This is a genomic window from Enterococcus sp. AMC2644, from assembly GCF_058216475.1.
The window spans coordinates 2,951,714-3,009,384 of record NZ_CM177095.1; the positions used below are offsets into that span (position 1 = coordinate 2,951,714).

At 36.4% G+C, this 57,671-nt stretch carries 54 protein-coding genes (2 of these 54 running past the window's edge); 5 read left to right on the forward strand and 49 right to left on the reverse strand.

Translation table 11 applies throughout. From position 1 onward, the window contains the following. The 6 genes in view from menC to menB are tightly spaced (each overlapping or abutting the next) and all read right to left on the reverse strand, a layout consistent with a single transcriptional unit that may run on beyond the window. Positions 1–960 carry the 5' portion of an o-succinylbenzoate synthase gene (gene menC, locus AC4BC5_RS14320; RefSeq protein WP_490496033.1) on the reverse strand. The gene continues 150 nt to the left of window position 1, outside the view, so 960 of the gene's 1,110 nt are visible here — the first part of the coding sequence; it begins with the start codon at positions 958–960; its stop codon lies off the left edge, out of view. Then, positions 957–1,754, reverse strand: a complete 798-nt coding sequence (gene menH / locus AC4BC5_RS14325) for a 2-succinyl-6-hydroxy-2,4-cyclohexadiene-1-carboxylate synthase (RefSeq protein WP_490496034.1) — start codon at positions 1,752–1,754, stop codon at positions 957–959. The genes menC and menH overlap by 4 nt, the downstream gene beginning before the upstream one ends. Continuing rightward, positions 1,747–3,441, reverse strand: coding sequence for a 2-succinyl-5-enolpyruvyl-6-hydroxy-3-cyclohexene-1-carboxylic-acid synthase (gene menD, locus AC4BC5_RS14330; RefSeq protein WP_490496035.1), 1,695 nt, complete (start codon positions 3,439–3,441; stop codon positions 1,747–1,749). Before menD ends, menH begins: the two co-directional genes overlap by 8 nt. Further along, positions 3,416–4,768, reverse strand: coding sequence for an isochorismate synthase (locus tag AC4BC5_RS14335; RefSeq protein WP_490496036.1), 1,353 nt, complete (start codon positions 4,766–4,768; stop codon positions 3,416–3,418). The genes menD and AC4BC5_RS14335 overlap by 26 nt, the downstream gene beginning before the upstream one ends. After that, positions 4,749–6,158 (reverse strand): o-succinylbenzoate--CoA ligase, encoded by a 1,410-nt coding sequence (gene menE / locus AC4BC5_RS14340; RefSeq protein ID WP_490496037.1) that lies wholly within the window; start codon positions 6,156–6,158, stop codon positions 4,749–4,751. Before menE ends, AC4BC5_RS14335 begins: the two co-directional genes overlap by 20 nt. After that, positions 6,158–6,973: a 1,4-dihydroxy-2-naphthoyl-CoA synthase gene (menB, locus tag AC4BC5_RS14345; RefSeq protein WP_490496038.1), complete on the reverse strand. Its 816-nt coding sequence runs from the start codon at positions 6,971–6,973 to the stop codon at positions 6,158–6,160. Before menB ends, menE begins: the two co-directional genes overlap by 1 nt. Before the next feature lie 139 nt (positions 6,974–7,112). Here menB and AC4BC5_RS14350 point away from each other — a divergent pair, with 139 nt between their 5' ends. Then, entirely contained in the window at positions 7,113–7,487 is a 375-nt protein-coding gene (locus AC4BC5_RS14350) for a PaaI family thioesterase (protein ID WP_490496039.1), read from the forward strand. Here AC4BC5_RS14350 and AC4BC5_RS14355 read toward each other — a convergent pair. From AC4BC5_RS14355 to AC4BC5_RS14425, 15 genes are all read right to left on the reverse strand, one after another. Beyond that, the gene (locus AC4BC5_RS14355; RefSeq protein ID WP_490496040.1) at positions 7,484–8,074 is read right to left on the reverse strand and encodes a histidine phosphatase family protein; all 591 of its coding nucleotides are present in this window, start codon (positions 8,072–8,074) and stop codon (positions 7,484–7,486) included. The two genes, AC4BC5_RS14350 and AC4BC5_RS14355, sit on opposite strands and share 4 nt — an antisense overlap. Positions 8,075–8,346: 272 nt before the next feature. Then, a complete protein-coding gene (locus tag AC4BC5_RS14360; RefSeq protein WP_490496041.1) occupies positions 8,347–9,195 on the reverse strand; it encodes a DegV family protein in 849 nt (282 codons plus the stop codon). Positions 9,196–9,275: 80 nt separating this feature from the next. Beyond that, positions 9,276–10,334, reverse strand: a complete 1,059-nt coding sequence (locus AC4BC5_RS14365) for an LCP family protein (protein WP_490496042.1) — start codon at positions 10,332–10,334, stop codon at positions 9,276–9,278. Between the two features lie 196 nt (positions 10,335–10,530). After that, a complete protein-coding gene (pheA, locus tag AC4BC5_RS14370; protein WP_490496043.1) occupies positions 10,531–11,364 on the reverse strand; it encodes a prephenate dehydratase in 834 nt (277 codons plus the stop codon). Continuing rightward, complete coding sequence (locus AC4BC5_RS14375; RefSeq protein ID WP_490496044.1) at positions 11,365–11,871, reverse strand: shikimate kinase; 507 nt, start codon at positions 11,869–11,871, stop codon at positions 11,365–11,367. A gap of 1 nt (position 11,872) precedes the next feature. After that, a complete protein-coding gene (aroA, locus tag AC4BC5_RS14380; protein WP_490496045.1) occupies positions 11,873–13,159 on the reverse strand; it encodes a 3-phosphoshikimate 1-carboxyvinyltransferase in 1,287 nt (428 codons plus the stop codon). Positions 13,160–13,168: 9 nt separating this feature from the next. Beyond that, the gene (locus tag AC4BC5_RS14385; RefSeq protein WP_490496047.1) at positions 13,169–14,266 is read right to left on the reverse strand and encodes a prephenate dehydrogenase; all 1,098 of its coding nucleotides are present in this window, start codon (positions 14,264–14,266) and stop codon (positions 13,169–13,171) included. Positions 14,267–14,284: 18 nt separating this feature from the next. Continuing rightward, positions 14,285–15,451 (reverse strand): chorismate synthase, encoded by a 1,167-nt coding sequence (gene aroC / locus AC4BC5_RS14390; protein ID WP_490496048.1) that lies wholly within the window; start codon positions 15,449–15,451, stop codon positions 14,285–14,287. A gap of 11 nt (positions 15,452–15,462) precedes the next feature. Continuing rightward, positions 15,463–16,518 (reverse strand): 3-dehydroquinate synthase, encoded by a 1,056-nt coding sequence (aroB, locus tag AC4BC5_RS14395; protein ID WP_490496049.1) that lies wholly within the window; start codon positions 16,516–16,518, stop codon positions 15,463–15,465. Between the two features lie 32 nt (positions 16,519–16,550). Next, on the reverse strand, positions 16,551–17,570 hold the full coding sequence (gene aroF, locus AC4BC5_RS14400; protein WP_490496050.1) for a 3-deoxy-7-phosphoheptulonate synthase: 1,020 nt from the start codon (positions 17,568–17,570) through the stop codon (positions 16,551–16,553). Between the two features lie 29 nt (positions 17,571–17,599). Beyond that, on the reverse strand, positions 17,600–18,466 hold the full coding sequence (gene aroE / locus AC4BC5_RS14405; RefSeq protein WP_490496051.1) for a shikimate dehydrogenase: 867 nt from the start codon (positions 18,464–18,466) through the stop codon (positions 17,600–17,602). A gap of 361 nt (positions 18,467–18,827) precedes the next feature. Next, entirely contained in the window at positions 18,828–19,592 is a 765-nt protein-coding gene (locus AC4BC5_RS14410) for an ABC transporter ATP-binding protein (RefSeq protein ID WP_490496052.1), read from the reverse strand. After that, positions 19,592–20,476, reverse strand: coding sequence for an ABC transporter permease (locus AC4BC5_RS14415; RefSeq protein WP_490496053.1), 885 nt, complete (start codon positions 20,474–20,476; stop codon positions 19,592–19,594). The genes AC4BC5_RS14410 and AC4BC5_RS14415 overlap by 1 nt, the downstream gene beginning before the upstream one ends. Beyond that, a complete protein-coding gene (gene trpX / locus AC4BC5_RS14420) occupies positions 20,473–21,486 on the reverse strand; it encodes a tryptophan ABC transporter substrate-binding protein (protein ID WP_490496054.1) in 1,014 nt (337 codons plus the stop codon). The genes AC4BC5_RS14415 and trpX overlap by 4 nt, the downstream gene beginning before the upstream one ends. Before the next feature lie 340 nt (positions 21,487–21,826). Continuing rightward, positions 21,827–22,405 (reverse strand): hypothetical protein, encoded by a 579-nt coding sequence (locus AC4BC5_RS14425; protein ID WP_490496055.1) that lies wholly within the window; start codon positions 22,403–22,405, stop codon positions 21,827–21,829. 200 nt (positions 22,406–22,605) lie between these two features. On the opposite strand from AC4BC5_RS14425, the gene efbA reads away from it, so the two are divergent. Then, positions 22,606–24,300, forward strand: a complete 1,695-nt coding sequence (gene efbA / locus AC4BC5_RS14430) for a fibronectin-binding protein EfbA (RefSeq protein ID WP_490496056.1) — start codon at positions 22,606–22,608, stop codon at positions 24,298–24,300. 208 nt (positions 24,301–24,508) lie between these two features. Here efbA and AC4BC5_RS14435 read toward each other — a convergent pair whose 3' ends face one another. The 18 genes from AC4BC5_RS14435 to AC4BC5_RS14520 form a co-directional block, all read right to left on the reverse strand. Continuing rightward, positions 24,509–25,198 carry a carbonic anhydrase family protein gene (locus AC4BC5_RS14435; RefSeq protein WP_490497564.1) on the reverse strand — a complete coding sequence of 230 codons (690 nt, stop codon included), beginning with the start codon at positions 25,196–25,198 and terminating at the stop codon, positions 24,509–24,511. Positions 25,199–25,348: 150 nt separating this feature from the next. Next, the gene (locus tag AC4BC5_RS14440; RefSeq protein ID WP_490496057.1) at positions 25,349–25,477 is read right to left on the reverse strand and encodes a hypothetical protein; all 129 of its coding nucleotides are present in this window, start codon (positions 25,475–25,477) and stop codon (positions 25,349–25,351) included. 268 nt (positions 25,478–25,745) lie between these two features. Further along, entirely contained in the window at positions 25,746–26,378 is a 633-nt protein-coding gene (gene pyrE, locus AC4BC5_RS14445) for an orotate phosphoribosyltransferase (RefSeq protein WP_490496058.1), read from the reverse strand. Beyond that, positions 26,375–27,097 (reverse strand): orotidine-5'-phosphate decarboxylase, encoded by a 723-nt coding sequence (gene pyrF, locus AC4BC5_RS14450; protein ID WP_490496059.1) that lies wholly within the window; start codon positions 27,095–27,097, stop codon positions 26,375–26,377. The genes pyrE and pyrF overlap by 4 nt, the downstream gene beginning before the upstream one ends. Beyond that, a complete protein-coding gene (locus AC4BC5_RS14455) occupies positions 27,094–28,026 on the reverse strand; it encodes a dihydroorotate dehydrogenase (RefSeq protein ID WP_490496060.1) in 933 nt (310 codons plus the stop codon). Before AC4BC5_RS14455 ends, pyrF begins: the two co-directional genes overlap by 4 nt. Then, a complete protein-coding gene (locus AC4BC5_RS14460) occupies positions 28,026–28,805 on the reverse strand; it encodes a dihydroorotate dehydrogenase electron transfer subunit (RefSeq protein WP_490496061.1) in 780 nt (259 codons plus the stop codon). Before AC4BC5_RS14460 ends, AC4BC5_RS14455 begins: the two co-directional genes overlap by 1 nt. 20 nt (positions 28,806–28,825) lie before the next feature. Then, positions 28,826–32,008: a carbamoyl-phosphate synthase large subunit gene (gene carB, locus AC4BC5_RS14465; RefSeq protein ID WP_490496062.1), complete on the reverse strand. Its 3,183-nt coding sequence runs from the start codon at positions 32,006–32,008 to the stop codon at positions 28,826–28,828. Between the two features lies 1 nt (position 32,009). Beyond that, on the reverse strand, positions 32,010–33,089 hold the full coding sequence (locus AC4BC5_RS14470; protein ID WP_490496063.1) for a carbamoyl phosphate synthase small subunit: 1,080 nt from the start codon (positions 33,087–33,089) through the stop codon (positions 32,010–32,012). Between the two features lie 2 nt (positions 33,090–33,091). Then, positions 33,092–34,378: a dihydroorotase gene (gene pyrC, locus AC4BC5_RS14475; protein ID WP_490496064.1), complete on the reverse strand. Its 1,287-nt coding sequence runs from the start codon at positions 34,376–34,378 to the stop codon at positions 33,092–33,094. A 12-nt stretch (positions 34,379–34,390) separates the two neighbouring features. Then, complete coding sequence (locus AC4BC5_RS14480) at positions 34,391–35,317, reverse strand: aspartate carbamoyltransferase catalytic subunit (protein WP_490496065.1); 927 nt, start codon at positions 35,315–35,317, stop codon at positions 34,391–34,393. Between the two features lie 12 nt (positions 35,318–35,329). After that, a complete protein-coding gene (locus AC4BC5_RS14485; protein ID WP_490496066.1) occupies positions 35,330–36,613 on the reverse strand; it encodes a solute carrier family 23 protein in 1,284 nt (427 codons plus the stop codon). A gap of 1 nt (position 36,614) precedes the next feature. Continuing rightward, positions 36,615–37,151 carry a bifunctional pyr operon transcriptional regulator/uracil phosphoribosyltransferase PyrR gene (gene pyrR, locus AC4BC5_RS14490; RefSeq protein ID WP_490496067.1) on the reverse strand — a complete coding sequence of 179 codons (537 nt, stop codon included), beginning with the start codon at positions 37,149–37,151 and terminating at the stop codon, positions 36,615–36,617. Positions 37,152–37,401: 250 nt separating this feature from the next. Further along, entirely contained in the window at positions 37,402–38,307 is a 906-nt protein-coding gene (locus tag AC4BC5_RS14495; RefSeq protein ID WP_490496068.1) for an RluA family pseudouridine synthase, read from the reverse strand. A gap of 1 nt (position 38,308) precedes the next feature. Next, positions 38,309–38,788, reverse strand: a complete 480-nt coding sequence (lspA, locus tag AC4BC5_RS14500; protein WP_490497565.1) for a signal peptidase II — start codon at positions 38,786–38,788, stop codon at positions 38,309–38,311. After that, entirely contained in the window at positions 38,785–39,474 is a 690-nt protein-coding gene (locus AC4BC5_RS14505) for a CBS domain-containing protein (protein WP_490496069.1), read from the reverse strand. The genes lspA and AC4BC5_RS14505 overlap by 4 nt, the downstream gene beginning before the upstream one ends. 120 nt (positions 39,475–39,594) lie before the next feature. Continuing rightward, positions 39,595–40,254: an HI_0552 family protein gene (locus tag AC4BC5_RS14510; RefSeq protein WP_490496070.1), complete on the reverse strand. Its 660-nt coding sequence runs from the start codon at positions 40,252–40,254 to the stop codon at positions 39,595–39,597. A gap of 129 nt (positions 40,255–40,383) precedes the next feature. Beyond that, positions 40,384–42,048: a formate--tetrahydrofolate ligase gene (locus AC4BC5_RS14515; protein WP_490496071.1), complete on the reverse strand. Its 1,665-nt coding sequence runs from the start codon at positions 42,046–42,048 to the stop codon at positions 40,384–40,386. A 97-nt stretch (positions 42,049–42,145) separates the two neighbouring features. Then, positions 42,146–42,547, reverse strand: coding sequence for an EbsA family protein (locus tag AC4BC5_RS14520; RefSeq protein ID WP_490496072.1), 402 nt, complete (start codon positions 42,545–42,547; stop codon positions 42,146–42,148). Positions 42,548–42,621: 74 nt separating this feature from the next. On the opposite strand from AC4BC5_RS14520, the gene AC4BC5_RS14525 reads away from it, so the two are divergent. After that, on the forward strand, positions 42,622–43,023 hold the full coding sequence (locus AC4BC5_RS14525) for a ribonuclease HI family protein (protein WP_490496073.1): 402 nt from the start codon (positions 42,622–42,624) through the stop codon (positions 43,021–43,023). On the opposite strand, the gene cls is transcribed toward AC4BC5_RS14525, so the two are convergent. The 4 genes from cls to AC4BC5_RS14545 all read right to left on the reverse strand — a co-directional run bounded on the left by cls (position 43,018) and on the right by AC4BC5_RS14545 (position 49,788). After that, a complete protein-coding gene (gene cls, locus AC4BC5_RS14530) occupies positions 43,018–44,484 on the reverse strand; it encodes a cardiolipin synthase (protein ID WP_490496074.1) in 1,467 nt (488 codons plus the stop codon). The two genes, AC4BC5_RS14525 and cls, sit on opposite strands and share 6 nt — an antisense overlap. Positions 44,485–44,494: 10 nt before the next feature. Beyond that, positions 44,495–45,643, reverse strand: a complete 1,149-nt coding sequence (locus tag AC4BC5_RS14535; protein ID WP_490496075.1) for a cation diffusion facilitator family transporter — start codon at positions 45,641–45,643, stop codon at positions 44,495–44,497. A gap of 164 nt (positions 45,644–45,807) precedes the next feature. Beyond that, entirely contained in the window at positions 45,808–48,450 is a 2,643-nt protein-coding gene (gene alaS / locus AC4BC5_RS14540) for an alanine--tRNA ligase (protein ID WP_490496076.1), read from the reverse strand. Between the two features lie 285 nt (positions 48,451–48,735). Continuing rightward, positions 48,736–49,788: a DUF7278 family profilin-like fold-containing protein gene (locus tag AC4BC5_RS14545; protein ID WP_490496077.1), complete on the reverse strand. Its 1,053-nt coding sequence runs from the start codon at positions 49,786–49,788 to the stop codon at positions 48,736–48,738. A 70-nt stretch (positions 49,789–49,858) separates the two neighbouring features. On the opposite strand from AC4BC5_RS14545, the gene AC4BC5_RS14550 reads away from it, so the two are divergent. Next, the gene (locus AC4BC5_RS14550) at positions 49,859–50,761 is read left to right on the forward strand and encodes a DNA-deoxyinosine glycosylase (RefSeq protein ID WP_490496078.1); all 903 of its coding nucleotides are present in this window, start codon (positions 49,859–49,861) and stop codon (positions 50,759–50,761) included. A 116-nt stretch (positions 50,762–50,877) separates the two neighbouring features. Here the strand turns inward: AC4BC5_RS14550 and AC4BC5_RS14555 are convergent, their stop codons facing one another. Further along, positions 50,878–52,224, reverse strand: coding sequence for a DEAD/DEAH box helicase (locus AC4BC5_RS14555; protein ID WP_490496079.1), 1,347 nt, complete (start codon positions 52,222–52,224; stop codon positions 50,878–50,880). Positions 52,225–52,283: 59 nt separating this feature from the next. After that, positions 52,284–53,432 (reverse strand): VanZ family protein, encoded by a 1,149-nt coding sequence (locus tag AC4BC5_RS14560; protein ID WP_490496080.1) that lies wholly within the window; start codon positions 53,430–53,432, stop codon positions 52,284–52,286. Positions 53,433–53,521: 89 nt separating this feature from the next. Between AC4BC5_RS14560 and AC4BC5_RS14565 the strand changes: the two genes are divergently transcribed. After that, positions 53,522–53,848 (forward strand): hypothetical protein, encoded by a 327-nt coding sequence (locus AC4BC5_RS14565; protein ID WP_490496081.1) that lies wholly within the window; start codon positions 53,522–53,524, stop codon positions 53,846–53,848. Between the two features lie 61 nt (positions 53,849–53,909). On the opposite strand, the gene AC4BC5_RS14570 is transcribed toward AC4BC5_RS14565, so the two are convergent. The 4 genes from AC4BC5_RS14570 to AC4BC5_RS14585 all read right to left on the reverse strand — a co-directional run. After that, the gene (locus AC4BC5_RS14570; protein ID WP_490496082.1) at positions 53,910–54,269 is read right to left on the reverse strand and encodes a hypothetical protein; all 360 of its coding nucleotides are present in this window, start codon (positions 54,267–54,269) and stop codon (positions 53,910–53,912) included. An 81-nt stretch (positions 54,270–54,350) separates the two neighbouring features. Then, a complete protein-coding gene (locus tag AC4BC5_RS14575) occupies positions 54,351–54,992 on the reverse strand; it encodes an HD domain-containing protein (RefSeq protein ID WP_490496083.1) in 642 nt (213 codons plus the stop codon). A 52-nt stretch (positions 54,993–55,044) separates the two neighbouring features. Further along, a complete protein-coding gene (locus AC4BC5_RS14580) occupies positions 55,045–56,544 on the reverse strand; it encodes a carboxypeptidase M32 (protein ID WP_490496084.1) in 1,500 nt (499 codons plus the stop codon). 15 nt (positions 56,545–56,559) lie between these two features. After that, on the reverse strand, positions 56,560–57,671 hold the 3' portion of the coding sequence (locus AC4BC5_RS14585; protein ID WP_490496085.1) for a THUMP domain-containing class I SAM-dependent RNA methyltransferase. The gene runs 52 nt beyond the window's last position; 1,112 of the gene's 1,164 nt are visible here — the last part of the coding sequence; its start codon lies off the right edge, out of view; its stop codon occupies positions 56,560–56,562.

Here is a 57,671-nt window from a genome sequence, read left to right on the forward strand (position 1 = left end):
AGAACCCGAAATATCTCCTGGAAACTGTAGCGTTTGTTGACTGGCAAATTGCAGATTCAAAGCACGGCCAACACCAGATTCAAACATACCACCTAACCAAACCATGATGCCTTTTTCTTCACAATAATCAACGATACGCAATGCTTCTGTAATTCCACCTACACGAGGGATCTTCAAATTAATGCTTCGACAACTACCTAAAGCATAAGCAGTCTGAACATCTTCTAAACTTCGAATATTTTCATCTAAACAGATTGGGGTTTGTAACGTTTTTTGTAGCTGTTGATGCCTAACAAAATCTCGCTGATGAAAAGGTTGTTCAATCATCGCTAATTCTAAAGTATCTAATTTTTGAAGGAGCGGTAAATCTTCCCAAGAATAAGCAGAATTAGCATCCGCCATCAATAATAATTCAGGAAATTTTTGTCGAATAGCTGCTAGCGGTTCATAGTCATATTCCGGTGTAATTTTTATTTTAATTCTTTGGTAGCCCTGTGTTACATAATCCTGAACAGTTGCTATTAATTGAGAGATAGAGGGCTGAATTCCGATACTTACCCCTACTGGAATTTTTTTACGAGTTTCTCCAAAATAAGTGACTAGTGATTTTTTGTGATGTTTCGCATATAAATCCCATACAGCTGTTTCTAACGCTGATTTCGCCATGTAGTTCCCTTGAATTCCCTGGAATAGTTGCCAAACATCTTTAGGACGGTGAATTTCTGTATCACATAATAAAGGTAATAAAAATTCACGGATTACGTAGCGTGAATTTTCTATCGTTTCTTCTATATAATCAGGTACTTCAAAAGAAACTAGCTCACCAATCCCTTGGTTCCCCTCTTCATCATACAAAAGATATAAATCAAAAGCTTTTTCTGTTAATACTCCATAACTTGTTACAAATGGAGATTTCAATGGTAAGCGTACTTGTTCATATCTAACTTCAACAATTTTCATTTCGTACGCTCCTTTAACCAATTTTCAACGATTTGGCTAAAAAGGGTCGGTTGTTCAAGATGCACGCAATGCCCTGCACAAGAAACTTCGCGAATCTGGATACACGGATTTTTATTGTACATCTCGTAGGAAATTTGTTGGAACTTTTGATCCCATTCACCAGTAATTAGAAGAATCGGTACAGAAGTCGCTAAATGTTCCCAATAACTAAGTTGCTGCCCTGTTCCCATCATGTAGAGACTCATCGCCAAACCATACGCTTGCTGTCCCATTCGTTCATTACGAATATTCGTCTGTATAGACTGTGGTAATCGTTTTTGTGAAGCAAATAATGGTAAATCTTGCCAAAAATCAACAAAATCTATTAACGGTTCTGATAATAATCGTTGAGCAAGTTTATTATCATTTTCTATTCGCTTGCTTCTTTCTTGTTGACTAGCTAATCCTGGAGAAGCACTCTCTAAAATAATCCCTTGAACCTTTGTATCACTTAACCCCCAAGCTAGAGCTAATCGCCCTCCCATTGAGTAACCTAATAAATAATACGTTTGAATACCTAGTCGTTTCATTAATGATTGTAAATTGTCAATAACCTTATCCATTAGGTATTCATCAGGATGGACAAATACATCACTTTTTCCATGACCTATTAAATCAATCCCTAGATAGTTATATTCTACTGATAATTTTAAGGATTGAAAAGTATTGGAAGTTCCAGTAAAACCGTGCAAGCAAACAATTGTTGGTCGTTGCTTTTGATACGGTGTAAGCCATTGATAAAAATAATTAGTCATATTGTTCACCTAAAGCACTTTGATATTCCTGACAAATGTTTTGCCATAAAGCCACAGGTTCCTTTTGTTTGCCACAAATTTCAATAATTTGAAAAATCGGTTGTTTTTGCGCCTTAATGATTAACTGCTCAAAAGCTGCTAAGGTTTTAGGCTGATGATAATCTGCTCCATACAATTTTGCCACATGCTGAAAGTTCATATTCAACGGTGTAGCAAATAATGGCTCAAAATCTTCTACTGATAATTGGTTTTGCGATAAGAATGAAAAAATTCCACCACCATTGTTATTTAGCAAAACAATGGTTACAGGTAATTGATATTGTTTAATCATCTGTAAGCCATTCATATCATGGAAAAAGGCTAAATCACCAATCAATAAAAATGTTGGTTGGTCTTGGTTTGCAGCAATACCTGCTGTGGTAGAAATTAATCCATCAATACCATTCACGCCACGATTACCATATATAGTGAGCGCTGCTGTATTCACAGCTGTTAATCGATCGACAAACCGAATTGCATTACTATTGGCTACAACTAATTGACTATTTTGCAAATTTTTAATTAAAGTAACAGTTGCGGCAGATTCATTTAACTCAGCTAAAACCGTTTGTTTCTCTAATATGTCAGTTGCAATAGCTTGTTGGGATTGCCATTTAGTTATCCATTGATTAGTTACCCATTCGAAATCAATATTTTTCATACTTGATAACAACTCTTCAATTGTTGCCTCAATAAAATAATCTGTATCCTGCAACTGATCTTGCCAAGACAATGCCTCTTCAACAAATATAGTAGGTGCAGTTATTTTTTTTAAATAGAGTAAAATATTTTTTGTTACTGGCAATCGTCCAAAACGTAGAACAATTTCTGGTTCTAACGCCGTTTGACCAAAAATTAAATCGGCTTGTTTTAAATAGTACGGTGATGGCTCGCAAGTTGCTAAGTTGGTTAACGGATCTCCGACAATTGGCCAATTCAGTAAAGCAGCTAGTTCTAGATATTTCTGTGCTTCTTGTATCGTTTGTTGTTCCCCGACAATAATCAAGCCTTTTTTATTAAAAAGCGGCGTCAACAGACTCAAATCGACTACATGTTGACTTGGAAGTATCGTTGCAGCTGGAAAATCTGGAGCATTTATCGTTAAGTCAGGTAATAAAGGTTCACGTAAAGGCAGATTTATATGAACAGGGCCTTTAGGAGCTTGTTGTGCATGTAAACTATTCGTTAACCCTTGCCAATGACTATATTTCAATAATTCATCGCTGTTTTCTGGCACTGTCATTTCTGTAAAACGTTTTACATGACTAGCATATAATTGTTGTTGATCCATCGCTTGTGGGGCACCTACGTTTCTCAACTCTGGTGGACGATCAGTTGTCAACACGACTAAAGGCAAATTCGTCGCTTCCGCTTCACAAATAGCTGGATAATAATTGGCTGCTGCTGTCCCAGAGGTGCAAACTAAAGCTACAGGCTCTTTAGTAGCTTTGGTTAAACCCAAAGCAAAGAAGCCCGCAGATCGTTCATCAACATCAATAAAACTAGTCAATTTTTTATCTCGATGTATTAATAATGCTAAAGGGGTTGAACGAGAACCGGGACTAATAACTACTTGTTTGATCCCTGCTGTTTTTAACCCTTCAATAAATGCTAATAAATACCTAGTCATCGTTTCTTGATGATTCAATGCCGCTCACTCCTCGTAACATCGGTTGAAATTTTATTCTTGTTTCCTTTTCTTCTTCTTCAGGAATCGACTCTCCTACAATCCCACAACCAGCATATAACAAGCCTTCATTTTTACTAAAAACACCTGAGCGAATCCCCACTGCAAATTCACCAATATCCTCTTTTAAACTTAACCAGCCAATCGGCGCCCCATATAACCCACGACCTGTTTCTTCATATTTTGCTAACCATTTCATCGCAGCTGTCCTAGGCTCACCACCTAAAGCAGGAGTTGGATGTAAAGCTTGCACGCATTGTAGTAAATAAACATCTTGTTTTCGTTTACCAAATAGTGGTAAATAGATATGCTGAATATCTCTATTTTTTAACAATTGACGTGGACCTAAAATTAGTCCATCAATAAAAGGTGCTAACTCTTGCTCAATTCGATTAACTACTAAGCCATGTTCATGGGAATTTTTCGGATCATTTAATAATGACTGGCCGAGTTGCGCATCTTCTGCTGCATTTTCTCCCCGTTTAATTGACCCTGCAACACTTGCTGTAGCAAAATAATTTGGAGTCCCTTCAATCAATCGCTCTGGCGTTGCACCTATAAAAGTTCTGGTTGCCCCCTCTAATAAAAAGACATAGGTATTTGGTTGTTGTAACAATAATTTTTTCAAAATAGCTGCTGAATGAAAAGCACCTTTTGTAGTAACCTTCATTTGACGAGACAAAACAACTTTTTTTAGTTTTCCAGAACGAATCGCCGCAACACTCTTATCAACTAGAGTCAACCATTGAGGAACGCTCAATTCATCCTCTTGAAGTTCAGCTAATTCTATTTCTGGAAGTGGTGCCAACAAAAGTTCTTTGACTTGTTTTTCTAATTTTTCAAAAACTTGCGCAACATCTTCTTGATTACGCACAGTTAGTGTTACGCAAAGCTGGTGTTCTTGCCAGCTAAATAAAATAGTTGGTACTTGAAAATAGCCTTGTTCTAACTCTTGCCAGAAAGGAGCTGCTTTTCCTTTTTGATCAAATGCAAAACTACCAAATAAAAGCGGTTCTTGATAGACTTCTGTTGGTAAAATTGTACAATTCGCAAAAAAATGGGTTTGAAAAGCACGAATTTCTTCAACGGTTTTACCATATAATAGTTCTAAATGACCTAAGCCTAGAAATATTCCTTTTTTATCCGCTGATTGCCAAAAGAAACGCGTTCCTTGATAAGATTCACTTTTGGCAAATAAATCCTCTAAAGCAACAGAGGCCATCGAATAAGAATAGCTAATATACTCAGTTTGGATGTTCCCCAGTTGCTCATGTAAGTTGGTACACAATATAGTTCACTCTTTCTTCTGTTAGAAATTTTCGTTTTAATGGTTTACCGCTAGCAGTTTTAGGAATGCTTGAAACGATAAAATAAGCTTTTGGTTGTTTATATTTCGCCAATTTCGTTAAATATGGTTCTAAAGTTGTCATTTGTAGGGTCTCTGTAATTACTAAATATGCGATTGGCACTTGTCCCCAAGTTGCATCTTCTGTTCCAACTACAATGACTTCCTCAATTTGCGGGTGTTGTATCAATGTTTGCTCAATCTCTGCTGGATAGATATTTTCACCACCCGAAATAATTAGCTCACTCATTCGACTAAGTATATATAAATAACCCTCATCATCTAGATAGCCTAAATCACCTGTATGAAACCAATTTTCACCATCTAAACGTATTTCTTGGTTCAAATAAGCTGTTACAATGCTAGGCCCTTTTAATAGAATTTCGCCATTTTCAATTTTCATTTTAACTTCTTTTAAAGGTAATCCGGCAGAACCAATTTTTTTACTGGCTTTTTCAGGTGGTAATGCAACCACTTGAGAACAAGTTTCCGTCATCCCAAAAGATTGAATCACCGAAAAATGTTTTGTTTCACATTCATATAGAACTTCTTTCGAAACCGGCCCACCACCTAATAGAAAGTAGCGAAAGGAAGCAGGACATTCGGGTAGTAGTGGTAACATATCCATCAACATTTTGCTTACAACAGATGCAATTGTCCCACGATTTCCACAAATATCACTAACTAATTCCTCTACCGCAAATTTTTTATACAACCGCACACTTATCCCTAATACTAAAGACCGTAATAAAATAGACAACCCGCTGATATGATATAAAGCAGTCGGACATAACCAACAATCATTTACCGTGATATGCATGTTTTCTTTTGTGGCTTGGGCACTTGCTTGATGATGCGCAAATGTTTGAGGAACGCCTTTAGGACTTCCTGTTGTTCCAGACGTATACATAATTGACGCAATAGCAGTCGATTGATAGCCATTATCAACAAATGCTTCCGATGAGACAAATGGAATTGTTTTAGGAAAAGACACTTGCATTGAAATAGTAACTGGCTTTCCAGCTATGACTACTCGAGTATCGGCATCTTGTAACTGAAATGCAATTTCCTCTTCAGTTAAACGCGTATTTATAAATTGGACTTCAATCCCTAATTCCCACAACGCTAAAATTGTTAAATACATTTCCTGTGAATTGTCACTAAAAATTGCGACGCGTGAGCAATTTTCAGGAAGATGATGTTGGAAATAATACGCATATCCTTGAACATCTTGATTTAATGCATGAAAAGACCAGCTTTTATCTTTCCAATAAAAAGCTGGTCTTTCTGGATAAAGTTGCGCTTGTCGCTGTAACCAACTATTTGGTCTCATTATGGGAATTTAGGGAACTGATCAAAATCAGGCTCACGTTTTTCTTTAAAGGCGTCGCGACCTTCTTTTGCTTCGTCCATTGTATAATACAATAACGTTGCATCCCCTGCCAATTGTTGAATACCTGCTAGTCCATCCGTATCAGCATTCATTGCTGCTTTAATCATACGTAAAGCTAGTGGACTCTTTTTCAACATTTCTCCTGCCCATTCCATTGTTACATCTTCTACTTCTGCTAAAGGAACAACAGTATTAATCCAGTTCATTGCTAAAGCTTCGTCTGCTGTATATTGTTTGGTCATAAACCAAACTTCTTTCGCTTTTTTATGTCCCACTACACGTGCAAGGTAACCCGAGCCATAGCCACCATCAAAACTACCAACGTTAGGGCCTGTTTGACCGAATTTAGCATTCTCTGCTGCAATAGTAATATCGCAAACTAATTGAAGGACATTTCCTCCACCAATTGACCAGCCTTTAACCATCGCAATGACTGGTTTAGGGATAACCCGAATCAATCGTTGCAAATCTAAAACGTTTAGACGAGGTACTTGGTCTTCACCAACATAGCCACCGTGTCCACGGACTTTTTGATCGCCACCAGAACAAAAAGCATAATCGCCAGCTCCAGTTAAGATAATTACACCAATATCTTGTCGATCACGACTAATATTAAAGGCTTCAATCATTTCCGCTACTGTTTTAGGTGTAAATGCATTATGTCTTTCCGGACGATTAATTGTTATTTTTGCTACTTTTTCGTATTGTTCAAAAAGAATTTCATCGTATTCTTTAATTGTTTGCCATTCTCTCATGGGGTTAATTCCTCCTTTATTGCATCACTCACTCATTATACAGTAAGATAACGAAAAAGAGAGAGTTTATGCTTAATGAAAAGTATCTAGCCATTTTTTTTACTCTAGGCTATACTAAACAAAACAAAGGAGTACGAGAATGAACCTATTAGAGCATTTAGAAATTCAAACAGAACAAGTGACAAAAGAAAAAGTTATTTTATCTTTAGAAATAACCGATATCCATAAACAACCATTCGGCTATCTGCACGGTGGTATCAGTGGGGTTTTAATCGAAACGGCTTGTAGTATCGGTGCAAACCAAAATCTTACAAATGGATTTGCAGTGGGTGTTGATTTACAAATCAGTCATCTTCATGCAGTCCAATCTGGCAAGCTATGCATTATGGCGACTCCTGAAAAGATTGGTAGACGCTTGCAATTTTGGCGCGCAGAAATTTTTTTAGCTGATACACTAGTAGCGACAGGTAAGTGTACGTTAATGGCCAATCAAAAAACGAGTAACTCACATTAAGGGTTACTCGTTTTTTGAATAAATTCACCTACTCGATTCCCCTCCAAGACAATTGGATGACAATTAGGTATTTGCAAACGCAATGTTTCATCTTCTGTTAAATCCATCAGATGCATCATTATTGTACGTATAGAGCCTTGATGCGAAAAAATTGCCATCTCCTCATGCCAACAATCGTTAAAGAAGGTCCGCATTCGTTGCAGAACATCCGTATAATTCTCGCCTCCAGGTACTTTCGCACGAAAACTATGAGTAAAATCTTGTGGCAAGGTCGCACAAAAGTCAGTTAGGTCAGCTAGTGATTTTCCTTCTAATTCGCCGAGTGATCGTTCTTTCAACCGCTCATCAAGTAGAATATCTTTTCTATCTGTTGCTAGTTGAGCAGTCTCAAAAGCACGCGATAAAGTCGATGCATAGACCGTTTCAATTTTTTTTAATGGATAAAATCGTTGCAATTGTAATGCCTGTTGTCGCCCAGTATCTGTTAAAGGAGTATCAAACTGTCCTGTAAAAACACGTTTTTGAGGATTTTCACGATTAAATTTATTATTGGCAGATTCACCATGCCGAATTAAAATCAGCTTCACATGTTATTCCTCCTTATACAACTAGTAGATTGTTTTATTATTCCAAGAAAAAGTCGATTCGTCTAGATTAAAGCTCATGAGGTTTACATAAATATATTATAGTATTCTAAAAAAGGTTTTTCCTATCTTTTAGCTTCTTCGTTTAAATTATCCATCATTTTTTTGTTTAGAAAGCACTGTTTTTGATTCAAAGTCTTGCTAAACGTCTATGCAATAGAAATGAAGCTAAAAAAAATACTAGAAGATTAAATTTTCTCTTCTAGTATTTTTTATTATTGGGCAGAAATCGCTAAGCCTATTGCCTTTTCTCCTAAATGTGTTCCAATCACTGGTCCAAAATAACCGATTTCCACTGTTACATCCGGATAGCGCTCTTGTAGTTTTTGTTGTTCTTCTAAGGCCATTTCCAGATTATTAGCATGAATAACATATAATTTCAAGGGACCCTTAATTTGTTCTTTATGTTGACCAATCACTTCTTCTGCACGATTAAAAGCCTTTTTACTTGAACGAATTTTTTCAAATAAAACAATTTTTCCATCCTCAAAAGTTAAGACAGGTTTGATTTTTAGAAGTCCTGCAACAACTGCTGCACCATTTGTTAAGCGTCCGCCACGTACGAGATTATTTAAATCATCTATGATTAAGTAAGCGTACGTATTGTCGCGAATAACATCTAAATGAGTTAAAATTTCTTCTAGACTTTTTCCTTGACTGGCTAGATCTAACGCTGCTTCCACCATATGTCCCATCGGCATACTAGTGATTAAGGAATCATACGGCACAATTTTTACACCATCAATAGCATCTTCAATTGTGTGTAGGTTATTAACAAACCCTGAAATCCCTGAAGATAAGTGGATACTAATAATTGTGTCATATCCCTTTGCAGCAATCGATTCATATAGTTCAAGTGCTTCGCCTAATGCAGGTTGTGAAGTTGTCGGAAACTCCTTGCTGTTTTTTAATAATCCATAATATTCATCTTCTTCAATATCGATTCCTTCATTATAAATTTTTCCATCTAAAATAACTGGAATCGGAATAACGAATAAATCAGAATGCTTTTGAATGCGCTCAGGTAAAAAGGCTGTGCTATCTGTAACAACTGCTAATTTCATTTTCTATCCTCGTTTCAAACAATTTTCAAACGTTAGTACTAATATAGCATAAATCTATCCGTTTTTAAAAGTCCTTCTAATTATTTTGACAGAAACTGTTGAATTGCTTGGCGATTCATTTCAGAATCGACGACTAACACACTACCTGCTTCGGCTGTTTCACCATAAGACCATGAACCTTCGACTGGCACACTCAAACGATCCACACCAACTGCACCTTTAGCAATAGAGAAGGTGTTTTTTAATAAAAAGCCCATCGATAAATCCGTTGAAGCATACCCCATTACTTTTCCAGCTGCGTAAGGTAATTTTAATAGAGACAGTGGGTTCTTCAGTTGGCTAAATACAGCGTTCATTACTTGTTGTTGTCGACGAACACGACCAAAATCTCCTTCTTCATCCATTCTAAAACGGGTATATTGTAAAAGTGTCAAGCCATCCATTTTTTGTGGGCCTTTTTTAATAGCTACTTCTAAATTTTTACTCATATCTTTTTCCGCATCAATTCGGACACCACCTGGAAAAAGCGTATCAATTACTTTTTCAAAGGTTTGAAAATCAAGCGTTGTATAATAGCTGGTTTCAATACCAAAATTTTGCGAGAGTGTTGTACGAACTAATTCAGCACCACCGTAAGCATAAGCTGCATTGATTTTGTTGTCACCTACCCCTGGAATTGTCACGAGTGTATCACGCATAAAAGAGATTAGTTTAGGTTTTTTAGCGGAGCCATCTAATTGCAATACCATAATCGTATCTGCCCGTGCAGTTTCACCTTCACGGCTATCATTCCCTATCAATAGGATATTGTGACTGCCGTCTGCTGATGTCATTCCATTAAATGTCTCTGGTTGAGCAGAAGCACTAGCATCACTTTTGGCAACCTGTTGGCCTATAAAAAATGAAACACCTGAATAGGCGAAACATACAATTAGAAAAGTCAGTAAACAACGGATGAAGCGATGTTTTTTTCGCTTTTTCGGTTTCTTTTTAAAGAAGCTTGATTTAGGTGGTATTGAACTTGGTGGTCTATTAGTATCACTAACAGTTTCTTCCCAATCCGTTTGCTTTTCAATCGTTTTACGAGCAAACATTTGCTCAGCTGATTTTTGTTTTTTATGACGGTCCATTCGACTCATTATTTGTTCCTCCAAAAATTTATTCTCTTATAGCATACATGACCCTTTTAATAAAGCAAATTAAAATAAGAAAACTTAAACTTTTTCTACAAAAAGAGACTGGATCAAAGACAAAAATCAAAGAAACGCATGAAAACAATGTTAAAAAACAATTTTCATGCATCTCTTTGATTTTATGAGACTTTTTGCCTAAGTTTTAGTGAATAATTTTTACAGGATAACTCCCAATATTTCTAGTGTGTCCTTTTAAAAGTTCAATCTCTTCAATAGCATTTTCAATCAAAGCCTGATTACCTTCCAAGGTTAAATCCACGATAAAGAAATATTCACCTAAACTAGTTTTTAATGGCCGTGACTCAATTTTGCTCAAATCAATATTACGCCAAGCAAAACAAGAAAGTACTTTGTGTAAAGCTCCCGGCAAATTATCAGGTAATGTTAGAAACAACGTGTTGCGAGCTGGTTGACCTAAAGAGTCTAGCGTCTCATCTTTAGTCGCAGTTAAAACCCAAAAACGCGTTTGATTCAAAGCGTTATCTTGAATATTATGCGCTAGGATTGTTAAATCATATTCACTAGCTGCTTTGTCTGAAGCAATTGCTGCGCAATGTTCCTCTGGATGATTTGCAACATATTCTGCTGCAAATGTAGTTGATGCGACTGCTTCTAGAGGTATCAACGGATAAGTCGTTTCTAAAAAACGTTGCGACTGAGCGAGAGCTTGCGGATGGGAAAGAATTTTAGTAATCGGTTGTTCATTCGAATGTCCTAATAATTGTTGGCGAATCGGTAAGACAATTTCTCCGGCAACAAAAAGCTTCTCTTGATGGAAGATCCGGTCTATACTAGCATGAACCGAACCTTCCAAAGAATTTTCAATCGGAACTACCGCAAAACTAATTTTATTTTCTTCTAAAGCTTGAATACAAAAAGGAATGGAAGGATACGCAATTAGGTCTGTTTCATCTGTAATTGTATTTGCTGCTTGAAAGGTAAAGGAATTTTTAGGTCCTAAATAACCAACTTTCATTTATTCACCTACTTGTTTCAAAATTTCTGTGACGATTTCTTCAGGTGCTTTTCCTGTTGTTTCGACAATAATTTGTGCACTTTCTTCATATAAAGGAACACGTGGACGATAAATTGCTTCAATTTCTTCAGGTGTTTTTGAATCCGCTAGTGGACGAATATTGTCTTCGTCTTGTGTTACTCGTTGAATTAATTCAGCTAAATCAGTCTTTAAATACACGACAGAAGGCATTTTTTGGAGTAATTCTCGATTTTCTGGTTTTAAAACAATTCCTCCACCTGTTGAAAGAATTCCTTCCAATGTATCCACCTCGGCTAAAACGGTTGTTTCGATGTCACGAAAAGCCGCATCGCCATATTGTTCAAAATAGTCGGCAATACTCATACCGATTTTTTCCACGATTAATTGATCAAAGTCATATTGTTGATAATTTAGTTTTTCAGCCAACAAATTTCCAACAGTTGTTTTACCAGCACCCATAAAACCAATCAAAACAATTTGATTCATTTTATTTTGCGCCTCCTTGAATTAAAGAATGAATATCCTCGAAAAAGGCTGGATAAGAAATTGCAACAGCTTCTGGACGCTCTAATTCAACATCCCCTTCACTGATTAATGCGGCAATTTGTAACATCATACCAATGCGATGATCTCCTAAACTGGAAACAGTCGCCCCGTGCAGCGGTGTTGGCCCCTTAACGATTAAACCATCTTCTGTCGCAGTAATATCAGCTCCCATTTTGCGTAATTGATCAGCTGTTGCATCAATTCGATTGGTTTCTTTAACTTTCAATTCCTCAGCATCTTTAATAATAGTTGTCCCTTGTGCTTGAGTTGCTAACAAAGCAATTACCGGAAGCTCATCAATCAAACGCGGAATCAGATCCCCCTCAATAGTTGTAGCTTTTAAACTAGAAGTACGAATCACCATGTCTGCAGACTGATTTTGGGTATCTTCATTTAAGATTTCTAAGTCAGCTCCCATCTTCGTTAGCACATCCACAATTCCTGTACGTGTTGGATTAATTCCAACATTTGTTAAAGTAATTTCACTGTTTGAAGTAATGGCCCCAGCAACTAAGAAAAAGGCTGCAGAAGAAATATCTCCAGGAACGGTCACGGCTTGTCCAGTTAATGTTTGTGGACCAGTAATAGAAATTTTCTTACCAGAAACGTTAATTTCGCCACCAAATTGACGAATCATTTCTTCGGTATGATTACGAGACACTTCTTTTTCTAAAATGGTTGAAGTACCATGCGCTTGCATTGCGGCAAAGATAATCGCTGATTTAACTTGTGCACTCGCCATCGGCATCACATAATTAATCGGTTGTAATTCAGCCACATTTTCAATTGTAATTGGTGGAAATTCAGAATCATTCTCTCCATGCATTTTGGCATTCATTTCACGCAATGGGAGCATTACACGATTCATTGGACGTTTGTTTAAAGAATCATCACCAAATAATATTGTTTTAAAACCTGAACCAGCTAAAATCCCCATCATTAAACGAATAGTTGTACCTGAATTTCCAATGTCAATTGGTGAATCTGCTGGTTTCAGCCCGTTAAATCCTTGTCCTTCAATCGTGATTGTTTCACCATCATCTTCAATTGGCACACCTAAAGCTTTAAATGCATGAAGGGTACTCATACAATCTTCTGCACGCAGAAAATTTTTTACAGTCGTACGCCCATTTGCTAGGGCACCAAACATGATACTGCGATGTGAGATTGATTTGTCTGCTGGAACACGTAATGTTCCTTTTAACTGATTTGCCTGTGATAATTTCATAGTTTCCTCCTATTTCAGACGACAAGGATAGTCGGTCTTTTCTTCAATACATTGTTTACCGGCAAGTAAATCGCCTTGATTTTTAAAGGTTAACTGTAATACGCCAATAATGTCTTCACGTGTTTCTAAAATTTTAATGTTAATAACAGAAATATCTGCTTGTCCTAAAATACTTGTGATCTCAGCAATAACCCCTGCACGATCTGGAACATCAACCATTAAATCATAAAACGCTGGAATCGCACCATTGCTGTGGACTGGTAAGTTGTCACGTGTGTCTTTTGCATTTTCAAAAAACTCAAAAATCTTCATTTGATTGCCCGTTTTCAACCAGTCTGAAATTTCTGTCATTTGTTCTTGCCAAGTTGCCATCAACGAAAGCAATGACTCACGATTACTCAACAAAATATCTGTCCACATTTGTGGATCAGAAGAAGCAATCCGTGTAATATCTCGAAAGCCACCCGCAGCTAATTGTTTGGCCCGCGGGTGTAATTGATTAAAAACATCGGCTTGGTTGACTAATCCAGAAGCAATAATATGTGGTAAATGCGACAACATTCCTGTAATTTGGTCATGCTCATCGGCGGTCAGTGTGACATACTTTGCACGTGCACCTTTAAATAATTCTTGTAACTCAGATACTCGTTTGGCAACTAGTTCATTTTTGGGGACCGTAAATATATAGTAGGCATTTTCAAAAAGATTTCCATCAGCGGCTAAAACACCTGATTTATGTGAACCAGCCATTGGATGACCTCCAATAAAATCAAATGGTAGCTTATCGGCAAGTAACATAATTTCCTGTTTAGTGCTACCAGCATCGGTAACAAGTACCGCTGATTTTAATGGAAGTTTGGCTAACTCTTTCAAATAAGTTAACGACGTTTTAATCGGAACAGCTAATAAAATAATATCAGCATTGATTGCTCCTTCTTCAAACGTAGTTGGAATTTCGTCTACGATTTTTTGGTTTTTGGCAATTGTACGTGTTTCTTCAAAGTAATCCCAACCTATCACGTGTGTATTGGGATGTTCTTTTTTGATAGCGATGGCTAATGACGCACCAATTAAACCTAAACCAATGATTAATACAGTTTGTTTCATGCCTACCTCCCTAACGTCTTAGTAATTTTTCAAGTATTCACGGTACTCTTTGACTGCTTGAACCAATTCTTCAAATGAATCACTAGAGAACTTTTCTAAAATTTCATTTGCGACAACTGTTGCCACAACACTTTCAGCAACGACACTCGCTGCTGGAACAGCGGTACTGTCTGAACGCTCTACACTTGCTTTGTAAGGTTGTTTGGTATCCATATCAACACTTTGTAATGGTTTATATAAAGTTGGAATAGGTTTCATCACTCCACGAACAACAATGGGCTCACCATTTGTCATCCCACCTTCAAAACCACCTAAGTTGTTACTACGACGTGTATAGCCTTCTTCTTCATTCCATAAGATTTCGTCCATAACTTTTGAACCAGGTAGAACCCCTGCTTCAAAACCAACGCCAAATTCAGCACCTTTGAAGGCATTGATACTTACGACTGCTTGTGCAATTTTTGCATCTAATTTTTTATCCCATTGAACATAACTACCTAGGCCAGCTGGAACACCACCAACTAAAACTTCAACAACGCCACCAATCGTGTCGCCATTGCGTTTTGTTTGGTCAATCAATTGACGAATTTCACTTTCTACTGTCGGATCAACAACACGAACGTCAGAAGCTTCAGATATTGCTTTTACCTCGCTTACAGTAATCCCTTCTGGAATCGTTGCTTTAATGCCACCAAGCATAGTTACATGACCGGCAACTTCAACATCTAATTCTGATAGAATTTTTTTCGCAACTGCACCAATAGCAACACGCATTGTTGTTTCACGAGCAGAAGATCGCTCTAAAACATTCCGTAAATCATTATGATGGTATTTCATTCCACCGACTAAATCAGCATGTCCTGGTCTTGGACGAGCAACACGACGTAATTTTTTTTGTTTTTCTTCTACGTCTTCAATGCTCATGACTTTTGTCCAGTTTTTCCAGTCTTTATTTTCAACAACCATTGTAACTGGTGAACCAAGTGTTTTTCCGTGACGAACACCAGAAGTAATTCGTACACGGTCAGTTTCAATTAACATACGTCCCCCACGGCCATAACCGGCTTGACGACGTGCTAATTCATGATTAATATCTTCTGCTGATAAAGGCATTCCTGCTGGTAAACCTTCGATAATAGTTGTTAATTCTGGTCCATGTGATTCTCCTGCTGTAATATAACGCATATAAGTTCCCCCTATTGTAAGTAATCTTTCATCGTTTCGATTGGAATTGACACAATTTTTGCTTGGCCAATTTTTTCAAGTAAAATAATCTTTAATTGCGAACCACGTGCTTTTTTATCATGTGTAATTGCTTGATAAACAGCTTGTGGATCAATTTCCAGCTGAGTTGGTAAATGGAACTTTTCAATCATTTGGATTAATTGTTCGGTAGTGCCTTCAGCCATTTCACCGATTGCCTCAGCATGACGGGAGATCATAACCATCCCTACGGCAACACCTTCTCCATGACTAACAACACCATAACCTGCCGTATTTTCAATTCCATGACCGATAGTATGACCAAAATTTAATATCAGGCGACTACCATTGTCAAATTCGTCTTCTTCAACAACTGCGCGTTTAATTTTTAACGAAGGAATGATTACATCTTCAGCGCGTTTAAGTAATTCAAATTCATCTTTCATCGAAGCTAACAAATTCCAAAGGTTTTCGTCCGAAATTGCTGCAGATTTAATGATTTCAGCGATACCTTCACGTAAACGACGTTCATCTAATGTATTTAGCACTTCGGGATCAATTAACACACCTTCTGGTTGCGAAAAAGTTCCTACTAGATTTTTGGCATTTTTTGTATTGACAGCTGTTTTTCCGCCAATACTAGAATCCACTTGTGCTACTAATGTAGTGGGAATTTGTAAGAAATGTAGGCCTCGCATATAGGTGGAAGCGACAAAACCAACTAGATCGCCAATAACACCACCACCTAACGCGATGATACCATCACTGCGGGTGAAGCCATTTTCTGCTAACAAATCATATAATTGTGCAGCTTGTTCTAATGACTTACTTTGCTCACCGGCTGGTACAATAAAAGTACTTACTTGAAAATCACAAGCTTCAAGTGACTCTTTCACTATTTTACCGTAAAGTGGGGCAACATTGCTATCAGTAATCACTGCGATGCGTTGTGGTTTCCATAAACTTTCTACCCATTGACCACATTTTTTTAGCAAGTGACGTTCAATTTGAATATCATATTGATGATTGGTTAAATTTACCCTTAGCATTTCTTGACACACATCCCTTAAGTTAGTTGTTTTTACATTTCACGAATTTGTTTCATCGCATTGAAAATAACATCGACTTCATTCATCATTTTCAAGTAGTTTTTCTCATTTAATGATTGTGGACCATCTGACCAAGCATTGGCTGGATCTGGATGAATCTCAACAATCATACCATCTGCACCTGCTGCAACACCAGCACGTGCCATTGGAGGAACTAAATCCCAAACACCTGTTCCATGACTTGGGTCAACAATCACTGGAAAATGACTTAATTTTTTCATAATTGGAACCGCACTTAAATCAAAGGTATTACGTGTCGCTGTTTCATAGGTACGAATACCACGTTCAATAAAGATAACTGGGCTTTTTTCTGAAATAGCAATGTATTCAGCAGCATTTAACCATTCATCAATGGTTCCAGAAATTCCACGTTTCAAGCCAATTGGTTTTCCTGTTTGACCAACGGCAGATAATAATTTGAAGTTTTGCATGTTACGTGCACCGATTTGGATAATGTCGCTGTATTCTGCCACAACATCGATGTGGGCTTCATCCATAACTTCAGTAATAACTTTCATATCGTATTCATCCGCAGCTTGACGAATATATTTTAGGCCTTCTTCTTCTAAACCTTGGAAAGCATAGGGTGAAGTACGAGGTTTGTAAGCTCCCCCACGTAAAATTTTTGCTCCGCCGGCTTTCGCCATACGAGCTGTTTCACGGATTTGATCTAAGCCTTCAATTGAACATGGCCCTGCCATTGTCACAAAGCTACCATCCCCAATTTTCACACCATCAACGTCTACAACTGTATCTTGTGGATGGAATTCACGAGAAGTTAATTTGTAGGTATTGCTGATACGTACTGTTTTATCGACACCTTGGTAACTGCGAAAAGCGATATCTTGAATGTTGCGTGTATCGCCAATCAGACCTAATACCACTTGTTCACTTCCTTGATTAATTTGAACGTCTAATCCACTGTCTTTAATTCGTTTGATAACTACTTCTACTTGTTCTTGTGTTGCACCTGGTTTCATAATTACGATCATTTGTTTATCCTTCTTTCGTTTTTTTTTATTTAACTATTTTCAATAATTGGTTTAATTTGTTCAACAGGCATTTTTTTTCCTGTCCAACATTCAAATGCTGCGGCACCTTGATATACAAGCATTCCTAAGCCATTAATGGTTTTCGCACCAACTTTTTGAGCCTGTTTTAATAAATATGTTTCACGCGGATTGTAAATAGCATCATAGACAGTTAAGTCTTTTCGTAAAAATGAAGGATCACTAATCGGCGATGTATCATCTGACATACCTACGCTAGTTGCATTTACTAATAAGCTTGATTGTTTTAATGCAATTTCTAATGCTTTTTGATTACTCAATTCTGTTAGCGTAATCACACAGCTTGTTTTTGAAGTAATCTCTTTGATTTTCTCCTGCATACGTTCATAACGCGGACTTTTACGACTAAAAATATGAATAGCTTGCATCCCATCAAGAGCTGCTTGGCATATCATTGCGGTTGCTGCTCCCCCTGCACCGAGCAACGTCATGGTTTCATTTTTAATCGCCACCTGATTTTCTCGTAAACTTTCACAAAAACCAATGCCATCAGTATTGTGCCCGATTAACTTACCTTCACGATGAATAATGGTATTGATTGCACCGATTAGTTCGGCTGCTTCAGTCAATTCATCCATATAAGCTACTGCTGCAATTTTATGCGGCATTGAAACATTTGCTCCTAACATATCAAAAGTTCGAATAGCTTGTATCCCATGCTCTAATTCGTCTTTTGATACATCGAAAGCAAGATAGACTGCATCGGTATTGGTTTTTTTAAAAGCTAAATTGTGCATTTTGGGAGAGATACTATGCTTAGCTGGACTAGCTAAAAAACCAACTAAACGAGTATATCCACTAATTGCTGTTTTTTCCACTTGCTTCCTCCTGACAATAAAAAATGTCCACTAGTAGGCTGAAAAAATCTACTAGTGGACATTTTAATACTCAAAAAAAGTATGAAAATTTATATTTAGCCACCATAGATTTTCCCTGATCTACGTGGCCTAAAATCAATACGAATCGCTCTAGCCATCATAGATACAAACTGTCTGTTTGTACCCATGCTTTCATGAATACAAACCTATCTAAAATAGCTAAAGTAATAATTATTCAGTTTTGGTTGTCGTGTGTTTTTCATAAAAAATCGCTCCAAACTGATGTAAGATTGAACTTAGTATATGGTTTTAATTAGAATCTGTCAACAGTAAAATTAAAATTCATCTAATTTTTGTTATTCTATACAATTTCCTCGAAAAATTGCAGCAAATCAGGTAGGGTTAATTGGGCTTTTTCTTCTGCATTTAAATCTTCGACGATTTCCCCTTTTTGTAAGACAATCATACGGTTTCCGTATTTCAATGCGTCTTCCATACGATGAGTTATCATTAAACAAGTAAGTTGTTGATCTGCAACGCGACGAGCAGTAATTTCCATTAACTGTTTTGAAGTTCTAGGATCAAGTGCCGCTGTATGTTCATCAAGTAACAGTAGTTCTGGTGTTTGAATTGTTGCCATCAATAAACTTAAGGCTTGTCGTTGACCTCCTGAAAGGTTACCGGCTGGCGTTTCTAAATGATTCTCCAAACCATTACCAATTTCAGCACATAAAGAATGAAACAATTCCCGATTTTGTTTAAGTTGACGTAACTTTAAACCACGCTTTTGTCCACGATTTTTGGCTAATAATAAGTTTTCTGCAACACTCATACGTGGCGCAGTCCCCATTTTCGGATCTTGAAAAACGCGTGAAATATATTGGGCACGACGCTCTTCTGAAAAATTCGTTACATCTTGCTCATGTATAAATAGTTTTCCCTTAGTCAATGGTAAGGTCCCTGAAATACTATTAAACAGCGTACTTTTTCCTGCACCATTTCCTCCTAAAACTGTGATGAATTCTCCTTGATTAATCGAGAGGTTCACATTATTTAACAGAACTTTTTGCTCACCGGGTCCATTATTAACAATTTTTGTTCCATTTTTCAATTCTAAAATAGCCATTATTTCTCCTCTCTTTCAAAACCAGTTTTAAGATGTAACGCTTGTTTAAATTGTGGAATTAATAGACACATTGTTAACACAATTGCTGAGAAAATCTTCAAGTAAGTTGTATCAAAACCAAGACGAATGACTAATAAGATTAACAGTTGATAAATGATACTTCCAACAACAATTGCAATTAAACGTTCTGTAAAAGTTAGCTCACCATATAACACTTCTCCAATAATAATCGATGCCAGACCGATAACGATAACTCCGGTCCCTTTGCTCACATCTGCATATCCATCATTTTGAGCAATTAAAGCACCTGCTAGAGCAATCACGCCATTAGATAAGACTAAACCAATAATTTTCATTCGGTCAGTCTTTATGCCCATAGAACGTGCCATGTGTTCATTATCTCCGGTAGCAATATAGGCTTGTCCAAAATCGGTATTAAAGAAATATACTAGACAAGTAATTAATAATAAAATAACAATCAGACCTGTAAAGACCGTATCATAATGATTTGGTAAATTTAATTTGGTGAAAAAATCTAGGATTCGTGGTTGATTTAATAGCGATAAATTAGGTGTTTGCATCACAAACAGCATAACAGAATTCAACGCAGACATGACGAGAATACCTGATAAGATGACAGGAATTTTCCCTTTCGTATACAATAATCCCGTAACCAAACCAGCACACATACCAGCTAAAACACCTAAAAATGTCGCAACAATCGGCGGTACTCCTTGAACAATTGCCGCTACACAAACTGCCCCACCTAAAGGAAAGGAACCTTCTGTTGTCATATCTGGAAAATTTAAAATGCGATACGTCATAAAGATTCCCAAACCTAAAACACCCCATAATAAGCCTTGTCCAATTGAAGAAATAATCATTCTTCGTCACCTCCAACAAATTTTGCCTGTTCTCTCAATTTTTCTGGAATTTCAATCCCTAAAAATTCAGCTTGTTTTTCATTTAAAATGACATCACCTTGTTTAAATGTATAAACTGGCGTAATAGCAGGATCGGCTCCTTCTAAGATTGAAACAACCATTTCTCCTGTCTTTTTACCTAATGTATACTGGTCAATTCCAATTGTGCCAAGCCCGCCTTGTTCAACCATCGTATCAACTGAAGTAATAATTGGTACTTTTTTCTTATTGGCTTCTCCAACAACTGTTGGCATAGCATTAGCGATTGTGTTGTCTAATGGAATATAAATAAAATCAACCGTATCGCTCATCACTTGAACGGTTTGTGTGATTTCATTTGTTGATGGAATTGGATAAGTCTTAACTTCTAAACCTAATTCTTTAGCGGCTTGTGCTGCTTCTTCGACTTGATATTTAGAATTGTCTTCGGTTGAAGAGTATAGCATACCGACTACCTTGGCATCAGGTAACAATTCTTTTCCTAAACGAATTTGTTCGTCTGCAGGTGCTTTATCTGATACACCAGTGATATTTCCCCCAGGACGTTCAACATTTTCTACAAGTTTAGCACCAACCGGGTCAGTAACTGCACCTAAAACAATTGGAATATCTTGTGTAGCATTAGCCAAAGCTTGTGCAGCTGGTGTCGCAATACCGACAATGACATCCGACTTTTTATTAACCAGTTGCTCACTCATCGTTGCCAGCTTACTTTGATCTGCTTGACCATTTTGGTATTCAATGATTAGATTTTCACCTTCGATATAACCTGCTTCTTTTAAAGAATCTTCTATCCCCTCGCGAATGGCATCAAGTGCTGGATGACTAACAAACTGCAAAATACCCACAGTCTTTTTCTCAGATTTTTCTTCTGGTTTTTCTGCACTCGCTTTCCCATATTGAAAAGCAAATGTCCCGATTAAAACGACAAAAATAACTATTAATGTTGCAATTAACCCTTTATTTTTCATTTTTTTCTCCCCATTTCTTCTTAGTTTTCCATTTTTTGGTAAAAGAAAAAGCAATTGCACGCGGCAATTGCTTCAACAAAAAAGCCGCACAGATTTCTTTCTCTATGCGGCGATATTTACACGTTCATTTACCGACATAGATACAAACTTTAGAATATGCTCTAAAAAGTTGTATCTATGGATTGAAGATCCAATAATACAACTATCTACGCCAATTTTGCCATGCTTTTACTTGTTTTGCGTAAAATAGTCTCATGAATGCTTCCCCCTTTTGTAATGTTGAAATTAGAATACCGTAATCTTGGAGATCCGTCAACTAGTAAATTATTTTTTTATTTTACTATTCTTCTTTTTCTATAGCTTGAATATTAAACATTGGTAAACGATTTAATTCTGGAATCAAATCTTGTTCAGCATCTTCTAAGGAGTCAAAAGTAAAACGTTTTTTTTCAAGACCATTTTGAAAAAATATAAATGTGACTTTATCGGGCTCTACATTGTACTTTTGTTTCAACATATCTACATCATAAATAATCGGATAATAATAAAACTGTCGATTCAATTCATCACTTTTTTCATTTAACATCGTCATCACATCATCGTATTGTTTTCCACTTGGTTTTGTGAACATGACTGAAATGGCCTTTTTATTCTTAATGACTGAGTCGCCTTGATTATAAGAAAAAGGAATGATTTGTTTTGTTGGCAGTTCATTAATAATTAGTTGATTGATTTGTTCTTTCCGAATAATTGGGCTTACCGTTAGCATAACCACAGTTAATATGCCCATTAAAACGGCAGTAATCACTATTCGGATAAGGGTTTTCTTACGATTTGCATTGACTGCATAGCCAAATTCTATCCATGATTCTTGCAGTTGGAACACTATTGTTTCTGCTATCATTTTAATCGTTTTCAATGGATACACCTGCTTCAGTAAATTATCTATTAACTATACTAAAATACTAACAATTAAACAACAGAATCGTCAAGTAAGTTATAAAGCGCTTATTTTTTTTACAATAATCTTTGTCATTAAATCAAGTTTATCTTCATCTTTGTTTTCTGCTACATTTTCGCTATAATGGAGAAAGACTATTAAGAAATGAGGGATAAACGATGTCTTTTGATGGTGTATTTACCCATTTAATGGTAAAAGAGTTATCCGAAGAACTGATTCATGGACGAATCAACAAGATCCAACAACCCTATGAGAATGAAATTGTTTTAATTATTCGTTCAAAAGGTAAAAATCATAAACTATTATTATCTGCTCATCCAAGTTATGCACGTGTTCAATTAACTTCGATGAATTATTTAAATCCTGAGACACCACCTAATTTCGTAATGATGCTCCGCAAATATTTAGATGGCGCGATCTTAGAGCAAATCGATCAGGTAGATAATGACCGTGTGTTACATTTTACCTTTAAAAAAAGAGATGAATTGGGGGATTTGCAACAAATTGTTTTAGTGGTGGAATTAATGGGACGTCACAGTACCGTATTACTCTTAAATAAAGAGACTGGTAAAATTTTAGATGCAATTAAACATATTGGTAGTGCGCATAACACCTATCGTTCTTTATTACCAGGTGCCGAATATATCGCTCCGCCAAAACAAGAAACTTTAAACCCATTTACAGCTACCGACACACAAATTTTCGAAAAGCTATCTACACTTCCGGAATTAACTGGAAAAGCTTTACAGCAAAAATTTCAAGGTTTAGGCAAAGATACTGCTGACGAATTGTCTTTTCGCTTAAATCAAAAGCCAAATGAAAAATTACTTGTGTGGCAATCGTTCTTTAAAGAATTGCAACAAACTGTACCAACCTATATCCAAACAGAAAAAAAAGAATTTTTCACCCCTATTCTTTATCATTCCTTAGAAGGAGTTGCAACTATCACCTATCCTTCTCTCAGCAAACTTTTGGATGCTTTCTATCATGAAAAAGCTGAGCGTGATCGCGTCAAGCAACAAGGTAGTGAATTATTGAAGAAAGTTGAAAATGAATACAAAAGAAATCAACTAAAACTAAAAAAACGACAACAAACCTTAGCTGATTCAGAGAATTCTGAAGAGTTTCGCCAAAAAGGAGAATTGCTAACAACTTTTATGGCACAAGTTCCTAGAGGGGCTGCTGCTGTCCAGTTAGAAAATTATTATGACGAAAATCATTTACTAGAAATTACACTTGATCCAGCATTAACACCGAATCAAAATGCACAAAAATATTTTCAGCGTTACCAAAAATTGCGCAATGCTGTAAAATTAATTGGCGAACAAATCCGGGAAACTGAAGATGAGTTGACTTATTTAGAATCAATTTTATCACAATTGGAGTTGGCGGGACCGATGGATATTCATGTGATTCGTGAAGAGTTGGTTGAACAAGGCTACTTAAAAAATCGTGGCGTAAAAGTAAGAAAAAAAGAAAAAAAATCACAACCTGAACAATTTTTATCTTCTGATGGAATCGATATTCTTGTTGGGAAAAACAATTTACAAAACGATCAACTCACTCTACGTACTGCTCGCAAAACGGATTATTGGTTACACGCAAAAGATATTCCAGGCTCACATGTTATTATTCGTCATAACGAGCCCTCTGAGACGACCATTTTGGAAGCTGCCGAAATCGCAGCGTATTACTCAAAATATCGTCATTCAGCCCAAGTTCCTGTTGATTTAGTTCAAGTTAAACATATTCGTAAACCCAATGGTGCAAAACCAGGCTATGTCATTTATGAAAATCAAACAACTTATTACGTTACACCTCATGAAGAGAATATACTGAAATTAAAAAAATAAACAGCTACTCTAATTACAATCTTGTGATTAGAGTTTTTTAACTAGCACTGAATAAGGGAATGTTTGTCAAAGACTTGACTGAGGTGGGAAAGATTTTAGTGCAATTCTTGCAAAACGTGATTGGTGTGTTGATAGAGGGTTATTATCTTATTTGCAATAATAGTTGCGAGTAAAACAAAATCTTCGTACAAAAAAAGCCCTAAAAGGACTATTTTTTGTGCGAACTGTAATAAATGGGCCGATCTTTCTTATCTTGTAATGGGCGATTGTTGTTTTCTAAAACTTCTTCGCGAAATTCTTCAATAAATAGTCGGCTCATCGCGCCAATTGTATCAAAGACAAACCAATTAACAGGTCCTTTGGTTGGGGGTGTTGTTAACGAACCAACATAGTGGAAATGACTATGTTTTTCGGGTAGGAAAATTGACGGATCAAACCATTGAATATGGTGATCAAAATCCCAAATACTATCATCTTGACCATTACAGATCCAATTTAATTTATCTGTCAAATTAAACAAGACGCCTACTACTAAGTTTTCTTGATCTGCATTTGTATGCACTAAATGGAATTCTAATTCTGTTTGAGTATCATCAATAACATGTTCACTAGGCATATGGAAATGGATATCTGTCAGATGATATTCAACACCTTTAAAGACAACATAGCTTTCTGTATTGTAGGGTACAAAGTGAATAGTGTTTTTAAATTCTTTTTCTGTGAATTTTTCTTTTTTATAATGAAAAGAAAGAATTTCGTCCCCGATTTCTTGTGTTTCATCATGTAGTAAATGAATGGGTGACTGATAAGGATATTTCGCTCCATCAGCATACCAATCACACAACGTATGCCAATGCTTTGGACCATTAGCTCCAGAATAGCTCCATTCCACGTCCATATTCCTTTTTTTCTTCAATGAATTTCCTCCTTTAATGAGTGTAATGACCACTCATTTTTTTATGCTAGCAAATTTTAAATAAAAAGAAAATCATTTTGCACTTGCATTTTCGTACAGATATTGTGTATTTTTATACAAATAAATTTGATTTTAACCTTCTTTGTTACCTTCATACAATGCAATATCCACTTGCAAAAATAATCGTGCTAACGAGACATTTTCTTTTTCATTAACAACATCACTGTCTACACTAACTGTAACTTCAGTTTTGCATTCCATCCTTGTAAAACCCATTGCTAAAATTTTGTATCGGAGTATTAAAAAAAGCAGATTCACCTTGCTCATAACTAATCGAAGTCAATAAAAAAACTCTTCACAGACGACATCCTATTCATTGATTTGTTGGGAATTTTTTAGACTTACCAAACCTCATGCCTTCTTTTAGTTTCATTAACTAAGATGAGTACTAATAGCTCCTTATCCCCTCTTTTGTGCAGTCTAAAATCGCGCTTAACAGTCCACTTAAGCGCGATTTTCTCAACTATTCTTATTTATTCCAATCTTCTGGAGCTTGCTTCCAAGCTTTTAATAATTCTACATCTGCTTCTTTAATATAATTTGATGCTAAAGCTGCTTCAATTAAAGTAGAATAGTTCGTTAAAGTTGTCAAAGCTATGCCAGCTTTTTCAAAGTTAGCTACGCCTTTAGGTAATTCATACGTAAAGATAGCTGAAACACCTAAAACATCTGCTCCTTCACGTTTTGCAGCTTCACACGCTTCAAGAACGCTCCCACCAGTTGAAATCAAATCTTCAATAACCACCATTTTTTGACCTTCAGTAATGCGACCTTCAATCTGATTGCCTTTACCGTGATCTTTAGCTTTACTACGAATATAGACCATTGGTAAGTCTAAAATATCTGCTACCCAAGCTGCATGTGGAATTCCTGCAGTTGCCGTCCCTGCAATTACTTCAACATCTGGATAAGCTGCTTGAATTTTGTCTGCTAAGCCTTGAGCAATTGCTTTACGAACTTTTGGATAACTCATTGTAATACGATTGTCACAATAAATTGGGCTTTTGATACCACTTGCCCATGTAAATGGTTCATTTGGGCTTAGGAATACTGCCTCAATATCTAATAAGTCTTTTGCGATTGTTGTTTCAATTGTTGTCATTGATTACTTTCTCCATTCCATTCATTTTTAATAGCATGATATGCGGCTACTGGATCCTCTGCTTGTGTAATCGGGCGTCCGACAACAATTACACTTGAACCAATTTTTCTTGCAAGTGCAGGTGTAACTACACGTTTTTGATCACCTACAGCTGCACCACTTGGACGAATTCCAGGCGTTAAACACATAAATTTTTCAGAAGTAGTTTCGTGAATTTTCGCTGCTTCTAATGCCGAACAAACAACACCAGCTAAGCCAGCCTTTTCAGCACATTTTGCATAATTCAATACACTCTCTTCCAAAGTTGCAGAAATTAGCTGCTCTTTTTGCATTTCTTCTTCACCAGTTGACGTTAGTTGTGTCACTGCAATTAATTTAGGAACAGCTTGTCCATCTTGTGTTCCGCTTACTAGTCCACGTTTTGCTGCAGTCATCATTTCAATTCCACCGGCAGCATGAACATTCGTAATTGCCACACCTAATTTGGCTAGTCCTTTCATTGCATGCTCAACTGTATTAGGAATATCATGTAATTTTAAATCAAGGAAAATATCATGACCCAATTCTTTTAACCAGCGAACAATTGCTGGTCCCTCCTGATAAAAAATTTCCATACCTACTTTGACAAATAATTTTTCATCAGCCGGAAATTTGGCTAAAAAGCTTTCAATTTCTTTTTTTGATGGAAAATCTAAAGCAATAATTGGTCTTTCGATCATTGATTTCTTCCCTCTCTCACTTCTTTAACTAGCGTTTCTAAAGATGAAATACCCAATTCAGTCATTCGCTTTGGTAGTTCATCAATTAATTTAGGACAGATATATGGATCTGTAAAGTTGGCCGTTCCTACGCCGACTGCGCTAGCTCCTGCCAAATACATTTCTATTACATCATCCACAGTCATTACGCCACCCATTCCGATAATCGGCAAGGATGATACATTAGCTACTTGATTGATTAAACGGATGGCAACTGGTTTGATGGCTGGTCCTGATAAACCACCAGTTTGATTTGCTAAAATAGGTTGACGCGTTTTTAAATCAATACGCATCCCTAATAGCGTATTAATCATTGTGAAACCATCGGCGCCACCACGTTCAATAGCTCTAGCAATGGGGACAATATCGGTTACATTGGGTGATAGTTTGACATAAATTGGGACTTGTGAAACAGCTTTAACTGCTTTTGTTAATTCGTATGCAACCTCAGGGTCAGTACAAAACGTGATTCCCCCATGTTTGACATTCGGACAAGACACATTCAATTCGATAGCTTTGACATTGGCTGCTTTAGATATTTCACGACACACCTCAACATAATCTTGCTGACTAGAACCAGCAACATTTGCAATAATTGGTAAACCTGGATGTTTGTCGTGAAGATCAGGCAAAATTTCCGTCATTACAGTTTCTAAACCTGGATTTTGTAGCCCAATCGCATTAAGCATTCCACTTGGAGTTTCAGCAATACGCGGTGTCGGATTTCCAAAACGAATTTCAGGAGTGGTCGCCTTTATCATAACTGCACCCAACTTATCAATATTATAATACGTGTCATATTCTTTTCCAAAACCAAAGCACCCACTGGCAGGCATGATTGGATTTTTTAAATCTAAACCTGGTAAACTAATGGCTAATGGGTTGGACATTATAATACCACCTTTCCAGCTGGGAAGATAGGTCCTTCGTCGCAAATTTTCACACTTTTCTGACCGCTTTCGTCCTCTTGTAAGTGACAAACACAGGCGTAACAAGCACCCATACCACATGCCATTCTTGCTTCTAAGGATAATTGAACATTTGCAACCGTCCCCAGATAACGTTTCTCTACTGCACGCAACATCCCATTTGCACCACAAGAAAAAACAGCATCGGGATGTTTAGTCATTTGCGCTAATAAATGACCGACATGTCCTTGGGTGCCATAACTACCATCATCTGTCGCAATGTAAGTGTCACCTAATGCCATAAATTCTTCTTCATAATACATTACTTCTTTTGATGCAAAGCCTAAAAAGTGAACTGGTGTCACTCCTTTTGCGATTAATCGTTTGGATAACTCGTAAAGTGGAGGAATCCCAATTCCCCCACCTACGATAAATGCAGTGTCTCCTTCATGAAGTTCAGAAAGTTGGAAACCATTCCCCAACGGACCCATCACATCAAGTTTTTCTCCTATTTTCATTTCAGAGAACACGCGTGTACCATCACCTTCTACTCGATAAATAATACGACAAGTTCCTTCTTCATGATTAATATTATTGATACTAATTGGTCTTCGTAGCAACAAATCATTTTGTGGTACACGAAGATGTAGAAACTGACCAGGAACACACATTTGTTCTACTAATGCTCCCTTTAAGGTCATTTCATAAATTCGTGGTGCTAATAATCGTTGCGAAGTAATTTCCATTAACTCCTGTTTCATGTACTGATTTCCCCTTCTACTTAAATCGCTTTGGTTGAAAATGCGCGTGATTCCATTACTTTTAAAATTGCATCCGCTGTATCCAATGAAGTAAATAATGGTACACCATGTTCAACTGCTTCACGACGAATCATAAATCCATCTTGAGAAGCATTTTGACGATTTTTATCCATCGTATTAATCACTGCCTGTGTATTCCCATTGCGAATCTTATCTAAGACGGTTTCTTCATCTGTTTCGGTAATCTTTGCAACTTGTTTTACTTGTAAGCCATGTTCTTCAAAGTAAGCAGCAGTTCCACTTGTTGCAGTTAAACTAAAGCCAGTATCGGCAAAACGTTTAGCTAAACCTAGTGCTTCTTCTTTTGTCTCATCAGCAACTGTAAATAGTACTGAGCCAAATTCTGGAATATGCAAACCAGAAGCCTCAAAAGCTTTATACAGTGCTTTTTCTAAATTATTGTCAGACCCCATAACTTCTCCTGTTGACTTCATTTCTGGGCCTAAATACGTATCAACTTTTAAAAGTTTTGTAAATGAGAAGACTGGCGCTTTAACATGAACGTCATTTGAGGTTGGATATAAGCCATCTTCATAGCCCAATTCAGCTAAAGTTTCTCCCAAAATCGCTTTAGTTGCTACTTGTGCCATTGGTATACCTGTTACCTTACTTAAGAATGGCACAGTACGACTAGCACGTGGATTAACTTCAATTACGTAAACTTGATTCTCGTGAATAACAAATTGAATATTCATCATTCCTACACAGTTCAAACCTAAAGCTAGGCGCTTGGTATACTCTTCAATCGTTGCAATAATTTCGGTTGAAAGACTTTGGGGCGGATAAACGGCCATTGAATCACCCGAGTGAACGCCAGCACGTTCGATGTGTTCCATAATTCCAGGAATTAAAACTGTTGTGCCATCACAAATGGCATCTACTTCACATTCTTTCCCAATTAAGTAGCGATCGACTAAAACTGGGTGTTCTGGTGAAGCTTTTACCGCATTTCTCATATAATCTTCTAAATCATTTTGATTTTCGACAATTTCCATTGCACGTCCACCTAAAACATAGCTTGGTCGTACAAGAACAGGGTAGCCGATACGAGCAGCAATTGCTACCGCTTCTTGTGTATTTGTTGCGGTATCACCTGGTGGTTGTGGGATATCTAATTCTTTTAATGATTGCTCAAATAAATCGCGATTTTCAGCACGGTCCAAGTCTTCAATACTTGTTCCTAAAATTTTCACACCCGATTGTACAAGTGGTTCTGCTAAGTTAATTGCGGTTTGTCCACCAAATTGCACAATTACGCCAACGGGTTTTTCAAGGTCAATGACATTTAAAACATCTTCTAATGTCAAAGGCTCAAAATATAATTTATCAGAAATCGAAAAGTCAGTTGAAACGGTTTCTGGATTACTATTCATAATAACTGCTTCATAACCTGCTGCTTGAATGGCTTTTACCGAATGAACTGTTGCATAGTCAAATTCCACTCCTTGGCCAATTCGAATTGGTCCTGAACCTAAAACTAAGACAGATGCTTTGTCACTTCGAATACTTTCATTTTCTAACTCATACGTACTATAGAAATAAGGTGTAGCTGATTCAAATTCAGCAGCACACGTATCTACCATTTTGTACACGGGTAAAATCCCCTTTTCTGTACGCAGTTGACGAATTTTAGTAGCATCCGTTTGCCAAAGTTCTGCAATTTTACGATCTGTAAAACCATTTTGTTTAGCTGTTTTTAAAATTTCTAAATCATTTGCATTTTCTTGTAAAGCCTGTTCAATTTCAATAATGTGCAATAGTTTATCTAAAAAGAAAATGTCAATTTTTGTTAACCCTGCTAATTCATCAATGCTATATCCTCGACGAATCGCTTCAGCTAAATAGAACAATCGATCATCTTGGGCTTTGACTATTTTCTCAGTTAAACTTTCATCTGATACTTCTGAAAACTCAGAAATTTCTAAATGGTGACTGCCAATTTCCAATGAACGAACAGCTTTTAGCAGAGCTTCTTCAATATTACGACCAATCGACATTACTTCTCCTGTCGCCTTCATCTGAGTACCTAAAATACGTTCACCAGACTCAAATTTATCAAACGGCCAACGAGGAATTTTAGCAACTACATAATCCAGCGCTGGTTCAAACTCCGCATACGTGGTTTCAGTTACTGGGTTTTTCATTTCATCTAAGGTTAAACCTACCGCAATTTTGGCAGCTAACTTGGCAATCGGATACCCAGTTGCTTTACTTGCTAAGGCTGATGAACGGGAAACACGTGGATTAACTTCAATCACATAATAGTTAAAACTATGTGGATCAAGTGCCAACTGAACATTACAGCCACCTTCAATTTTCAAAGCACGGATAATTGATAATGAAGCATCGCGTAACATTTGATACTCATAATCAGATAATGTTTGGCTTGGAGCGAAAACAATCGAATCACCCGTATGAATACCGACTGGGTCAAAGTTTTCCATGTTACATACAACAATCGCATTATCAGCAGAATCGCGCATTACCTCATATTCAATTTCTTTGAAACCGGCAATACTACGTTCAATCAAACATTGAGTTGCTGGAGATAATTTCAAACCATTTTCTGCAATATGACGTAATTCTTCTTCATTGGCACACATCCCGCCACCAGTTCCGCCTAACGTGAATGCTGGACGTACAATAATTGGGTAGCCAATTTCATTAGCAAAATCGATAGCTTCTTCGACTGTTGTTACAATGACTGATTCAGGAATTGGTTGATTTAGATCTTCCATTAATTGTTTGAATAAATCACGGTCTTCTGCTTGATCAATTGCTGAAAGTTTTGTTCCCAATAATTCAATGTCTAGCTCTGCTAAGATACCTGATTTAGCAAGTTCCATCGCCATATTTAGTCCTGTTTGTCCACCTAATGTTGGTAAAATAGCGTCTGGTTGTTCTTTGCGTAAAATTCTTGCAACAAACTCAAAGGTAATTGGTTCAATATAGACTTTATCAGCAATTTCTTTATCCGTCATAATTGTCGCAGGATTGGAGTTAACTAAAATAACTTCATATCCTTCTTCTCTTAATGCAAGACACGCTTGTGTTCCTGCATAATCAAATTCTGCGGCTTGTCCAATGACAATTGGTCCAGAACCGATAACCATAATTTTTTTAATATCTGTACGTTTTGGCAATTTAGTTCTGCTCCTTCCATGCATCCATCATTTCTAAAAATTCATCAAACAAGTGTACTGCGTCATGTGGGCCTGGTGCAGCATCAGGATGATACTGGACACTAAAGGCTGGATAATCTCTATGACGAACACCTTCAACTGTTCCATCATTTACTTCAACATGAGTGACAATTAATTTTTCTGGATTAACTGACTGTTCATCAACCGCATAACCATGATTTTGTGAAGTGAAGTCGATACGCCCTGTAGCAATTTCTCGAACTGGATGGTTTAGTCCTCGATGACCAAATTTCATTTTATACGTATCTGCGCCATTGGCTAAAGAAAATAATTGATGCCCCAAACAAATACCAAAAATCGGTACTTTTCCTTGAATTCCGCGAATCATTTCAATTGCTTCTGGAACACTCTTAGGATCACCTGGCCCATTAGTTAACATCACACCATCTGGAGATAATTCTAAAATTTCTTCGGCAGTTGTGTTGTAAGGTAAGACAGTCAAGTTACAGTTCCGCTTTGATAATTCACGCATAATGCTATGTTTTAAACCAAAATCAATCACCACCACATTATGTCCTGTTCCTGGACTTGGATATGGTTTAACGGTTGATACTTGCTCAACTTGGTTTGTTGGTAATACAGCTGCTTTTAATTGATCATATGCATGACTGAACTCGTCGCCACTATCAACGATACTAGCTTTCATCGTGCCATGCTGACGAATTTTACGAGTTAGCGCACGTGTATCAATGCCCGAAATTCCTGGAATCCCTTTACGTTTTAAAAACTCATCTAAAGTCATCTGATTTCTCCAATTACTTGCTCGGCGTGCATGTTCTTTTACAACAACACCTTTACAAGTTGGGGCGATTGATTCGTAGTCATCACGATTGACACCATAGTTTCCAACCATTGGATACGTAAATGTAATAATTTGTCCATTAAAACTTTGATCGGTAATCGTTTCTTGATAACCCGTCATACTTGTAGTAAAAACAATTTCTCCAAAAACATTTACTTCGGCGCCAAATCCTTCGCCTTCAAAATAGGTTCCATCTTCTAAAATCAGCCAACGCTTCATGATTATTTACCATCCTTTTGCCATACGAGTTTACCATCCACAAATGTGAATAAAGTATCTCCGTACAATTTCCATCCTACAAATGGTGTATTTACAGATTTTGATAAGAATTGTTTGTCATCAACAATGTATTCTGTGTCTAAGTCAAATATTGCTAAGTCAGCAGGTGCACCAATCGTTAAGCGGCCCGTTGCCTCTAAACCAAAAATTTCTGCTGGTTTCACTGCCATCCAATCAATAACTTGTTCTAAAGTGAAGATGCCTGTTCTAACAAAGTGAGTGTAAACCATTTGGAAAGCATATTCTGAGCCAACAATACCAAATGGTGATTTTAAAAATGTTTGACATTTTTCTTCCAAGCCATGTGGAGCATGGTCAGTTGAAATACAATCAATTGTGCCATCCAACAAACCTTCAATTAACGCCTTTTGATCTTCATTCGCACGTAAAGGTGGATTCATTTTCCAAAAACCATTATCTTCCGGGATATCTTCATCGACTAAAACTAGATGATGCGGACAAACTTCAGCAGTCACGCGTACGCCAGCTTTTTTTGCTTCCCGAATAACACGAACACTTTCTTTTGTAGAGACATGGCAGACGTGATAATGCACACCAGTTTCTTCAGCCAATAATAAGTCACGAGCAATCTGAGAGGATTCTGTTGCACTCATAATACCGGGTAGCCCTAATTCTTCTGAACGTTTACCTGCATGCATTACTCCGCCGAATAATAGTGATTCGTCTTCTGTATGTGCCACGATTGCCATATTATTTTTCGCCGCTTCTTTCATAGCAAGGTACATCGTCCCTGCTGTTTGAACACCCACTCCATCATTGGTGAAGGCAAAAGCACCCGCTTGTTTCAAACCAACTTGATCCACTAAAACTTCACTACGTAGCTCTTCAGTAATTGGCGCATATTGTAAAACTTTGACGACTGCGTCTCGGCTAATAATTTCTTGTACTTGATTGAATTTTTCAACTGTATCTGGTACTGGATCAAGATTTGGCATCGCACAAACAGTTGTAAAACCGCCCCGTGCTGCTGCCTTACTACCTGTCTCAATTGTTTCTTTATAAGTAAATCCTGGTTCTCTAAAATGAACATGCACATCGACTAAGCCTGGTGTAATCAATTGGTTTTTCGCATCGACAACTTGATCAAATGATTCTTCAGTAAAATTCTCGCCAATCGCGTGGATTCGACCATCTTTTATCCAAACCGATACAGGTATTAATTGATTGTCGTGAGAAATAATTTTCCCGTTTTTAATTAATGTATTCATTTAAAATCCTCCTTATGATTTACCTTCTAAAATAGCTTCCAAAATTGCCATACGGACAAAGACACCGTTTGACATTTGTGTTACAATTCTTGATTTATAACTTTCAACTAATGAATCTGCAATTTCAACATCCCGATTAACAGGTGCTGGGTGCATAATAATTGCTTGCTCTTTCATTTTAGCAGCACGTTCAACGGTGAGACCATATTGCTGATGGTAGTCTTCTTTTGAAAAACTTTCATGTGGATCATGACGTTCATGTTGCACACGTAGTAACATCATAACATCAACTTCTTCAATTAAGTCATCTAGTGGCATGTAGTGCCCATAGACTTCAAATGATTTATCATACCAAGTTTCAGGACCTGAGAAAAATACTTGCGCACCTAGACGTTTTAACATCTGCATATTCGACTTTGCTACTCGTGAATGTGTAATATCCCCTACAATAGCTACCTTTAAGTGTTCAAAAGAACCAAACTCTTCATAGATAGTTAGTAAATCTAGTAAACATTGGGTTGGATGTTGACCGCTGCCATCTCCACCATTAATAATACTACATTGAATAGTGCGACTTTGAATCAATTCATCATAGTAGTTTTCATCGCTATGGCGAATTACTGCGACATCTACACCAATGGCAGACATTGTTAGCACCGTATCATATAAGGTTTCCCCTTTTTGAACTGAACTTTTATCAGTATCAAACTCAATAACGTCCAAACCTAACTTCTTTTCAGCTATTTCAAAACTCTTATGTGTTCGGGTACTATTTTCAAAAAATAAGTTAGTTGCGAAATACTGATCTTTTTCAGGTGTCCATCTGGCTCCACGTTTGAACTCTTGGCCACGACGAATTAGTCCCATTACTTCTTGATCTGTTAATGCTTCTACTGTTAATAAATGCTTTAAACTAACTCGTTCTGATTTGATAATCATTCCATCTGCCCCCTATTTTTCTTCGTTACGTGCTATATCTGGTAAAATTAAATTAAGGATAATTCCTAAGACAGTTGCTAATGCCATCGCTGACAAGGTAAAGGCTCCTGATTCAACTACTAAACCACCAATACCTGTAACTAATATAACGGAAGCAATTAATAGATTTTTTTTACGGTCAAAGTCTATTTTATTTTCAATTAAAATTTTCAAACCACTAGCGGCAATTACACCGAATAAAACAAAGCTGATACCTGAAATAACTGGTCCAGGAATACTTAAGATGACCGCACTGATTTTGCCAACAAAACCTAATGCAATAGCAAACACTGCAGCACCACTGATAACAAATACACTATGAACACGTGTGATAGCTAGAACTCCAATGTTTTCGCCATAACTTGTTACAGGCGGGCCACCAATTAATCCAGCAACAATTTGTGCAGCGCCATCCCCAGCTAAAGTTTTATGCAAACCTGGATCTTCAAAAAAGTTTCGTTTAGTTAATTTGTTTAAAACCATTAAGTGGCCAATATGCTCAGTCATAGTTACAAAGGCAATGGGTGCCATCGTAATAATGGCGCCAATTTCCAAAGTTGGCGTATATTGGACAAAGGGAATTTCAAAGTTTGGCAAACCAAACCACGGTGCTTGTTGAATAATACTAATTTGGACAATACCAAATGCCAGAGCGATTAAATAGCCACTAATGATTCCTAATAAAATAGGAATTAATCCTAAAAAGCCTTTAAACCACATATTGAAGAAAATTGTTAAGCCTAATGTCAATAAAGCAACAAGTACATATTTAAAATCATAATTTCCAGCTTCATTAAACATGGCACTGTTAGCAGCATTACTAGCTAATCCTAAACCGATAACCATTACAACCGGGCCTACAACAATTGGTGGTAAAATTTTATTTAGCCAATCGGTTCCGCTTCGTTTGACAATCATTGAAACAATGAAGTAAACAATCCCTGTAGTAACCGCTCCTTGGGCAATTGCGCCATAACCTTTAGTGGCTAACAGCATTTGCATGGCTGTAATAAAAGCAAAGCTACTTCCTAGATAGGCTGGAATTTTTCCTTTTGTAATCATTAAATAGACTAATGTACCAATTCCTGAACTCACCAAGGCAATTCCTGGATCTAGTCCCACTAATTTAGGTACTAGAACCGTCGCACCAAACATTGTAAATAAATGCTGTAAACTCAACCCAATCCAAGGTAAAACACGAGGTTTATCTTGGATGTCAAGAACTGCATCAGGATTTCTAAACAACTTCTCCTTCATGTTACGCCTCCTCGCGATCGATTAGAATCCGATCCGCTCCATCAGTTTCTTCCATCTCTACAATAATCTCTTCTGTTAGAGCTGTTGGGATATTTTTACCAACAAAATCTGCTCTTATCGGTAGCTCACGATGACCTCTATCAACCAAAACTGCTAATGAAATCCGTTTTGGACGACCATAATCCATCACAGCATCAAGAGCTGCTCGAATTGTTCTGCCTGTATATAATACGTCATCTACCAAAATAACTTCCTTACCTTCCAATGAAACAGGTATATCAGAAGAATGCAATTCTGCTTCACCAATTTCTTTGTGATCGTCTCGGTATAAAGTAATATCTAATTCACCAACAGGCACCTCTACGTTTTCTAATTGTTGTAAACGCTGAGCGATACGTTGAGCAATGTAGATTCCTCTAGTTTTGATTCCTACTAATACCAAATTCTCAATTCCGCGGTTTCTTTCAATAATCTCGTACGTGATGCGTGTTAAAGCACGTTTCATTGTTACTGCATCAATAACTTCTTTTTTTGACATTTGTCAGCCTCCCTACAATTTAAAACACATAAAAAAACTCCTGCCCGAATAAGGCAGGAGTGAAGGTTCAACAATATACGTGTCCTATAAAAAGACACACTTCGTCTCTTCAAATAGTATTTTTAGTCCATCCGCAGATCACTAAACTATTTGCTCACTTCCTTCTTAGCCTCACGGGACTAACTTAAAGGATTATTTTAAGTTGTGTTATTTTTCTTAAAAACAACTATACCTTTCTTTAGAGAAAAAATCAAACCTTTTCGCGTAGTTTTTTTAAGTTTTTTTCGAAAATCTCTGGTAAAGCTGCTTCAAAAATCATTTGTTGATTGGTTCTAGGATGAGTGAATCCTAATAATTTTGCATGCAGAAATTGGCCATTGCCTTTTAAAGTTTTTTTCGGTCCATAGGTTGGATCACCTGCTACAGGATATCCAATATATTGCATATGTACACGAATTTGATGTGTTCTTCCAGTTTCTAATTGCAATTCAACTAAAGTAAAATCGCCAAATCGTTCTAAAACCGTAAAGTGTGTCACTGCAGGTTTGCCATCTTCAATAACTGCTTGCATTTTTCGGTTAGTTTTTGATCGACCAATTGGAGCATTGATTGTGCCTTTTTCATGAGCAATATTTCCATGAACCAAAGCAACGTATTTTCGCAAGGAAGTTTTGTCTTTTAATTGCTTTGCAAGTGATTCATGTGCTACATCATTTTTAGCAACCATCAACAAGCCCGAAGTATCTTTATCAATTCGATGGACAATCCCAGGACGGACCACATCATTAATACTTGATAAATCTTTTAAATGATACAACAAGGCATTGACCAACGTACCATTGGGATGACCCGCAGAAGGATGAACAACCATTCCTTGAGGTTTATTAATGACTGCCACATCTTCATCTTGATAAACAATATCTAATGGAATTTCTTCTGCTACTAAGTCTAAAATAACAGGTTCGGGGATAGTAATCACAAAATGGTTGTCCGCCTTCACTTTATAGTTGGCTTTGACTGGTTTACCGTCTAGAGTCACAGCATCCTCTTTTAGCCATTGCTGAATTTGCGAGCGACTATAATCTGTTAACTTTTCTGTTAATATTTTGTCTAAACGGCCTTTTTCATCTTTGATTGTTACTTCTAATTGTGTCATCTTACTTTCCTTTCATCTTTTCATCGAAAATTGTATAAATAAAAATTAAACCTACTCCGATGCATAAAGCCATATCTGCGACATTGAAAATCGGAAAGTTCATAAAATCTGTTTGAAACATATCAACCACATAACCCAAACGTATACGGTCAATAAAATTCCCTAAAGCACCTGCCAAAACAAGTGATAACCCCATTGTAAATAATTTATTTTCGTTACGATAACGAATCAATAAATAAGTGACAACTGCCACTGCAATTAAAGTAATAACTGTAAAGAATCCCATCTGTCCTTCAAAAATGCTCCAGGCAGCACCAGTATTTTGAACATACGTAAAAGAAAGAATATTGGGAACGATATTTTGTGATTCACCTAAAGCAAAGTTTGAAACAATCCAAAATTTTACCCATTGATCAAGTCCAATAATAATTGCACTTAGTAGAAAATAAAAAGCTAACAATTTTTTCAACTCTTTTCTTATAATTTAAAAATATCTCGTGGACGAATAATCCCTAATAAACGTCCATTAGGATTACCATCTTTAGTAATTAAAATCGAATCTAGCATCCCATTATCATGAAACATTCGTTCAATCTCGTTAATCGAGGTATATTGTGAGACAAAGGCATAATTCGTTGGTTTACCATCTTGAAGAATTAACTCTTTAGCTGTTCGATTGTCGATTTGAATATCACCTTTTAGACTTTCTTTTGCAAACCAGTATCCCAACGCTTTTAAAGTAATCAAACCTTCAAAATGTCCTTGATTATACAAAGGAAACTGAGAGTAGCGTTTTTTAGCAACAATTTGTAGTAATTCCCGAATCGAAAGATCTTGTTCGAATCCCGTTACATGTTTCGCGAAACGTGGCAAAACTAATTCCGGTTGAAGCAGTTCCATCTCAATTTTACGAATACGATTCACTAACCATTGATTTGGTTCAGCAATGACAAAATTTTCACCAATTTTTTCATGTACAATTGCATTTCGCAATTGCGAAATTTGTAGTAAATCATTTTCATATTTTTTTATTGGCAAATCGGGGCGGTTAGAAAGCTTGCGCACCATTTGACTAAACCCCATATTTTTAGGATTACCAAGCTCATCTTTTAACCATTTTTCAATACGATTAAAACTACTTAAAAATACATCTGCTGCTTCCCCCATGAAAATCCTCCTTCAGCTATCCACAGACTTTCTTAGTATAGCGTAGAAATGCCTAGAGTGGAATCAATTATTCGTTTATTATAACGGATTTGTAAGAAAAAAGAAAAATCCAAGTATTTATTAATCTGTTGTCTCTTCTAATAGGCAATAAAGTTTTTCCAGCTCACAAAAACCTTTCAATAATTGTTGTTCAACATTGGGTAGCTCTTCTCGAAAAAATAGTTTACCTAATTGAAATGTTTGCTCTTTCAATTTTGCCTGAAAATCTTGCTGAATTTGCTTACTTTCTAGATAAACTTTCAAAGGCAAATGATCTAATAATTCATGCTCTTCTTGATGCCAAATATAATAATCATTCACATCAATTTGCTTGCTCCATTGTGGTACATACGCTAACAAGTTATTGTATTGCGCTTTTGTACCTTGACGTGTCTCACTCTTATAGTGTTGAAACATCAAATACACTTGGATTTGTTTTTTATTCAATAAAACACCAATACAGGCATTCTCGTTTTGTTTGCTTTCCTTTCTAAAAGCACTCCAATAATGAGAACGGAGGTTCCAACCATTTGTCCAACTTTCAATTTTAGGTTTCGCAAAAGAATCCATAGCAACTTCTTGATAAATCATCTGTTGCAGTTGCTTCCACTTGTCCCAAACCTCTTTAAAAGACGCTTTGATTTGTTGAAGTTCTGCTTCTGAACAAGCTACTTTCAATTGTTTAAATGTATATTGTTCTCGATCAAAAATCGCAAAATCTTTTTCATATAAAGTAGTCATTTGAATCTCTCTTTCTAAAAAGACTTTAAAAAAACTTAATCAACAGTGATACTATCTTCCATTAACTCCTAAAAACTTTTAAAAGTTTTTTGTAAACAAAAGAGGAACAGTCTGACTGTTCCTCTTTTATTAGAATAGTCCAACTGCACGACCATTTTCATCAATATCCATATTTAATGCGGCAGGTTGTTTTGGCAATCCAGGCATGGTCATTACATCTCCGGTCAGAGCAACAATAAAGCCAGCACCAAGTTTTGGTACAAACTCCCGAATTGTCACTGTAAAATCGATTGGTGCTCCTAATAGTGCTGGATTGTCAGAAAATGAATACTGCGTTTTCGCCATACAAACTGGCAAATGATCCCAACCATGTTGTGCAAAAGTTTTTAATTGCGCTTGTGCTTTGGCACCAAATGTGACGTTTTTACCACCATAAATTTTAGAAACGATGATTTCCACTTTTTCCTCGATAGATAGGGTGTCTTCATATAAACGATGGTAGTTCGCTTCTTTAGTTTCAATAACATCAACAACAGCTTCTGCTAATTCTTTTCCACCAAGACCACCATTTGCCCAAACAGAGGCACGACGAATAGTCACAGCTTCTTGTTGACATAAAGCTTCTAATTGTAAAAATTCTGCTTCCGTGTCAGTGACAAATTCATTAATTGCTACTACCACAGGTAATCCATAGTGTCGAATATTTTGAATGTGACGTTGTAAATTCGCAAAGCCCTTAACTACAGCAGCTACATTTTCTTCACCTAAATCCGCTTTAGCAACCCCACCATGCATTTTCAACGCACGAATTGTAGCGACAATTACAACAGCATCTGGTGCCTTTTCTAAATTAGGTACTTTGATATCTAAGAATTTTTCAGCACCTAGGTCGGCACCAAATCCAGCTTCTGTTACAACGTAATCCCCTAGCTTTAAAGCAGCCATAGTTGCGATGACACTATTACAACCATGAGCAATATTGGCAAAAGGTCCACCATGAACAATAGCAGGAGTTCCTTCAATTGTTTGCACCAAATTAGGTTTAATTGCATCTTTCAACAGTAGCGCTAAGGCCCCCTCAACTTTTAAGTCACCTACTGTTACAGGTTCCCTTTGATAAGTATAGCCAATTAGAATACGGCTTAAACGTTCTTTTAAGTTATGAATATCAGTCGCTAAACACAATACAGCCATTATTTCACTGGCTACTGTAATATCAAAACCATCTTCTCTTGGCACACCTTGGAGTGGTCCACCTAAACCAACAACAACCTGACGTAGCGCACGATCATTCAAATCAACTACACGTTTCCAAATTAGTCTTCTTGGATCAATGTTCAGTTGATTTCCTTGATGAATATGATTATCAACTAACGCAGATAACGCATTATTGGCTGTTGTAATTGCATGCATATCACCTGTAAAGTGCAAATTAATATCTTCCATTGGCAAAACTTGCGCATAGCCACCGCCTGTTGCGCCACCTTTCATCCCCATGACTGGACCTAATGAAGGCTCACGCAAAGCAATCACCGCATTTTTATTTATTTGATTTAATCCATCTGCTAAACCAATGGAGATGGTAGATTTACCTTCTCCAGCAGGAGTTGGGTTAATGGCAGTTACTAAAATTAACTTTCCTAAAGCAGATTTGTTATTTAATTTCGTGGTATCAATTTTAGCTTTATATTTACCGTATAACTCTAAATCATCTTCGGTAAGATTCACTTTTTTAGCAATTTCTTGAATTGGCTTTAATTTTATTTCTTGAGCAATTTCAATATCTGACTTCATAAATAAACTCCTTTTCAACCCTTTTTTCCATTTATTATAACTAAACTTGTCATAAAAAGCATCTTAAATTTAAAAAGAAGGCTATAAGCCGATGCTTCTAACCTTCTTTTTGTAAATGAATTGGAATTATCTGTTTACTTTCTTCTTTAAATAATGGCAATATTTTTTTATTTACCTTAAATTCAAGGGTTCGTTTCAGTAGCTCTATTTCAATTTTATTTTCAAAAAAATGAAATTGCTTAATATCCTTATAGGCAATAAAGTCATTTTTCCAAAAACGTGCATAAGTCACTTGAATACCATTAGTATCTATAATCAGCCAACGCTTTCGTGACAAATAGACTAACACTAAAAACAAAAGTAAAAACAGGAAACTCTTAAAATGAATTTCTGCCTTTTCTAAAGCAAAAATTAAACTAAAAAACAACGCAATTAAAGCAATCGACCAATATATAACTGCTAATGCATCTTCTAATTGCCAACGAATCTTGTATTTCATTCTTTTCCCCTTTCCACATGAATCATCAATGCGTATAATAAAGTTGGAGCAATAACCAAAAAGGAGTCTTTTTCATGATTAAAGCTTATATTGACGCAGCAACCAAAGGAAACCCTGGACCTAGTGGTGGTGGTTTTATGCTCACAGGAGAGCAACTCTATATCCAAGAATCGTTTGCTTTACCAATAGTCAGCAATCATCAGGCAGAATTTGCAAGTTTTTGCGTTTTATTAGATTATTTATTGGCAAACAACTATCAACACCAGACAATTATGGTTTACACCGATAGTAAGATTTTAGCGCAAACTATTGATAAAAACTATACTAATAATTCAGATTTCCAAGTTTATTTACACAATATTCAAGAAAAATTACCGTACTTTCCTTTATTAATTGTACAATGGATTCCTGAAAGTAAAAATAAGGGTGCTGACAACTTGGCACGACAAGGACTACAAAAAGCATTAAAACTATAAGATTGGTGAAAGCAAACGTGAAAAGTTTTGTTTAAATCGCAACCAGTAAGATTGTTCTTTAATCATTCGCTCGGTTAACAAGGTCGATTTCTTCATATCTTCCTCAAAAATCTCTGCTAATTCTTCTGTAAGCTCACGATTATAAGCAAACGCACTTACTTCAAAATTCAACGCGTAACTACGTATGTCTTGGTTGGTCGTACCAAATGCAGCAATCGTATCATCCATGACAATCGTTTTCGCATGAATAAAACCACCTTCATAGATATAAATTTTAACTCCCCGGCGTTGTAAATAGTTAGCATAATATTGTGTTGCACGATAAATAAATGGATGGTCTGGCATCGATGGAATCATTACTCGTACATCTACACCAGAACGCACAGCAACTAAAAACGAATTAATCATCGCATCATCTGGAATCAAATAGGGAGTCTGCAACCATACACGTTTCTCAGCAGCCAATAACATTTTAGTAAAACCACCCTTTAAGACTTGCTCTTCTGTTTCTGGCCCATCGGCAACAACTTGCATACTAACATTGCCAGCCTCTTGCACAGGGGGCACAACAAAATAACGATTTTCATATTCCAGTGCATCCTCTTCTTTCAAAATAGACGCATTCCAGTCACGAATAAACACCTCTTGTAAAGTAAATGATGCGGTACCTACGATTCGCGCGTGCGTGTCACGCCAATAGCCAAATTTTTTCGTTTCTTCAAGATATTGGTCTCCTACATTAAAACCACCAGTCCAACCTATCATACCATCAATCACTACAATTTTCCGATGCAAATGATAATTCAGCCTTGTTTTACGAATCAAATTACGTGATGTGATAAAAGGGATAACTTTTCCCCCAGCTTTTACCAATGGTCGGAAAAATTTTTCATTTGTTTTTCCACCCCAAGGATCAAAAACTACGCGCACTTCAACACCTTCTTTGGCTTTTTCAATCAAAATGTCTAAAAAACGATTCCCTATTTTATCATCAAAAAAGGCGTAGTATTCAACGTGAACATTGTCTTTTGCATTGCGAATATCTTCAAATAAAGCCTCGAATTTCTTTTTACCATCTGTATAAAACGTTACTGCATTTCCTTTTGTTAATGGTGATTCTTCCATATTTCTAAAATAGTTTTTTAATAGCTCAGATTCTTTTGTTTTAACGGTTTGATGAAAATGACGATTATTTTCTTCTATTATTTCATTTATTTCAGCAATGCGATTTTGATGATCTTCACTAAATCGATAAATGATTTCACCGTCGATACCTCTTCCACAAAATGCATATAAAATAAAGCCAATTCCCGGTAGAAAGACCAATGTCATCATCCATGCCAAGACACTAGCAATTGACCGTGGTTTCCGAAAAACCGTTATAAATGCCCCAATCGTGTTAATTACGATTAGTCCCCATGCTACTTGATAGGCAATTGCCATATCCATTGTAAATTCCATCTTTTTCTCCTTATAATAAATAATTATGATCTAATGTTATATCTAACTCATACATCCCAATTTTCTCATGTACAGCACGTTGAAGCAAGTCGATTAATTCCGTATCAGTTAAATGGAATTCATCAGGTATTACTAAATCAAACTGTAAAATTTGTTCACTCTTCACGCGGAAATCGTGCATCCGCAACTGTTTATCAATTTGTAAAACAATTGCACGCATCCGATGAAAAATAGCAATGTAGTTAGCATCACGAATATTTACAGGATCTAAATGACAAACTAATGCAACGCCCAACTTATCATGAAAATCTTTTTCTATTTCATCAATGATTTGATGTGCTTTCGGTAATGTTAATCCAGCATCAACTTCAATATGAACCGAAGCAAATCGTTTTTGAGGACCATAATCATGTACTAACAAATCATGATAACCTAAAATTGAACCATAAGAAGATAACTTTTTTTCCATTTCTTGAATTTCTTTATCTGTTGGACGACTCCCTAACAATTCATTAATAAAATCTTTTACCATTGTATAGCCACTGTACAAAATATATAATGCCAATAAAAATCCAACATAGCCATCAATTCGAAGATTCGTTGCCCACTCAAACAATGCTGAAATTAAAACAGCAAGTGTCGTATAGACATCGTTTAAACTATCTTTGCTAGTTGCTTTTAGAGTTTGCGAGTCAATTTTTTTTGATAATGATAGATACATTCTTCCTTGTAAAATTTTAATGCCTATTGAGGCAATCAAAACAATAAATAAAGCTATCGATAGCTTTATTGGTTCCGGATGTAGAATTTTATCAAAAGAAGATTTTAAAAATTGAAAACCAACAAATGCAATAATTAATGAAATAAATAAGCCACTAATATATTCAAAACGCTCATGCCCATAAGGATGTTCGCTATCTGCAGGTTTAGCAGCTACTTTGAAACCAACTAAAGTTAGCACTGATGAAATAGTATCCGATAAGCTATTCATCGCATCTGCCATGATAGAAACGGATCCTGCAGTAAAACCTACTAATAATTTCCCAATAAAAAGAACTAAATTTGAAAGTAAACCTAAAACGCCTGCTAGTTGGCCTACTTTTGTCCTTTGAGTCTCTTTATTTTCTTTTTCAATTTTTTTTAGTAAAAAATTTAACATACTCAAAGAACCCCTTTTCAATACACTTGTTGTTATTTTACCTTGAATACCCAGTTTTCGCCAAATAAAATAGTAACCATTCGAAAAAAAGAACGACAACTTAACTACTTTGGCATAAAAAGAACCTTATGTTTTGATTTCATTCAAAACATAAGGCATTGGTCTTATTTACTTTCCAACCATGTTGCTACTTCAGCTAAAGCTTCTGGAATACCTTCAGGATTTTTACCACCAGCTTGAGCCATATCTGGACGGCCACCGCCGCCACCGCCTACTTTTGGAGCAATTGCTTTGATTAGCTCCCCTGCTTTTAGACCTTTTTCTAAACCTTCTGGACTAATGGCAACTAACAAGTTGACTTTTTCATTTGCAACTGTCGCTAAAACTAATACTTGCGAAGTAGCTTTTTGCTTCCACTGGTCAGCTAGTTGACGTAACTGATTCATATCTTTTACGTTGACTTGAGCAGCAGTATAAGTAATCCCATTGCTTTCTTTGACTTCTTTAAAAATGTCACCAGCTTGTTGATTGGCTAGTTTACTTGCTAAAGCTTCATTCTCTTTTTGTGTTTCACGTAATTGCGTTTGCAGTTGTTCAACACGAGATACAGTTTCTTTTAATTGTGGTGCTTTCACAATTTGTGCAATTTCGCGTAAGCGTAGTTCTTCTTGACGTAATAATTCATACGCTTCTTTGCTTGTCACAGCTTCAATACGGCGCACACCAGCTCCGATTCCTGACTCGGAAACAATTTTGAAGATACCAATGTCTTCAGTGTTGATTACATGATTTCCACCACACAACTCAATTGACCAATCCGCAATATTTACAACACGAACGTCATGTCCATATTTTTCGCCAAATAATGCCATCGCACCCATTGATTTAGCCGTATCAATATCTGTTTCAATCGTCACTACAGGTAAAGCTGCCCAGATTTTTTCATTCACAATTTGCTCCATTTGCTGTAACTCTTCTGATGTTACTTGACCAAAATGAGTAAAGTCAAAACGTAAATGGCCTGGAGTTACCAATGAACCTGCTTGGTTTGCATGTGAGCCTAAAACTTCTTTTAATGCTTTATGCAACATATGTGTAGCAGTATGATTTTTAATAATACGACTATGACGAGCACTATCAACAACTAGTGAATAGTTTGTTCCTTCTTTAATTGCTGTTTTTACTTCGACATGATGTAAAAACTGGCCATTCGGTGCTTTTTTAACATTTTCAACGATAGCAATAAGTGTACCGTTCTCATCAAAAATTGAACCAGTATCTGAAATTTGTCCACCCATTTCTGCATAAAACGGAGTTTCAGCAAAAATCAGTTGTGCTTGGCCAATAGATGTTTCAGAAACTACGGCATCCTCTTGAATAATGACCAGCAATTCACTTTCTGCTTGCAAACGGTCATAACCAACATATTTACTATCCACTTTAATATCAGTTAACAAAGCCGATTGTTCACCCATTGAAAGCTCATTACTACGAGCAGCACGTGCACGTTTTCGTTGTTCGTTCATTTCTTTTTCAAAACCGGCATGGTCAACTTTCAAATCAGCTTCTTCAGCTACTTCTTCGGTTAATTCTACTGGAAAACCATACGTATCATATAATTTAAAAATATCTTTTCCATTCAATGTATCCTTGTCATCTGCTTTTACTTGGGCAATTACTTGATCTAAAATTGCTAAACCTTCATTAATTGTTTCATGGAAGCGTTCTTCTTCTGAACGAATAACTTTTTCAATGAATGATTGTTTTTCTAAAACTTCTGGATAGTAACTTTCCATAATTTTGCCTACAACTGGAACTAATTTATACAAGAAAGAATCTTGGATTTGTAATTTTTGTCCATGCATAACTGCACGACGTAATAAGCGACGTAAAACATAGCCACGACCTTCATTTGAAGGTAAGGCACCATCGCCAATCGCAAATGATAAGGCACGAATATGGTCAGCAATCACTTTAAACGAAACATCTGTTACTGGTTTCTCGCCATATTTTACTACGCCACTAATATCTTCAATCGCATGGATGATGGGTAAGAATAAATCTGTTTCGAAGTTAGTTGGTGCATCTTGAATAATAGAAACCATACGTTCTAATCCCATACCAGTATCAATATTCTTATGTGGTAGTGGCTCATAAGTATCATCTGGTTTATGGTTAAATTCTGAAAAAACTAAATTCCAGATTTCTAAATAACGTTCATTTTCGCCTCCAGGGTAGTTTTCTGGATCATCTTCTGCTAAGTCATTAAACGCTTCTCCACGATCATAGAAAATCTCGCTATCTGGGCCACTTGGACCAGCACCGATATCCCAGAAATTGTCTTCAACCTCAACAACATGCTCACTCGGTAAGCCTACTTCTTCTAACCAGATACGTTTTGCTTCTGTATCTTTTGGATAAACAGTTACATATAGTTTTTCAGGATCGAAACCAATCCATTCTGGAGACGTCAAAAATTCCCACGCCCAATGAATTGCTTCTTTTTTGAAATAATCACCGATTGAAAAGTTCCCTAACATTTCAAACATTGTATGATGACGCGCAGTACGTCCTACATTTTCAATATCATTTGTTCGAATTGACTTTTGCGCATTCGTGATACGTGGATTTTCGGGAACGATGGATCCATCAAAATATTTCTTTAATGTTGCTACACCTGAGTTAATCCATAGCAATGTTGGATCTTCTACTGGAACAAGTGATGCACTTGGTTCTATTGAGTGTCCTTTTGATTTGAAGAAATCTAGGAACATTTGACGTACTTCTGCACTAGTTAATTGTTTCATCTTTTTCTCTCCTTGTCTATTTGAAGCAAACAAAAAGACACCTTGCAAGACAAGGACGTTTATACGCGGTACCACCTTGTTTGCAATGATGCCATATCATTACCTCTCAAACTCGATAACGCTGAGTTGCGTTGATATTTCTATCAAATTCGTCTAAAGGGAGCAACCATAAGTAGTCTTACTTTTCTCTCAGCTATGAAAAGTTTTCTGTGAAGTACCTAGCTTATGACCATAGCCTTCTCCTCACAAAGTATATGCAAACTTTCAGAAAAAGTCAATTATATTTTATTGATGCGCAATAACAATCACCTTACGATACAAGAAATCACATGGATCTAACACTTCATCTTCAGATAAAATTTTTCGTGAACGATAATAAGAAGATAAGGGTAATTTATCAAATAATGGAATCCCCACATCTTGCTGTTTCTCCAGTTTCAATCGATTGGAGTCTGTAATTTCCCAGCGCGTGCGACTTACATCAAAAAACAAGCCAAACATATTTTCTTGATGGATTTTTTTCGTTACTTGTTTCCCATAATAATTAGCCTCTTCATCTAACTCTGTCCCCCAACGAAATAATTTGCGAGTCCCTGCTCCGACAGCATATTCCCATTGATTTTCATCAAGTAAATCGAACATTTGCTGATGAATATATTGACGCAGCGTCGCTAATGTACATGTTTGATGACGATAAATCCGGTAAGTTTCATCAGTAGAATTTAACACTGCATAAAATGAGTCTTTTTCAAAGATTTCTGCTGGTAGCTGCCACATTAAGCTCTCTTCAAAATTAGCAGGCTGTTTAAAATGATGACGTAAATTTTTTTCAATCGGTACGAATTCTTCAACTAAACCTCGAAATTCTCCAGTAATAGTATCTAGTTGACCAATAAATGTTGTCCCAGCAGGCAATGCTTCTTTTTGAATAAGCATTGGAGAAATTGAAGCCTTTCTTAAAGAACTGGTTGATTCATTGACAAAAATATCCCAGTCTTCTATATTTTCTAATCCGTAACTCTGGATAATCGTTTTAAAATACGAATCTGCCTGTTTTACTTTTGTATCCCAAACCGTTACCGGAAAGCCTTGTGTCCCTAAGTCCCATCCTAAAATAGCTTCTTTGTTTCCCGGAACTAAGACAAAACGCTCACCATCAATCGAACATTCAAAGGTGCCACATTTCACTCCCGCTAGTTCAAATTCTTTGTATTCAACATCAGAGATTCGCTTTAACGGACTGACAAAATACATCAGCACTTGATTAATCACTTGATTCTTTACTTCGATGGATAAGTTTTTCCAATTACTCCATTCTAAGGCTTCAAAGAGATGCACATTCTTCTCCCCTTTTCCAATCAATATTTGTTACAATCAGTATAGCATTAAATGAAAGAAGGTGACTAGAGTGAACCACGGTTTACCTCCATTTTATGATGAATATACTGAAATTTTAATTGTCGGTAGTGCACCAAGCCAACAATCTTTGACTACTCAACAATATTATGCAAATAAAGGCAATCAATTTTGGGCGGTAGTTTTCCAGGCACTCAATGTAATTGATCCCAAAGAATATACAGAACGCTTGCGGATATTAAAAGCCCATCAAATTGGTTTATGGGATGTTTATGGTACTTTCAAGCGGACGGGAAGTATGGACCATCAGTTTCAAGCAACAACAATCAATGATTTTTCGCAAATTTTGAACCACACCTCGATTAAGCTAGTTATTGCTAATGGAAAAAAAGCGACAGAAGAAATACAAAAGCATCACTTATTCGCTAAATTAACAGTAATCGATTGTCTGTCTACTAGTGGCGCAAATAACGGACGAACAAACGAGCGACTAATTGAATGGCAAAAAGCCTTATCGCCTGTCAAATATGCCTTATATTATGGCAATGACACTTGGATACAAGCAGCGGCCTTTCATTTACGTTACCAAACCTTTGTTTGCGAACAAAATATTCCACCTCATTGGGAATTTGATGAAATCGATGCACAACAACCGGATTATTTTGTCTTGTTCGAAAAAAATGTGCCCATTGCAACGATTCGCTATCAAGCTTATTCTCATAACACTATTCAACCGGATCGCTTTTGTGTTGCTAAATCTCATCGCAATCAAGGAATTGGTAAAAAATTACTCCTGCGTTTTGAAGAACAAGCAATCAAAGACGGTTATTCCTTCGCTCAGTTATCTGCTGAAACAACAGCGATTACTTTTTATGAAAAATTAGCGTATCAGCTAATTTCAGACCCCTTTGAGGAAGACGGGATTTTGTGTGTTACTATGCGAAAAAAATTATAGAGCTAAAAAGGCCTGTGACATAAGTAGCTTGACAGTAAAATATCCGAACAATAGAAGATTGGCTCTTTTGTTCAGATATTTTCGTCTTGTTTTTACTTATATCACAGGCTTTTTATTTAACTATTCGAGCTTTTTTTATTTTTTCTAGCAGTACGCGTTTGTTGACGTCGTTCAATTTTGCGCTTAGCTTTATTACTCTTATCAATTTCCCATTGAATTTTTTTCTTATATCCAGGTTTGATTTTTTTCTTTTTCTTTTTCACTAAACCAATCATGGTTGGATCAAGTTCATCACGAGTTTTTTCACGTTTTTTACGACGATTACGATCATACGTATCTACGATTTCCCCTTGTTTAATTTCTTTTGGTTTGAACGTGACACCCAACGCCTCAATCTCTGTAATAGCTTGCTCATCACTAGGCTCATACAAAGTAATCGCTGTCCCAGAAAGATGGTTACGTCCTGTACGTCCTACACGATGAATGAAAAAATCTAAGTCTTCAGGTACTTCGGCATTAATAACATGTGATACACCTTCAATATCAATCCCACGGGCAGCTAAATCTGTTGCTACTACATATTGATATTCCAAGTTTTGGACTTGACGCATCACACGCTTCCGTTCACGAGGGGTGATATCTCCATGAATTTTCGCTACTTTTAATCCTTGTTCTCGTAAATAATCTGCAATTTCATCGACACGCGTTTTCGTATTTGCAAATACAATTGCCAAATAAGGATGCCCAACGGTCAGCAAATCATGAATTAAGGCGTTTGTATTTTTTCCTTTTGTTGAAATTAACCAATTGTCAATGGTTTCAGAAATAACCGCTTTAGGACGGATTTCTTCAATTAAAGGATTGTCCATATATTTTCGTAAGAATGGACGTAATTTTTCAGGAATAGTTGCTGAAAAGACTAACATTTGTAATTTATCTGGTAAGCGACCAGCGATTTGGTCCACTTCGGCTAAAAATCCCATGTCTAGTGTCATATCAGCTTCATCGACAACAAACGCTAATGCTGTATGAACAGATAAGGCCTGCTCGTTCATCATGTCTAGAATACGACCAGGTGTCCCAATAACGACATGTGGTTGTTGATTTTTCAAGCGATCTAATTGACGCTGTTTGTCTGTGCCACCAACAAAATTTGTCACTCGAATTTCAGGTGTTGAAAATTGAGCTATTTGTTTGGCTGCTTGATAAATTTGGGTTGCTAATTCACGACTGGGCGCTGTAATCACTAATTGAACTTCTTCTTTTGAAGGATCAATTTTATCCATCAAAGGAAGTAAAAACGTATGGGTTTTTCCACTACCGGTTTGTGATTGACCAACGACGCTTTTTCCTTTTTTTATAACAGGAATTAGTTTTTCCTGCACTTCGGTTGGCTCCGAGAATTTTTTATCCTCTAAAGCTTGATAAATAAATGGCTGAAATGCAAATCGTTTGAATGACATTTTAGCACCTTCTTTCCTTTTAGAATCTTTCAAAGTATAGCATATTGCTTCTGATAATCCTATGCTGATCTTTTTTTAATCGTACTAACAGTATGGGTGTGACTAATTTTTTCGTAGAATAGCTGCCGTTTTTTTCTAATAATCGACCAACTAATATTGATAACAAACATTCCTTGAATGGCAAAAATCATCAAAGACAATACCACAGAAACCACAATTTGAAAATAATCATCGCTTTGGATTCCTGCCGCTAATGATAAGCTAATGCGACTCAAAGCAAAGTATACCATATAAAGTAACCCATATCGCTGGAATAATGACTTAAATGAAATACGGCTGGAAAAATTACTAACTACACGAATGCGAACAATTTTTTTCCCTAAAGTTTGTCCATTTGTTACATAGGACAAACAAATAAAGTAGAGAAAAACTTGGATAAAATAAACCATGAGATTGTTGTCTAAGGCAATTGGGTAGTCATTGATCAGATGTAGGAAAAATGCTATTAGCTTCGTTAAAAAGCCGATAACTAACCAATCGATTGCCCAAGCGAGACCGCGACGAATATAGGTAACTTCTGTCCCTTTTTCATAAGAATATTCATCAATTTCCTCTCTAGATGGTAATAAAAACGTGAAAATTGGTGTAATCAAATAACCGATTATCCCACCAAGTGTATTATGCAATAAGTCATTAACATCAAATAGTCGATACGGTCTTGGGTAGATAAAATATAATCCAGTTAGTTGTGTCAGTTCAAAAAATAATGATAATCCAAACGTTACTAGTAACGTTTGTGACAACGACTTTTTAAAATAGTAACGCAAGTACACACCAAATGGTAACGTTAGAACTATATTAAAAACGGGTTCTAAAAAAACCGATTGTTTCATAGCTGGTAAGTAAGTTTGCGGATTATGGATGTTTAATACCGTTTCTTTTAAAAAATTGTGTACAGACGCCCCTAAAGTCAACTCCATCGAAGGTCCAGTCAATTGAGCGACTTCTTCAATTGGCGGTAATGGTAAAATCACTAAAAAGTATGCACACAGCAAATAAAAAATAAAAGAATATAAAATAAGTGCCCGTGATAAAACAAAACGACCATAACGACGATATTGAATAATAAAGAAAACTGTAGAAATAATTAGTGCTAAAAATGGAAAGACTAGCACCGCTACCTTAATTGGTTCCATATATGCAGACATTTTTCCACCTCACATTTTTATAAATTTTTTTCGCAAATATTTTTCAAACAATTTATTTTGCAGTATCATAGAATCAGGAGGTGTTCCTTATGTTAAATAGCTTTTTTGCTTTTGGTGTCCCTATATTTCTTTTAATCTTATACATCGGATTTGCCATTTTCAGAAAAAAAACACAGATACCGTATCTTGAATTTGCATTGTTTATTATTGCTTCTTTTCTAACTGTTTTTAGTTTCCAAGTGATTCAACAAGCCTTTACTGAATTACAAACAACTTCTCAAAAAGTGGTTGAACAAACATACGGTTATCCTTTATACCTGCTGGCAATTCCTGTGGCATTAGGACTATTATTAATCGTTTTAAATGTTTATCGCGGGTATCAGCATATCAAAGATTTTAGGCTACGTACCAAATAATTTATTTCGTGAAAAAGCAGGATAAATGGCTAGTTAATCAAGCAATTTATCCTGCTTTTTGTTATACATCAATAAATTCGTAATAATGTGCATTAATCTTACTTGGTTGGTTGACATGAGCTAAAATAGCCAAATCCAAACGTACATAGTTCTCATGTACAATGGAATACAAATTATCTTCCATCGCTTCTTCAATATAAGGCAGTAGTTCTTCTTCGTCCCCTTGTCTTTCTTCACACAGTCCTTCAACTTGTTCAAAAATACGTGCGTCACTTAAAACGAAATATTCCCCATTGTACTTATATACAGCAACATGATAATCGCGTGCTTCTAATTTCGCTGAGATAACAAAAAAACATTCTTTAACATTCGTAATCACTTTAGATAATTCTTTTGGTTTTAAACTATGCTGAAAAAACATTTGCTCACCGCGCCCCCTTCACCTTTATTATAAGAAAACTTGGAAAAAATGGAAAATATACGCATCAAAGATTAAAATTGTCTAAATATTCCATTCTTGATAAAATTCTTCTAAAAAATTTTCCATAAATCTCTTCCGTCGATTCGCTTCTTTTTTTCCAGCTTGTGTATTCATTCTCTCCGGTAGTAAAAACAGTTTTTCATAAAAATGGTTAATCACAGTTGTTCCTTTACGGTAATCAGCTTTTGAAATAAACTCTTGCGGTTTTAATTCTGAATTATGAATAGGATGATTATGCCCACCGCCATAATATGCAGTTCGTAAGATTCCAATTGCTCCTAATGCTTCTAAACGATCTGCATCTTGAACAATTTCCCCTTCTAAAGACAATACTTGTTTTCCGGCTTCTACTTCTTTTGAAAACGATAAATTTTGAATAATTGCTAAAATTTCTTGAACCATCTCTGATGAAAACTCAATTGCTATTAAAAACGCTGTTAGTTCTTCAATTGCTTGTGTGACATTCGCAACTACTTTATCGTCAATAACATCATGTAAATAAGCACTACTCAGTACCACTTCCCGATTCACAGATAGTTTGTCTTGCTCCATGATAAAATCAGCAAGATGAGCCACACGCTGAACATGTAAAAAATCATGTCCTGTTTTTTCATTCTCTAGCTTTTTTTTCGTATAAGTAATAACTTTTGACAACCGATTCATAATGTATCCTTTCGCAAAAATATCTGCTACAAAAAATTGTAGCAGATAGATTCTATTCGTTAATTTGATAAACAGCAAAGTAAATAGTTCGTAAATAGTCTAATAGATATGTTGGATTTAGTGGTTCTTTAGTGGCTTCTAAAATTAGTTGATTTGGCTTTTTAGATGCTCCAAAGCGATGAATATGTTCAGTCAACCAATTTTTAATAGGAGTATAGTCATCAGAAGCTAGTATATTGTCAACAGCTAAATCGGCTTGCATCGCATGATACAACTGGGCTGCATACATATAGCCCAATGCATAAGACGGAAAATAACCAAAGCTTCCTCCAGACCAGTGAACATCTTGTAAAATACCTTCTAAGTCGTTTTCTGGACGAATACCTAAATATTCTTCATATTTATCATTCCAAATTTGAGGTAAATCGTCGACTGAGATATTATCATTGAAAATCATTTTTTCTATTTCATACCGGATAATAATATGCAACACATAGGTTAAACTATCTGCTTCAATCCGAATTAAGCTTGCTCTTGTCCGTTTTAACGCTCTATAAAACTCTTCAAATGAGATATCATCAAAAGTTCCTTCTGCACATTCTTGAAAATACGGATATTGCTTTTGCCAGAAAGCTTGATTGCTACCAATGATAATTTCATTGAATAAAGATTGTGATTCATGAATTCCCATTGAAGCACCTTCATGTGCCGGAGTATACTCAAATTTTTCATCAATATTTTGTTCATACATACCATGACCAGCCTCATGAATAACTCCAAAAATACCCATAGAAAAATCTTCTTCATTCCACCGAGTTGTCAGCCGAACATCCCGGTGATTGATTCCCGTAGCAAACGGATGAATGGTATTATCTAAACGACCACGCTTCATATCAAATCCAAGTTCTTGAATAACTTTAATAATAAACTTTCGTTGTTGCTTCTCGGTCATTTTACGAGTAAGAAAATCAACACGTGGTTCTGTTCCTTGTTCAATTATAGTTTGACGAATTTGCATAATTCCATCGCGAACTTGAGCAAACACTTGATCCAAAACTTCAATTGTCATTTTAGGCTCATATTGATTTAATAAAATATCATAGGCTGTTTTTTCCTCTTTTCGCCAATAAGGAAGCAACTCTTTCGTTAAACGAATATTTTCTGCTAAAGCATCACGAAATAAATTAAAGTCTTGCTGTTCACGCGCTTTTTGCCAAGCACTATGCGCTGTCGAAGTCGCACGTGAGTATTCTGTCATCAATTCATTAGGAACCGCATAATTCAATTCATATTCTTCTTTTACTAATTGAAAAGCAGCTGTACCTACTTCCGACAATTTTTCTGGATGCTTTTCAAAATGAGTAATCGCTTCTGATATTTTGGGGCCAACTTTTTTTTCAAAATATTGACCATATAAATAACTGGTCACCTCACCGCGATACTCACTAGCATTTTCAGGCATTCCTGTTTGTGAATCCCACTCTAAAATAGCTAACGCTTGCTGTAGCAAATCAATTTCTTTTAATTCTTGTAAAAATTCCTTTTCTTGCATAGCTTAAAGCTCCTTTTATTCCTCAATTTTTGGTTTTCTTGGAGGTCTTGTTCCCCAATATTGGAATAAGTCAGTTCTTAAAGCACCATTATATAATTTGCGTTTTTTAGTTGCTTTCTCACCATAAAACTCTTCAAATAATAAATCACTAGTTAAAATATATTTACTCCATGTTTTTAAAGGTCGGAAAACTTCGCCCATCTCTTTATATAGTTGACGAACGCTTGCTTCTTCACCTAAACGTTCACCATATGGCGGATTAGCTAAGATAACGCCATACTCTTTTTCTGTTTTAAAATCTTTCAAAGCTTGCTGTTTAAAGGTGATAGAATCCCCTAAACCAATTTCTTCAGCATTGGCACGAGCAATTTCAATCATTCGACCATTAATATCCGTTCCCATAATATCTAATTCAATATCATAATCTGCTAATTCATCCGCTTCAGCACGCACTTTCTCAAAAACTTCTGCCGAAAACCAATCCCATGCTTCACAGGCAAATTCTCGATTAAAGCCTGGCGCAATATTATGACCCATTAATGCCGCTTCAATACAAATTGTTCCTGAACCACAGACTGGATCAACAAACGGTCGGTCGGTACGCCAATTAGTTAGTTGAACTAAAGCTGCTGCCATATTTTCTTTTAAAGGTGCACCACCTTTTTCTAAGCGATAACCACGTTTAAATAGGCTAGGTCCTGTCGTGTCTAAAGTTACCATCACATGATCTTTCAACAAAGCAACTTCTAATTTAAATAAAGCACCTGTTTCAGCTAATGGTACACTAGCTGGGCGATGATAATACTCACGCAAACGGTTAACAATGGCTTTTTTAGTAATTGCTTGACAATCAGGCGTGCTGTAAAGTTTTGATTTAATTGATTTTCCAGCAACAGGAAATTCTGCATCTAACGGCAAATAATCTTCCCAAGGTAAAGCTTTTACTTTTTCAAATAGCTCATCAAAACTATAGGCATCAAACTCACCAACAACAATTTTAATACGATCAGCTGTACGCAACCACAGATTAGCTTTAGCAATAGTTTCTACGGTTCCTTTAAAACGAGCACGGCCATTTTCAACTTGGCATTCAATGCCTAGATTGCGCAACTCTTTTCCAACTAATG

What these genes read in the sequence shown, in the direction of transcription:
- AC4BC5_RS14535 (WP_490496075.1), bottom strand. Translation starts at nt 45,643, where the DNA reads ATGTTAAATTTTTTACTAAAAAAAATTGAAAAAGAAAATAAAGAGACT.
- AC4BC5_RS14565 (WP_490496081.1), top strand. Translation starts at nt 53,522, where the DNA reads ATGTTAAATAGCTTTTTTGCTTTTGGTGTCCCTATATTTCTTTTAATC.
- AC4BC5_RS14525 (WP_490496073.1), top strand. Translation starts at nt 42,622, where the DNA reads ATGATTAAAGCTTATATTGACGCAGCAACCAAAGGAAACCCTGGACCT.
- aroB (WP_490496049.1), bottom strand. Translation starts at nt 16,518, where the DNA reads ATGCTAAGGGTAAATTTAACCAATCATCAATATGATATTCAAATTGAA.
- menE (WP_490496037.1), bottom strand. Translation starts at nt 6,158, where the DNA reads ATGAGACCAAATAGTTGGTTACAGCGACAAGCGCAACTTTATCCAGAA.
- efbA (WP_490496056.1), top strand. Translation starts at nt 22,606, where the DNA reads ATGTCTTTTGATGGTGTATTTACCCATTTAATGGTAAAAGAGTTATCC.
- AC4BC5_RS14505 (WP_490496069.1), bottom strand. Translation starts at nt 39,474, where the DNA reads ATGGGGGAAGCAGCAGATGTATTTTTAAGTAGTTTTAATCGTATTGAA.
- AC4BC5_RS14510 (WP_490496070.1), bottom strand. Translation starts at nt 40,254, where the DNA reads ATGACTACTTTATATGAAAAAGATTTTGCGATTTTTGATCGAGAACAA.
- pyrC (WP_490496064.1), bottom strand. Translation starts at nt 34,378, where the DNA reads ATGAATACATTAATTAAAAACGGGAAAATTATTTCTCACGACAATCAA.
- alaS (WP_490496076.1), bottom strand. Translation starts at nt 48,450, where the DNA reads ATGAAACAATTAACTAGTGCAGAAGTACGTCAAATGTTCCTAGATTTC.
- AC4BC5_RS14570 (WP_490496082.1), bottom strand. Translation starts at nt 54,269, where the DNA reads ATGTTTTTTCAGCATAGTTTAAAACCAAAAGAATTATCTAAAGTGATT.
- AC4BC5_RS14365 (WP_490496042.1), bottom strand. Translation starts at nt 10,334, where the DNA reads ATGAGTCGAATGGACCGTCATAAAAAACAAAAATCAGCTGAGCAAATG.
- AC4BC5_RS14385 (WP_490496047.1), bottom strand. Translation starts at nt 14,266, where the DNA reads ATGAAACAAACTGTATTAATCATTGGTTTAGGTTTAATTGGTGCGTCA.
- AC4BC5_RS14580 (WP_490496084.1), bottom strand. Translation starts at nt 56,544, where the DNA reads ATGCAAGAAAAGGAATTTTTACAAGAATTAAAAGAAATTGATTTGCTA.
- aroA (WP_490496045.1), bottom strand. Translation starts at nt 13,159, where the DNA reads ATGAAATTATCACAGGCAAATCAGTTAAAAGGAACATTACGTGTTCCA.
- AC4BC5_RS14375 (WP_490496044.1), bottom strand. Translation starts at nt 11,871, where the DNA reads ATGAATCAAATTGTTTTGATTGGTTTTATGGGTGCTGGTAAAACAACT.
- AC4BC5_RS14415 (WP_490496053.1), bottom strand. Translation starts at nt 20,476, where the DNA reads ATGATTATTTCTTCAATTGGACAAGGCTTATTATGGGGTGTTTTAGGT.
- AC4BC5_RS14350 (WP_490496039.1), top strand. Translation starts at nt 7,113, where the DNA reads ATGAACCTATTAGAGCATTTAGAAATTCAAACAGAACAAGTGACAAAA.
- menH (WP_490496034.1), bottom strand. Translation starts at nt 1,754, where the DNA reads ATGACTAATTATTTTTATCAATGGCTTACACCGTATCAAAAGCAACGA.
- AC4BC5_RS14495 (WP_490496068.1), bottom strand. Translation starts at nt 38,307, where the DNA reads ATGACACAATTAGAAGTAACAATCAAAGATGAAAAAGGCCGTTTAGAC.
- cls (WP_490496074.1), bottom strand. Translation starts at nt 44,484, where the DNA reads ATGGAATTTACAATGGATATGGCAATTGCCTATCAAGTAGCATGGGGA.
- AC4BC5_RS14470 (WP_490496063.1), bottom strand. Translation starts at nt 33,089, where the DNA reads ATGAAGCGTTGGCTGATTTTAGAAGATGGAACCTATTTTGAAGGCGAA.
- AC4BC5_RS14440 (WP_490496057.1), bottom strand. Translation starts at nt 25,477, where the DNA reads ATGGAATGCAAAACTGAAGTTACAGTTAGTGTAGACAGTGATGTTGTT.
- AC4BC5_RS14515 (WP_490496071.1), bottom strand. Translation starts at nt 42,048, where the DNA reads ATGAAGTCAGATATTGAAATTGCTCAAGAAATAAAATTAAAGCCAATT.
- AC4BC5_RS14435 (WP_490497564.1), bottom strand. Translation starts at nt 25,198, where the DNA reads ATGGACGTGGAATGGAGCTATTCTGGAGCTAATGGTCCAAAGCATTGG.
- AC4BC5_RS14575 (WP_490496083.1), bottom strand. Translation starts at nt 54,992, where the DNA reads ATGAATCGGTTGTCAAAAGTTATTACTTATACGAAAAAAAAGCTAGAG.
- aroC (WP_490496048.1), bottom strand. Translation starts at nt 15,451, where the DNA reads ATGCGTTATATTACAGCAGGAGAATCACATGGACCAGAATTAACAACT.
- AC4BC5_RS14555 (WP_490496079.1), bottom strand. Translation starts at nt 52,224, where the DNA reads ATGTCATTCAAACGATTTGCATTTCAGCCATTTATTTATCAAGCTTTA.
- trpX (WP_490496054.1), bottom strand. Translation starts at nt 21,486, where the DNA reads ATGAAAAATAAAGGGTTAATTGCAACATTAATAGTTATTTTTGTCGTT.
- AC4BC5_RS14480 (WP_490496065.1), bottom strand. Translation starts at nt 35,317, where the DNA reads ATGATTATCAAATCAGAACGAGTTAGTTTAAAGCATTTATTAACAGTA.
- AC4BC5_RS14520 (WP_490496072.1), bottom strand. Translation starts at nt 42,547, where the DNA reads ATGAAATACAAGATTCGTTGGCAATTAGAAGATGCATTAGCAGTTATA.
- AC4BC5_RS14410 (WP_490496052.1), bottom strand. Translation starts at nt 19,592, where the DNA reads ATGGCTATTTTAGAATTGAAAAATGGAACAAAAATTGTTAATAATGGA.
- aroF (WP_490496050.1), bottom strand. Translation starts at nt 17,570, where the DNA reads ATGATCGTAATTATGAAACCAGGTGCAACACAAGAACAAGTAGAAGTA.
- AC4BC5_RS14460 (WP_490496061.1), bottom strand. Translation starts at nt 28,805, where the DNA reads ATGAAACAGGAGTTAATGGAAATTACTTCGCAACGATTATTAGCACCA.
- AC4BC5_RS14485 (WP_490496066.1), bottom strand. Translation starts at nt 36,613, where the DNA reads ATGAAGGAGAAGTTGTTTAGAAATCCTGATGCAGTTCTTGACATCCAA.
- AC4BC5_RS14560 (WP_490496080.1), bottom strand. Translation starts at nt 53,432, where the DNA reads ATGTCTGCATATATGGAACCAATTAAGGTAGCGGTGCTAGTCTTTCCA.
- pyrR (WP_490496067.1), bottom strand. Translation starts at nt 37,151, where the DNA reads ATGTCAAAAAAAGAAGTTATTGATGCAGTAACAATGAAACGTGCTTTA.
- menB (WP_490496038.1), bottom strand. Translation starts at nt 6,973, where the DNA reads ATGAGAGAATGGCAAACAATTAAAGAATACGATGAAATTCTTTTTGAA.
- pyrE (WP_490496058.1), bottom strand. Translation starts at nt 26,378, where the DNA reads ATGACAACAATTGAAACAACAATCGCAAAAGACTTATTAGATATTGAG.
- AC4BC5_RS14360 (WP_490496041.1), bottom strand. Translation starts at nt 9,195, where the DNA reads ATGAAATTAGCAGTTGTTACAGATAGCACAGCCTTTTTACCTGAGCGC.
- AC4BC5_RS14455 (WP_490496060.1), bottom strand. Translation starts at nt 28,026, where the DNA reads ATGTCCAACCCATTAGCCATTAGTTTACCAGGTTTAGATTTAAAAAAT.
- pheA (WP_490496043.1), bottom strand. Translation starts at nt 11,364, where the DNA reads ATGAAAGTTGGTTATTTAGGACCTAAAAATTCCTTTACCTTTCAAGCA.
- pyrF (WP_490496059.1), bottom strand. Translation starts at nt 27,097, where the DNA reads ATGATCGAAAGACCAATTATTGCTTTAGATTTTCCATCAAAAAAAGAA.